48 protein-coding genes (3 of these 48 running past the window's edge) are annotated in these 57,671 nt (G+C 66.3%); 29 read left to right on the plus strand and 19 right to left on the minus strand.

Annotated features, from left to right (window positions below; translation table 11 throughout):
* From BMI01S_RS11080 to BMI01S_RS11090, 3 genes are all read right to left on the minus strand, one after another.
* On the minus strand, nt 1–9 hold the beginning of the coding sequence (locus BMI01S_RS11080) for a hypothetical protein (protein WP_028230518.1). The gene continues 294 nt to the left of window position 1, outside the view; only the first 9 of its 303 coding nucleotides appear in the window; the start codon lies at nt 7–9; its stop codon lies beyond the left edge, outside the window.
* A 553-nt stretch (nt 10–562) separates the two neighbouring features.
* Nucleotides 563–1,537: a 4-hydroxy-3-methylbut-2-enyl diphosphate reductase gene (gene ispH / locus BMI01S_RS11085; RefSeq protein WP_028213373.1), complete on the minus strand. Its 975-nt coding sequence runs from the start codon at nt 1,535–1,537 to the stop codon at nt 563–565.
* Between the two features lie 5 nt (nt 1,538–1,542).
* Nucleotides 1,543–1,998, minus strand: coding sequence for an FKBP-type peptidyl-prolyl cis-trans isomerase (locus BMI01S_RS11090; protein WP_028213374.1), 456 nt, complete (start codon nt 1,996–1,998; stop codon nt 1,543–1,545).
* A 207-nt stretch (nt 1,999–2,205) separates the two neighbouring features.
* Between BMI01S_RS11090 and radC the strand changes: the two genes are divergently transcribed.
* From radC to nadB, 4 genes are all read left to right on the plus strand, one after another.
* A complete protein-coding gene (gene radC / locus BMI01S_RS11095; RefSeq protein ID WP_081716122.1) occupies nt 2,206–3,012 on the plus strand; it encodes a RadC family protein in 807 nt (268 codons plus the stop codon).
* 268 nt (nt 3,013–3,280) lie between these two features.
* Nucleotides 3,281–3,514, plus strand: a complete 234-nt coding sequence (gene rpmB, locus BMI01S_RS11100; RefSeq protein WP_027794135.1) for a 50S ribosomal protein L28 — start codon at nt 3,281–3,283, stop codon at nt 3,512–3,514.
* Nucleotides 3,515–3,524: 10 nt separating this feature from the next.
* A complete protein-coding gene (gene rpmG, locus BMI01S_RS11105; protein WP_027794136.1) occupies nt 3,525–3,692 on the plus strand; it encodes a 50S ribosomal protein L33 in 168 nt (55 codons plus the stop codon).
* Between the two features lie 274 nt (nt 3,693–3,966).
* Nucleotides 3,967–5,568 carry an L-aspartate oxidase gene (nadB, locus tag BMI01S_RS11110; RefSeq protein ID WP_028213375.1) on the plus strand — a complete coding sequence of 534 codons (1,602 nt, stop codon included), beginning with the start codon at nt 3,967–3,969 and terminating at the stop codon, nt 5,566–5,568.
* Between the two features lie 93 nt (nt 5,569–5,661).
* Here the strand turns inward: nadB and nadC are convergent, their stop codons facing one another.
* The 5 genes from nadC to purN all read right to left on the minus strand — a co-directional run bounded on the left by nadC (nt 5,662) and on the right by purN (nt 11,528).
* A complete protein-coding gene (nadC, locus tag BMI01S_RS11115; RefSeq protein WP_028213376.1) occupies nt 5,662–6,561 on the minus strand; it encodes a carboxylating nicotinate-nucleotide diphosphorylase in 900 nt (299 codons plus the stop codon).
* Nucleotides 6,562–7,692, minus strand: a complete 1,131-nt coding sequence (gene nadA / locus BMI01S_RS11120) for a quinolinate synthase NadA (protein WP_028213377.1) — start codon at nt 7,690–7,692, stop codon at nt 6,562–6,564.
* Nucleotides 7,693–7,859: 167 nt separating this feature from the next.
* Nucleotides 7,860–9,056 (minus strand): DesA family fatty acid desaturase, encoded by a 1,197-nt coding sequence (locus tag BMI01S_RS11125; protein WP_028213378.1) that lies wholly within the window; start codon nt 9,054–9,056, stop codon nt 7,860–7,862.
* A gap of 424 nt (nt 9,057–9,480) precedes the next feature.
* Nucleotides 9,481–10,872 (minus strand): RsmB/NOP family class I SAM-dependent RNA methyltransferase, encoded by a 1,392-nt coding sequence (locus tag BMI01S_RS11130; protein ID WP_028213379.1) that lies wholly within the window; start codon nt 10,870–10,872, stop codon nt 9,481–9,483.
* Nucleotides 10,869–11,528 carry a phosphoribosylglycinamide formyltransferase gene (gene purN, locus BMI01S_RS11135; RefSeq protein WP_028213380.1) on the minus strand — a complete coding sequence of 220 codons (660 nt, stop codon included), beginning with the start codon at nt 11,526–11,528 and terminating at the stop codon, nt 10,869–10,871. Before purN ends, BMI01S_RS11130 begins: the two co-directional genes overlap by 4 nt.
* Nucleotides 11,529–11,695: 167 nt before the next feature.
* Between purN and BMI01S_RS11140 the strand changes: the two genes are divergently transcribed.
* The 6 genes from BMI01S_RS11140 (at nt 11,696) to dut (ending at nt 19,038) form a co-directional block, all read left to right on the plus strand.
* Nucleotides 11,696–12,691, plus strand: a complete 996-nt coding sequence (locus BMI01S_RS11140) for a bifunctional riboflavin kinase/FAD synthetase (protein WP_028213381.1) — start codon at nt 11,696–11,698, stop codon at nt 12,689–12,691.
* Between the two features lie 144 nt (nt 12,692–12,835).
* Nucleotides 12,836–15,685 carry an isoleucine--tRNA ligase gene (gene ileS / locus BMI01S_RS11145; protein WP_028213382.1) on the plus strand — a complete coding sequence of 950 codons (2,850 nt, stop codon included), beginning with the start codon at nt 12,836–12,838 and terminating at the stop codon, nt 15,683–15,685.
* Nucleotides 15,685–16,200 carry a signal peptidase II gene (lspA, locus tag BMI01S_RS11150; protein ID WP_028213383.1) on the plus strand — a complete coding sequence of 172 codons (516 nt, stop codon included), beginning with the start codon at nt 15,685–15,687 and terminating at the stop codon, nt 16,198–16,200. The genes ileS and lspA overlap by 1 nt, the downstream gene beginning before the upstream one ends.
* Nucleotides 16,201–16,276: 76 nt before the next feature.
* A complete protein-coding gene (gene coaBC, locus BMI01S_RS11155; protein WP_036019912.1) occupies nt 16,277–17,488 on the plus strand; it encodes a bifunctional phosphopantothenoylcysteine decarboxylase/phosphopantothenate--cysteine ligase CoaBC in 1,212 nt (403 codons plus the stop codon).
* 67 nt (nt 17,489–17,555) lie between these two features.
* Complete coding sequence (locus tag BMI01S_RS11160) at nt 17,556–18,560, plus strand: LLM class flavin-dependent oxidoreductase (RefSeq protein ID WP_028213385.1); 1,005 nt, start codon at nt 17,556–17,558, stop codon at nt 18,558–18,560.
* A 31-nt stretch (nt 18,561–18,591) separates the two neighbouring features.
* Nucleotides 18,592–19,038 (plus strand): dUTP diphosphatase, encoded by a 447-nt coding sequence (dut, locus tag BMI01S_RS11165; RefSeq protein ID WP_028213386.1) that lies wholly within the window; start codon nt 18,592–18,594, stop codon nt 19,036–19,038.
* Nucleotides 19,039–19,089: 51 nt separating this feature from the next.
* Here dut and BMI01S_RS11170 read toward each other — a convergent pair whose 3' ends face one another.
* From BMI01S_RS11170 to clpS, 3 genes are all read right to left on the minus strand, one after another.
* On the minus strand, nt 19,090–20,505 hold the full coding sequence (locus BMI01S_RS11170; protein ID WP_036044606.1) for an amino acid permease: 1,416 nt from the start codon (nt 20,503–20,505) through the stop codon (nt 19,090–19,092).
* A gap of 201 nt (nt 20,506–20,706) precedes the next feature.
* A complete protein-coding gene (gene clpA, locus BMI01S_RS11175; RefSeq protein WP_028213388.1) occupies nt 20,707–22,998 on the minus strand; it encodes an ATP-dependent Clp protease ATP-binding subunit ClpA in 2,292 nt (763 codons plus the stop codon).
* Nucleotides 22,995–23,309, minus strand: a complete 315-nt coding sequence (clpS, locus tag BMI01S_RS11180) for an ATP-dependent Clp protease adapter ClpS (RefSeq protein WP_028213389.1) — start codon at nt 23,307–23,309, stop codon at nt 22,995–22,997. Before clpS ends, clpA begins: the two co-directional genes overlap by 4 nt.
* Before the next feature lie 574 nt (nt 23,310–23,883).
* On the opposite strand from clpS, the gene cspD reads away from it, so the two are divergent.
* Entirely contained in the window at nt 23,884–24,090 is a 207-nt protein-coding gene (gene cspD / locus BMI01S_RS11185; RefSeq protein WP_017776809.1) for a cold shock domain-containing protein CspD, read from the plus strand.
* Between the two features lie 79 nt (nt 24,091–24,169).
* Here the strand turns inward: cspD and BMI01S_RS11190 are convergent, their stop codons facing one another.
* On the minus strand, nt 24,170–25,774 hold the full coding sequence (locus BMI01S_RS11190; protein WP_028213390.1) for a multicopper oxidase family protein: 1,605 nt from the start codon (nt 25,772–25,774) through the stop codon (nt 24,170–24,172).
* A gap of 635 nt (nt 25,775–26,409) precedes the next feature.
* Nucleotides 26,410–27,666 (minus strand): NADP-dependent isocitrate dehydrogenase, encoded by a 1,257-nt coding sequence (gene icd / locus BMI01S_RS11195; RefSeq protein WP_028213391.1) that lies wholly within the window; start codon nt 27,664–27,666, stop codon nt 26,410–26,412.
* 399 nt (nt 27,667–28,065) lie between these two features.
* Between icd and BMI01S_RS11200 the strand changes: the two genes are divergently transcribed.
* From BMI01S_RS11200 to BMI01S_RS11245, 10 genes are all read left to right on the plus strand, one after another.
* Nucleotides 28,066–28,647: a pseudouridine synthase gene (locus tag BMI01S_RS11200; RefSeq protein ID WP_028213392.1), complete on the plus strand. Its 582-nt coding sequence runs from the start codon at nt 28,066–28,068 to the stop codon at nt 28,645–28,647.
* Between the two features lie 345 nt (nt 28,648–28,992).
* A complete protein-coding gene (locus tag BMI01S_RS11205; protein WP_028213393.1) occupies nt 28,993–29,193 on the plus strand; it encodes a hypothetical protein in 201 nt (66 codons plus the stop codon).
* A gap of 217 nt (nt 29,194–29,410) precedes the next feature.
* Nucleotides 29,411–29,929, plus strand: coding sequence for a DUF192 domain-containing protein (locus tag BMI01S_RS11210; protein WP_028213394.1), 519 nt, complete (start codon nt 29,411–29,413; stop codon nt 29,927–29,929).
* Between the two features lie 329 nt (nt 29,930–30,258).
* Entirely contained in the window at nt 30,259–32,367 is a 2,109-nt protein-coding gene (fusA, locus tag BMI01S_RS11215; RefSeq protein ID WP_028213395.1) for an elongation factor G, read from the plus strand.
* 195 nt (nt 32,368–32,562) lie between these two features.
* Nucleotides 32,563–33,060: a cupin domain-containing protein gene (locus BMI01S_RS11220; protein WP_028213396.1), complete on the plus strand. Its 498-nt coding sequence runs from the start codon at nt 32,563–32,565 to the stop codon at nt 33,058–33,060.
* A gap of 42 nt (nt 33,061–33,102) precedes the next feature.
* Entirely contained in the window at nt 33,103–34,125 is a 1,023-nt protein-coding gene (locus tag BMI01S_RS11225; protein WP_028213397.1) for a HoxN/HupN/NixA family nickel/cobalt transporter, read from the plus strand.
* Nucleotides 34,126–34,352: 227 nt separating this feature from the next.
* The gene (locus BMI01S_RS11230) at nt 34,353–36,029 is read left to right on the plus strand and encodes an ABC transporter substrate-binding protein (RefSeq protein ID WP_036019894.1); all 1,677 of its coding nucleotides are present in this window, start codon (nt 34,353–34,355) and stop codon (nt 36,027–36,029) included.
* A gap of 40 nt (nt 36,030–36,069) precedes the next feature.
* Complete coding sequence (locus BMI01S_RS11235; RefSeq protein WP_028213399.1) at nt 36,070–37,098, plus strand: ABC transporter permease; 1,029 nt, start codon at nt 36,070–36,072, stop codon at nt 37,096–37,098.
* Nucleotides 37,095–38,012: an ABC transporter permease gene (locus BMI01S_RS11240; protein ID WP_028213400.1), complete on the plus strand. Its 918-nt coding sequence runs from the start codon at nt 37,095–37,097 to the stop codon at nt 38,010–38,012. The genes BMI01S_RS11235 and BMI01S_RS11240 overlap by 4 nt, the downstream gene beginning before the upstream one ends.
* A complete protein-coding gene (locus BMI01S_RS11245) occupies nt 38,009–40,096 on the plus strand; it encodes a dipeptide ABC transporter ATP-binding protein (protein WP_042289167.1) in 2,088 nt (695 codons plus the stop codon). The genes BMI01S_RS11240 and BMI01S_RS11245 overlap by 4 nt, the downstream gene beginning before the upstream one ends.
* A gap of 1,549 nt (nt 40,097–41,645) precedes the next feature.
* Here the strand turns inward: BMI01S_RS11245 and BMI01S_RS11250 are convergent.
* Complete coding sequence (locus tag BMI01S_RS11250) at nt 41,646–42,491, minus strand: aldo/keto reductase (RefSeq protein WP_028213401.1); 846 nt, start codon at nt 42,489–42,491, stop codon at nt 41,646–41,648.
* A gap of 161 nt (nt 42,492–42,652) precedes the next feature.
* On the opposite strand from BMI01S_RS11250, the gene BMI01S_RS11255 reads away from it, so the two are divergent.
* Nucleotides 42,653–43,399, plus strand: a complete 747-nt coding sequence (locus BMI01S_RS11255; protein WP_028213402.1) for a GntR family transcriptional regulator — start codon at nt 42,653–42,655, stop codon at nt 43,397–43,399.
* A gap of 34 nt (nt 43,400–43,433) precedes the next feature.
* Here BMI01S_RS11255 and BMI01S_RS11260 read toward each other — a convergent pair whose 3' ends face one another.
* Nucleotides 43,434–44,882: a CoA transferase gene (locus BMI01S_RS11260; RefSeq protein ID WP_028213403.1), complete on the minus strand. Its 1,449-nt coding sequence runs from the start codon at nt 44,880–44,882 to the stop codon at nt 43,434–43,436.
* A gap of 146 nt (nt 44,883–45,028) precedes the next feature.
* Between BMI01S_RS11260 and BMI01S_RS11265 the strand changes: the two genes are divergently transcribed.
* Nucleotides 45,029–46,267, plus strand: a complete 1,239-nt coding sequence (locus BMI01S_RS11265) for a citrate/2-methylcitrate synthase (RefSeq protein WP_036019896.1) — start codon at nt 45,029–45,031, stop codon at nt 46,265–46,267.
* A gap of 14 nt (nt 46,268–46,281) precedes the next feature.
* Here the strand turns inward: BMI01S_RS11265 and BMI01S_RS11270 are convergent, their stop codons facing one another.
* Nucleotides 46,282–46,662, minus strand: coding sequence for a DUF2917 domain-containing protein (locus tag BMI01S_RS11270; protein ID WP_028213405.1), 381 nt, complete (start codon nt 46,660–46,662; stop codon nt 46,282–46,284).
* Nucleotides 46,663–46,879: 217 nt separating this feature from the next.
* Between BMI01S_RS11270 and BMI01S_RS11275 the strand changes: the two genes are divergently transcribed.
* The 3 genes from BMI01S_RS11275 to BMI01S_RS11285 all read left to right on the plus strand — a co-directional run bounded on the left by BMI01S_RS11275 (nt 46,880) and on the right by BMI01S_RS11285 (nt 51,453).
* Complete coding sequence (locus tag BMI01S_RS11275; RefSeq protein WP_028230515.1) at nt 46,880–48,340, plus strand: aminotransferase-like domain-containing protein; 1,461 nt, start codon at nt 46,880–46,882, stop codon at nt 48,338–48,340.
* 74 nt (nt 48,341–48,414) lie between these two features.
* Nucleotides 48,415–49,890: a multidrug transporter subunit MdtD gene (mdtD, locus tag BMI01S_RS11280; RefSeq protein WP_255217797.1), complete on the plus strand. Its 1,476-nt coding sequence runs from the start codon at nt 48,415–48,417 to the stop codon at nt 49,888–49,890.
* 297 nt (nt 49,891–50,187) lie between these two features.
* Nucleotides 50,188–51,453: an EAL domain-containing protein gene (locus BMI01S_RS11285; RefSeq protein ID WP_036019898.1), complete on the plus strand. Its 1,266-nt coding sequence runs from the start codon at nt 50,188–50,190 to the stop codon at nt 51,451–51,453.
* A gap of 1 nt (nt 51,454) precedes the next feature.
* Here BMI01S_RS11285 and BMI01S_RS11290 read toward each other — a convergent pair whose 3' ends face one another.
* Nucleotides 51,455–52,561, minus strand: a complete 1,107-nt coding sequence (locus BMI01S_RS11290; protein WP_051381374.1) for a sigma-70 family RNA polymerase sigma factor — start codon at nt 52,559–52,561, stop codon at nt 51,455–51,457.
* 255 nt (nt 52,562–52,816) lie between these two features.
* Here BMI01S_RS11290 and clpP point away from each other — a divergent pair, with 255 nt between their 5' ends.
* Complete coding sequence (gene clpP / locus BMI01S_RS11295; protein WP_028213409.1) at nt 52,817–53,431, plus strand: ATP-dependent Clp endopeptidase proteolytic subunit ClpP; 615 nt, start codon at nt 52,817–52,819, stop codon at nt 53,429–53,431.
* A gap of 255 nt (nt 53,432–53,686) precedes the next feature.
* Here the strand turns inward: clpP and sodB are convergent, their stop codons facing one another.
* Nucleotides 53,687–54,265, minus strand: coding sequence for a superoxide dismutase [Fe] (gene sodB / locus BMI01S_RS11305; protein WP_028213411.1), 579 nt, complete (start codon nt 54,263–54,265; stop codon nt 53,687–53,689).
* 446 nt (nt 54,266–54,711) lie between these two features.
* On the minus strand, nt 54,712–56,088 hold the full coding sequence (gene xseA / locus BMI01S_RS11310; RefSeq protein ID WP_028213412.1) for an exodeoxyribonuclease VII large subunit: 1,377 nt from the start codon (nt 56,086–56,088) through the stop codon (nt 54,712–54,714).
* A gap of 509 nt (nt 56,089–56,597) precedes the next feature.
* On the opposite strand from xseA, the gene lpxK reads away from it, so the two are divergent.
* Nucleotides 56,598–57,671, plus strand: the 5' portion of a protein-coding gene (gene lpxK, locus BMI01S_RS11315) for a tetraacyldisaccharide 4'-kinase (RefSeq protein WP_028213413.1). 6 nt of this gene lie beyond the right edge of the window; the window shows 1,074 of its 1,080 coding nt (coding positions 1–1,074); its start codon is at nt 56,598–56,600; its stop codon lies beyond the right edge, outside the window.
* Nucleotides 57,658–57,671, plus strand: partial view of a Trm112 family protein gene (locus BMI01S_RS11320; RefSeq protein ID WP_028213414.1) — the 5' portion only. 190 nt of this gene lie beyond the right edge of the window; the window shows 14 of its 204 coding nt (coding positions 1–14); it begins with the start codon at nt 57,658–57,660; its stop codon lies off the right edge, out of view. The genes lpxK and BMI01S_RS11320 overlap by 20 nt, the downstream gene beginning before the upstream one ends.

Below are 57,671 nucleotides of genomic sequence, written 5' to 3' on the forward strand. Positions count from 1 at the left end.
GAATTGCATTAATGAGGTCTCCTGCGCCTTCCGAAATGCATGTCCGAAGCCCTTTTAAGGAACAACCAGATCTTCAGAACGCGCGCATTGTAACGCCAATTATGCGACGGGCAATATTGTTGAACCGGCAGGGTTTTCCTGCATTGCAACCACATTTCCACGGCTCAACGACAGCGGGGTTGCGCCGCGGGTTGCGCCGCATTTTCGTGCACCAGTTGCACCAAGAGCCGGCAAGGCTGACATCAAGTGTTGCGAGTTGTTCCCGCAATGCCTTGTCGGGTGGGCATCGAATGGAATGGATAATATTTAAGGGAGAGCATACAAATATCGCCCGGGCGTGGTGCACGCATGGCGAGATCGTCGAAACAACAGCTGAAATAAGGGGTCACACCACGCGATTCGGTACTTTGCGCTAGCGAAAACACTAATAAGACCACCCGCCCAATACACGGTTAACCCGCTCGCCCGAATGGTCGCGCCCTTATTTAAGTTGCCGAGCGAACGCACTGCGCAAAAAAAAAAGCGCCCGATTGGGCGCCATTTTTTTTGGAGAGGTAAGGCCTCAGGCGGGCTGACCGAGCCCGCGAGGCAATGGAAACGCGATGTTCTCCTCAATGCCTTCGAGGGCGCGCACATTGCGCGCACCGAGTTCGTGCAGGCGGCGAATGATCTCCTGGGCAAGCGCCTCGGGAGCCGAGGCACCGGCCGTGAGGCCGATCCGGCGCTTGCCGGCGAGCCACTGCGGGTCGATCTGCTCTGGGGCATCCACCATATAGGCGGGAATGCCGCGCTTCTCGGCCACTTCGCGCAGCCGGTTCGAATTGGAGCTGTTCGGGCTGCCCACCACGATCACGACGTCGCACTGCGGCGCCATGAACTTGACCGCATCCTGGCGGTTCTGCGTGGCGTAGCAGATGTCCTGCTTCTTCGGCTCGCGAATCGCCGGAAAGCGCGCCTTGAGCGCCGCGATGATTTCGGCGGCGTCATCCACGGAAAGCGTCGTTTGCGTGACGAACGCCACGCGCAACGGATCGCGCAGCTGGAGCGCCTCGACATCGGCGATGTCCTCGACGAGGTACATGCCCTCGGCCACCTGCCCCATCGTGCCTTCCACTTCAGGATGGCCCTTGTGCCCGATCATGACGATGTCGAGCCCCTCGTCGCGCATCTTGGCGACTTCGACGTGCACCTTGGTCACGAGCGGGCAGGTCGCGTCGTAGACGCGCAGGCCGCGGGCCTCGGCGTCGGCGCGCACCGACTTCGAGACGCCGTGCGCACTGAAGATCACGGTGTTGCCGGACGGAACCTCATCGAGCTGCTCGATGAAGATCGCCCCCTTCTTGCGCAGATCCTCGACGACATAGGCGTTGTGGACGATCTCGTGGCGCACGTAGATCGGTGCGCCGTGCAGCTGGATGGCACGTTCGACGATCTCGATGGCCCGATCGACGCCGGCACAGAAGCCGCGCGGCTGGGCGAGCAGGATCTCGGCGTCGGTGAGGTCAGCGGCGAGGAGAGACGTGTCCGTGTTGGTCATGGGCTTTAGAGGATTCCGATGATTTGTACTTCGAACGCAACCGCCTGGCCTGCGAGCGGATGGTTGAAATCGAACAGGGCGGAGGTCTCGTTCACTTCCTTGAGCACACCCGCGTAGCGGCCGCCGTTGGGCGCATTGAATTCGATCAGGTCGCCCGGATTGAATTCGTCGCCGATCATGCCGTTTTCGCGCAAGGTCTTGAGCGAGACGCGCTGGATCAGGTCGGGGTTGCGCTGGCCGAACGCCACGCCCGGTTCTAGCCGAAAGGTCGAGTGGTGACCCACCTTCAGGCCCTGCAAAATGTCTTCCAGCGGCGGCGCGAGCTGGCCGGCGCCCATCAGCAGGGTCGCGGGGCGATCGACAAAGGTATTGACGATTTCCGTGCCATCGGCGAGCGAAAGCCGGTAGTGCAGCGTCACGTGGGAACCGGGTTTCACTTCGGAGATGTCGATGATGCTCATGCGTAACTCATTTCGTCGGAACGCGCGCTTCGCGCGTGCGCGCCGCAAGGCGCCTGTCCGGCCTGCGTCTGCCGGCCGGAAAGTTTCTATTGTAAGCCACTTGGCCGGGGCGGTCGCGGCACGTTTGTTCCCAGGCGGCATCACCGCCCGCCTGCACAGCGCGCTCCGGGCTTGCCTGCGGAGAATGTCATGACGGATCTCACCTGCATGCCGGAAACATCACTGTGGCGCAATTGCCGTGCCCTTTCTTCCCCGCCGGAGCCTGGATGTGCGGAGCCCGGCGCCGACGCAAGCGCTGCGGCCCCCGCGCCGGCGTCACCTTCGACATCCGCTAGCGTTGACGGGTCCGCTGCGGCACGCCGCCGCGACATGCCGCGCGAACGCTTGCGCACGGCCGGCCCCGCCGCGCTTTCGGACGTCGAATTGATCGCCATCCTGCTGGGCTCGGGATTGCCAGGCCACGACGTGTTCGGGGTCGCCCGCTCGCTGCTGGCCCATTTCGGCTCGCTGCGCGCCATGCTCGACGCCCAGCGTGAAGAATTCGAGGCCCTGCGCGGCATCGGTCCGGCAAAAGCTGCGTTGCTGCAGGCCGTAACCGAGGTCGCCCGGCGCTCGCTCGCCGAAGCGCTCGACGACAAGCCCCTCGTCGATTCCCCCGGCGCGGTGGAGGACTACTTGCGGCTCCTGATCGGCGGCCGGCCCCACGAGGTGTTCGTGTGCCTTTTCCTGGATGCGCGCCATCGGCTCATCCGCTCGGAAGAAAGCTCGCGCGGATCGCTCACCCGCATGGCGGTGTACCCTCGTGAAATCGTGCGGCGCGCGCTGATGGTCAATGCCGCGAGCCTCATCGTCGCCCATAATCATCCTTCGGGCGCCGTGCAGCCCAGCGCGAGCGACCGGCGCCTCACGCGTGTGCTGCGCGAAACGCTGGCGCTCGTGGAAGTTCAGCTCATCGATCACCTCGTCATCGGCGCACGCGATACGTTTTCGTTTGCGCGCCATGGCTGGAATTGAGGCGCGGCACCCACGCGTCGCCAGTTTCACGCTGGGGCGCGCAACAACATCCGTAAATCCTGTTTGATTTTCCAGGACTTTTGCTGTTAGAATCATGGTTTGCCTATTTCCAACCCTGTTCCAAAGCCCGTCAAGGCGTTCCAGGGGAAATATGGCCTGGGTTCGAGGTTGTCTCTCATCCATACGTGAGCGCGCTCCTGGTCCGGCCATTTCTCGCCTGGGAAACTTAAGCGGCTCTCGAACTCAGAATTTCCGTAGGAGTGTACTCATGGCACGCGTATGCCAAGTCACTGGGAAAGCGCCGATGAGCGGCAACAACGTTTCCCACGCTAACAACAAAACCAAGCGCCGTTTCCTCCCGAATCTGCAAAACCGCCGTTTCTGGGTTGAAAGCGAAAACCGTTGGGTGCGTCTGCGCATCTCGAACGCAGGCCTGCGCCTGATCGACAAGAACGGCATCGACTCCGTGCTCGCAGACCTGCGCGCACGCGGCGAACTGTAAGGAGTAAATCATGGCCAAGGGCGTCCGCGACAAGATCAAGCTGGAATCGACCGCAGGTACGGGTCACTTCTACACGACCACGAAGAACAAGCGCAACATGCCGGAAAAGATGTCGATCAAGAAGTTCGACCCGGTCGTTCGCAAGCACGTCGAGTACAAGGAAACCAAGATCAAGTGATCTGGTTCCGAGCCTGACGAAGACAGAAAAACCCCGCTTTTTAGCGGGGTTTTTCTTTTCTGGCACGGCTCGATGCCTTGCCGGCGCGCGCCCCCGCCTCACTTCGCGGCGCGCAACGGTGTTTTACCGGCCCCGCCGGAACTGTTGCTATCCGTTCGCGCGTCTCTCGGAGTATCCTTCCCGCTTTACACAGCCGCCACACGTTTGTCATCCGCGTATGACAGCGCCCGATGGGGCACAAGGCGCAGTACAAGAGAGACGGAGAAGCAGGATCATGAATTTCGATGTAGCGATCGTCGGCAGCGGCCTCGCGGGACTGAGCGTCGCGCTGAACCTGGCCGATTCGCGACGCGTCGTGGTCATCGCCAAGCGCGCGATGACCGAAGGCGCGAGCGACCGTGCGCAAGGCGGCATTGCCGCCGTGCTCGATTCGGCCGATAGCGTGGAGAACCACGTGGACGATACGCTCGTGGCGGGCGGCGGCCTGTGCGACGAGGCGGCGACGCGCTACATCGTCGAGCATGGCCGGGCGGCCATCGAATGGCTGATCGACCAGGACGTGCCGTTCACGAGGGATGCCGCCGCCGAGCTAGGCTTTCACCTCACGCGCGAGGGTGGCCACAGCCACCGCCGCATCATCCACGCCGCCGACGCCACCGGCCACGCGGTCGTGCAGACGCTGCTCGAGCGCGCGCGCTCGCATCCGAACATCACGATTCTCGAAGACCACCAGGCGATCGACGTCATCACGTCCGACCGGCTCGGCCTCCCCGGCCGCCGCTGCCACGGCCTCTATGCGCTCGATCTCGAGAACGACCGCACGGTGACGATCCAGGCGCCGCATACGGTGCTCGCCACAGGCGGCGCGGGCAAGGTCTATCTCTACACGACGAACCCCGACACGGCCACCGGCGACGGCATCGCCATGGCGTGGCGCGCGGGCTGCCGCGTGGCGAACATGGAGTTCATCCAGTTCCACCCCACCTGCCTCTTCCACCCGCACGCCAAGTCGTTCCTGATCTCGGAAGCGGTGCGCGGCGAAGGCGGCGTGCTACGCCTGCCCGACGGCACGCGCTTCATGCCTGCGCACGATCCGCGCGCAGAACTCGCGCCGCGCGACATCGTCGCGCGCGCGATCGACTTCGAGATCAAGCGGCATGGGATCGATTGCGTGCATCTCGACATCAGCCATCAGCCGCCGGCCTTTCTCGAAGAGCACTTCCCGACCATCCTCGCGCGCTGCCACGAGTTCGGCATCGACATCACGAAGGAGCCGATTCCCGTCGTGCCCGCCGCGCACTACACGTGCGGCGGCGTCGTCACCGATCTGGCGGGACGCACCGATCTCGCAGGCCTCTACGCCGTCGGCGAGACCTCGTACACCGGGCTGCACGGCGCGAACCGCCTCGCCAGCAATTCGCTGCTGGAGTGCCTCGTGATCGGGCGCTCGGCTGCCGAGGCGATCGAAGCCGAAGGCTTCAGCGCGGGCGCCCACGCCCCGCTGCCCGACTGGGACGAAAGCCGCGTCTCCGACTCCGACGAGGAAGTCGTGGTCGCACACAACTGGGACGAACTGCGCCGCCTGATGTGGAACTATGTCGGCATCGTGCGCACCGACAAGCGGCTGGAGCGCGCGCAGCATCGCATCGCGCTGCTGCGTGATGAAATCCTCGAGTACTACGCAAATTTCCGCGTCACGCGCGACCTGCTGGAACTGCGCAACCTCGTCGACGTGGCCTCGCTGATCGTGGAAAGCGCGCGTTCGCGCCGCGAGAGCCGCGGTCTGCACTACAGCCGCGACTGGCCCAACTCGCTGCCCAAGGCGCTGCCGACGGTGCTAGCGCCCGAGCGCGTGCGCAACCGTACGGTTTCGTAAGCGCCCGCCGCCGGAAACGCCGCAAAAAACAAAGGCCGCCTCATTTCGAGGCGGCCTTTCTCATTGAGTGCTGCAAATCGAAAGCGTGCCGGTTCAGACGATGCGCATCGAAAAGTCCGTCGCTTGCACGTCTTTCGTCAACGCACCAATCGAGACGCGGTCCACGCCCGTTTCCGCGATCGCGCGCACTGTCTCGAAGTTCACACCGCCCGAAACCTCGAGCACCGCGCGTCCGGCCGTGAGCTTCACCGCATCGCGCATCATCTCGATCGAGAAGTTGTCGAGAAGAACCGACTGCGCGCCATGGGCGAGCGCCGTTTCGAGCTGTTCGAGCGTTTCCACTTCGATCTGGACCGGCACGCCTGCATTGAGCGCCAGCGCCGCGTCGATTGCCGCGCCCACGCCGCCCGCCGCGGCAATGTGGTTTTCCTTGATCAGGATGCCGTCATAAAGCGCGAGGCGCTGGTTCGCACCGCCGCCCACTCGCACCGCGTACTTCTGCGCGAGGCGCAGGCCGGGCAGCGTCTTGCGCGTGTCCAGGATGCGCGTATTCGTGTGCGCGACCGTGTCGACGTAGCGGCGCGTCACGCTCGCCACGCCGGAAAGCAGCTGCAGGAAGTTCATTGCATTGCGCTCCGCCGTGAGCAGCGAGCGCGCCGGACCGCGCAAGGAGCACACGGTCGTGTCGGCGGCTATGCGGTCGCCTTCGCGATAGTGCCAGCGCACGTCGATGCGCGGATCGACGCGCTTCACCACGCCGTCGAACCACAGCACGCCGCACAGCACCGCTTCTTCGCGCACGATGATGCGCGCGTCGCGTATCTCGTCGGCAGGCACGAGGCGGCCCGTCTGGTCGCCGGGGCCGACGTCTTCTTCGAGCGCGTCGGCCACGTTGCGTGCAATCGCGGCGTCGAACGCCGCACCGTACTGCGTGCGCACATCGCCCAGCACGGGCGACACGGCGTCGATGGCGAGCAATTCGAGCGCACCCATTTACGCCGCCCCCACTTGCGAGAACAGCGCAGTGTCGCGCGCGAGGTCGCCGCTCGCCTGCACGCGGCGCTTGTGCTCCGCAGCAAACGCCAGCATGCGGTCGATTGGCAGACGGGCACGCTCGCCGATCGCAGCATCGACGTGAATCTCGTTGTGTCCGCGTTCCAGCACGTCGGCGAGATTCGCGAGGCCGTTCATGGCCATCCACGGGCAGTGCGCGCAGCTCTTGCAGGTCGCGCTGTTGCCGGCCGTGGGCGCCTCGATGAAGGTCTTGCCCGGCGCCGCGAGGCGCATCTTGTGCAGGATGCCGAGGTCGGTGGCGACGATGAAGCGTTGCGCGTCGAGCTTCACGGCAGCGTCGATCAGCTGCGTGGTCGAGCCGACCACGTCCGCGAGCGCGACGACGCTTTCCGGCGATTCGGGGTGGACGAGGATCTTGGCGTCCGGATATTCGGCGCGCAGCAGATCGAGCTCGATGCCCTTGAATTCGTCGTGGACGAGGCACGAGCCCTGCCACAGCAGCATGTCCGCGCCGGTCTTCTTCTGGATGTAGTTGCCGAGATGGCGGTCCGGCGCCCAGAGGATCTTTTCGCCTTTCGCATGCAGATCGGCGACGATCTCGAGACCGATGGACGACGTGACCATCCAGTCTGCGCGCGCCTTCACGGCCGCGCTCGTGTTCGCATAGACGACGACGGTGCGGTCAGGATGCGCGTCGCAAAACGCCGAGAACTCTTCGATCGGGCAGCCGAGATCGAGCGAGCAGGTGGCGTCGAGGTCGGGCATGAGAATACGCTTGGTGGGGCTCAGAATCTTCGCGGTCTCGCCCATGAAGCGCACGCCGGCCACGACGAGCGTCTGCGCCTCGTGATCGCGGCCAAAGCGCGCCATTTCGAGCGAATCGGCCACGCAGCCGCCGGTTTCGTCGGCGAGCTCCTGCAGTTCGGGGTCCACGTAATAGTGCGCGACGAGCACCGCCTTCTCGCGCTTGAGCAACGCACGAATTCGCTCCTTCAATGCCACGCGCTCCGCCGTGGACGGCGCATCGGGCACGCGCGCCCACGCCTGTCCGACGCTGCAGACGGCACCCTGCGGCCGGTCATATTCGACCTTCCTGATTGCCTGACTCATCATCTCCTGCCCCTACCGATCGCCGCGCCATCGAAGCCATTGTGGGGACTCCGGCTTTCATGCGGCCCAAAAAGAAAAACCCCGCCAGCGCGGGGTTTTGTGACGTCTCGTCATTCTAAAGGATTTTCCGGCGCCCCACTGGGGGACCCGAAATCCGGTCAAGCCGATCAGGCGTAGCGACGCAGACGCGACGCGAATTCCTGCAGCGCCTTGATACCGCTTTGTTCGGCGCGGTGGCACCAATCCTGGAGCTGCGTGAGCAGTTGTTCGCGCGAGGCGCTCGAACGTTCCCAGATGGCGGCCAGTTCGTTGCGCAGCTCGATGTAGGTGCGCAGCTTCTGGCTGTTCGCGAAAATTTGCGGAAGCTGGCGCTTCTGCGGCTCGTTCAGGCTGGCTTCTTCCTTGTCGAACCACTTGCGGGCGCCGCGCATGACCTTGTACTTCTCGCGCTCGCCCACTTCCTTGAGGTGCGCAAGCTCCTGGCGGTAGGCCTGCTTCACGGCCTTCGCGTAGCGCGCCATCACTTCGTAGCGGTTGGAGAGCACGGCCTGCAGCGTTTCGTGGTCGGGCACGAGCTTGCCCTTGGTGAGGCGCGGCGTAGGCGCGACCTTCTTCACCTTGGCGAGACCGACCGCCTGCATCATGCGGATATACATCCAGCCGATGTCGAACTCGTACCACTTGTTCGAGAGCTTCGCCGAGGTCGCGAAGGTGTGGTGGTTGTTATGCAACTCTTCGCCGCCGATGAGGATGCCGATCGGGAAGAGATTCGTGCTCGCGTCGGCCGAATTGAAGTTGCGGTAGCCCCAGAAGTGGCCAAGGCCGTTCACGACGCCCGCCGCCCAGAACGGAATCCATGCCATTTGCACGGCCCACACGGTGAGGCCGACCGCACCGAACAGCGCGACGTCGATCACCATCATGATGCTCACGCCGAGGATGGGGTAGCGCGTGTAGACGTTGCGCTCCATCCAGTCATTGGGCGTGCCGTGGCTGAAGCGGCGAAGCGTTTCTTCGTTCTTCGCTTCGGCGCGATAGAGTTCGGCGCCTTCGAGCAGCACCTTCCAGATGCCGCGCGTTTGCGGGCTGTGCGGATCTTCTTCGGTCTCGCACTTGGCGTGGTGCTTGCGGTGGATCGCCGCCCACTGGCCGGTCAACATGCCCGTGGTCATCCACAGCCAGAAGCGGAAGAAGTGGCTCGCGATCGGATGCATGTCCAGCGCGCGGTGCGCCTGGCAGCGGTGCAGGTACACCGTCACGCCGACGATCGTGATGTGCGTCGCCACCGCCGCGAACAGCACGATCTGCCACCACGAGAAATGGAGCAGCCCGTGGGCGAGGAAATCAAGCAGGGAGTTCAACAAGGTATTTACCCGTGAAGCGAAGCGCGTTGGCCTTTCAGCCCTGCGCCGGTGTCAAGAAAGTGAAAGCGATTCGATGCGGATGGACGGCATTCTACTAGAACCGTTCCAAGTGTTTGTAACAAAGGGAGATTTTTTTCTTTATCGGTGACGGCGTCAACGCCCGAAGCCCGTTTTGAGGCGCTTTGTCGCACCCCTGCCGACCGGTTTCGTAACATCTGGCCCCATCCCGCCTTTCACCGACACTCCGCAACTCGCGTCGCGCCGTGCACGCCGACGGCGCCGATCGCCGCGTGCTCCATCCTGAATCCGGGTCCGGCTTGTCGACACACCGACGCACCGACGCGCATCGGCGCGCACGCCAACGCGGGCCGTCCGGCACGTGCCAGCCGGTCCCGCAAAGGCCGCTCCCGACGCGCCGCTTACCTTACTTCGGCGCCCCTTCCGGCTCGGCGGCTTCGCTCTCTTGCGCCTTCGCGATCGCGTCGGACGCTTCCTGCGCTGCCGATGCCTCTTCAGGCGTAGTCTCAGCGCCCGCTGCCTTCGTCTTCGGCTTCGCTTCGCCGCGACGCTCCAGCACGGCGGCGAAGAAGCCGTCGGTCGCGTGGCGGTGCGGCCACAGCGACAGGTATTCGCCCGTGTCGAGGCCCACGCGCTGCTCGGCCAAGGCGTCGCGCGCGCTCACCAGCACGAACTCGGGATGCGCCTCGAGGAACTGCTTCACGACCGCCTCGTTCTCGGCTTCGAGAATGCTGCAGGTCGCGTAGACAAGACGGCCGCCGCGCTTCAGGAGGCGCGCCGCGCTCGTCAGAATCGAAAGCTGCTTGGGCGCCAGCTCCGCCACCGACTCGGGCGTCTGGCGCCACTTGAGGTCGGGGTTGCGGCGCAGCGTGCCGAGACCGGAGCACGGCGCATCCACCAGCACGCGGTCGATCTTGCCGATCAGGCGCTTGATCTTGGCGTCGTGCTCGCTGTCGATCAGCACCGGATTCACGTTCGAAAGGCCGCTGCGCGCCAAGCGCGGCTTGAGCTTGGCCAGGCGGCGATCGGAAACGTCAAAAGCGTAGAGGCGGCCCGACGAGCGCATCATCGCGCCGAGCGCGAGCGTCTTGCCGCCCGCGCCCGCGCAAAAGTCGACCACCATCTCGCCGCGGCGCGGCGCCACGAGCGTGCAGAGCAGCTGGCTGCCCTCGTCCTGCACCTCGAACCAGCCGTTCTTGAACGCGTCGAGCTTCGCGAGCGCCGGCTTGCCCGTCACGCGCACGCCGAACGGCGCGAACGGGGTTTCGCCGGCTTCGATGCCTGCCTCGGCCAGCGCGCGCTGCAGTTCGTCGCGGTTCGCCTTGATGGGGTTGGCGCGCAGATCGAGCGGCGCCGGATAGTTGAGCGCGGCGGCAAGCTGCGCAAGCTCGGCGGGCTGGAAGCGCGTTTCCAGCGCCTTCACGATCCACTCGGGCAGATTGAGCTGCACGCGTTGCGGCAGGCTCGCCGGGTCGATCTTCGAAACATGTTCGAGCCAGCTCGCCTCGGCGTCGGAAACGAACGGACGGATCGCCGAACGGCCGGCCGTCGCCATCAAACCGAGCAGCGTAAGGCGGCGCGTGGGACTGCCCGTGCCGCTCTCGGCAAGGTGCGCGAACTCCATGCGCCGGCGCAGCACGGCGAACACTGCCTCGGCAATCACGCCGCGCTCCGAGTGGCCGAGCTTCGGATGCTCGCGAAAGAAGCGGCTCGTCACGGCATCTGCCGGGCCCGTGAACTTGAGAACGTCGGCGAGCAATGTCTCGGTCTGTCCGATCAGAAAACCATGCAGTCTCATGCGCCCTCCCCGGCGGCTTGCGAGTCGTCAAAGAAGAGCCACTGCGGCTCGGCCGGCGTGAGCGTCACGCGCTCGCCGTCGAGCGCGAGGCGCCCTTCGACGAACCAGCGCACCGCGCGCGGATACATCACATGTTCGGTCTTGAGCACGCGCGCTGCGAGCGCCGCGGCGTCGTCGCCCGCGCGCACCGGCACCACCGACTGCGCGACGATGGGACCATGATCGAGCGTGGGCGTGACGAAATGCACCGTCGCGCCATGCACCCGGCAGCCGGCGTCGAGCGCCTGCTGGTGCGTCTTGAGACCCGGAAACATGGGCAGCAGCGAGGGGTGGATGTTGAGCATCCGGCCCGAATAATGGCCGACGAAGGCTTCGGTCAGCACGCGCATGAAGCCCGCCAGCACGACGAGGTCGGGCGCGTAGCCGTCGATGACCTCGGCGAGCGCCGCATCGAACGAGGCGCGATCGGGAAACTGGCGGTGATCGACGACCGCCGTGGCAATGCCATGCGACGCCGCGAACGCGAGTCCCGCGGCGTCGGAACGGTTGGCAATCACAGCGGCGACACGCGCCGGCCAGGTCTCGTGCGCGCAGGCGCGCACGATGGCTTCCATGTTGCTCCCCCGCCCGGAAATCAGGATGACGAGATTTTTCATCCGCGGATTTTATCATCGGGGGGCGTGCGCCACGCTCGTGCGGCGGCGATCGTCGCCTCGTGCGTTTATAATCTTCTGTTTCGTCGCGGTCCGTGGGCCGTTTGACCAGCACTTTGCACGCGTGCCCGGCCGGCGCGCTTTTCGAGGTTCCTCCAGGTTCCGCTATCGTGAGAGTCTTCCGCGGTCTTCCCAATGCCGAGAGTCGCGCGCCCTGCGCGCTCACCATCGGCAATTTCGACGGTGTCCACCGCGGGCATCAGGCGTTGCTCGCGCGCGTGCGCGCGGCGGCCGACGCGCGCGGCCTGCCCGTCTGCGTGATGACCTTCGAGCCGCATCCGCGCGAGTTCTTCAACCCGGCCGGCGCCCCGCCGCGCATCGCCATGCTGCGCGACAAGCTCGAAGCGCTGCGCGAGAACGGCGTGGACCGCGTCGTGGTCGAGCATTTCAACCACACGTTCGCGAGCCAGTCGCCCGAGGCGTTCGTCGAGCGCATCATCGTGAGCGGCCTGCACGCGCGCTGGATGATGATCGGCGACGACTTCCGCTACGGCGCGAAGCGCGCGGGCGACTTCGCCTCGCTGCAGGCGGCGGGCCAGCAGTACGGCTTCGAAGTCGAACAGATGGCGACCGTGGCCGATCCCTCGGGCGTGCGCATTTCCAGCTCCGCCGTGCGCGCGCAGCTGCACGCGGGCGACCTCGACGCCGCGCGCGCCTCGCTGGGCCGCGGCTACCACATCAGCGCGCACGTGACGCATGGCCTGAAGCTCGGCCGCGACCTCGGCTTTCCGACGATGAACTTGCTGATCGGCCACAAGCGGCCGGCGCTCAAGGGCATCTTCGTCGTGCAGGTGCATGGCATTGCCGACCACCCGCTGCCCGGCGTGGCGAGCCTCGGCCTGCGCCCTACCGTGGACGACTCGGGCCGCGTGCTGCTCGAAGTGCATCTGCTCGACTGGCACGGCGACGCCTACGGCAAGCTCGTACGCGTCGAGTTCCTCAAGAAACTGCGTGACGAGGAGAAGTTTGCCGACCTCGAAACGCTCACCGCCGCGATCGCCCGCGACGTGGCGAACGCCCGCGCGTGGTTCGCCGCCGCGGGCGCCCACGTGGCCGGCGGCGCTTCCACCGGGTTCGCCACCTCGGCCACCGACCGAATTAGATGACCTGCGCTCCGCGCGGGCTCGACGAGCACCGCACGGATTGCCCGCCCAGAGGCGTCGCGTGCCGCAAGCACGACATGCAGCGCCCGCGGCGACGGCGGCGCAACGCTGACGCCACGCATCCCCCGAATTCCACGTGATCTCACCATGAGCGACAAGAAAGCATCCTCCGGCAAGCCGCAGAAGACCGAATCGAAGTACCCCGTCAACCTGCTCGACACCCCGTTCCCGATGCGCGGCGACCTGCCGAAACGCGAGCCGCAATGGGTCAAGGAATGGGAAGAGAACCAGGTCTACGAGAAGATCCGCGCGGCCTCGAAAGGCCGCAAGAAGTTCATCCTGCACGACGGCCCGCCGTATGCGAACGGTGACATCCACCTCGGCCACGCCGTCAACAAGATCCTGAAGGACATGATCGTCAAGGCGCGCAATCTCGCGGGCTTCGACGCGGTCTACGTGCCGGGCTGGGACTGCCACGGCATGCCGATCGAAATCCAGATCGAAAAGCAGTTCGGCAAGTCGCTGCCTGCCCAGGAAGTGATGCAGAAGGCGCGCGAGTACGCGGCCAGCCAGATCGAGACGCAAAAGAAGGGTTTCAAGCGCCTCGGCGTGCTCGGCGACTGGAACAACCCCTACAAGACGATGAACTTCGTGAACGAGGCGAACGAGATTCGCGCACTCGCGAAGATCATCGAGAAGGGCTATGTGTTCCGGGGCCTCAAGCCCGTGAACTGGTGCTTCGACTGCGGCTCGGCGCTCGCCGAAGCCGAAGTCGAGTACAAGGACAAGACCGACCCGACCATCGACGTGCTGTTCACGTTCGCGCAGCCCGCCGAAACGGCGGCCGCGTTCGGCCTCGCCGCGCTCCCGCGCGAGGAAGGCGGCATCGTGATCTGGACCACCACGCCCTGGACGATCCCGTCGAACCAGGCGCTCAACGTCCACCCGGAAATCACCTACGCGCTCGTCGACACGCAGCGCGGCCTGCTGATCCTGGCCGAGGAGCGCGTGGAAGCGTGCATGAAGGAATTCGGCCTCGACGGCAAGATCGTGGCCACGACCAAGGGCGAAAAGCTCTCGCTGCTGCGTTTCAATCACCCGCTCGCTTCGGCGCACCCGGGCTACAAGCGCACCTCGCCCGTCTACCTGGGCGACTACGTCACGACCGACACCGGCACGGGCATCGTGCACTCGGCGCCCGCCTACGGCGTGGAAGACTTCGTGTCGTGCAAGGCGCACGACATGGCGGATTCCGACATCATCAGCCCGGTGATGGGCGATGGCCGCTACATCGAGTCACTGCCGCTCTTCGGCGGCCTCTCGATCTGGGCCGCGAACCCGAAGATCGTCGACGCGCTCGACGCCGCCGGCACCCTGCTGCGCAGCGAGAAGTACGTGCACAGCTACATGCACTGCTGGCGCCACAAGACGCCGATCATCTACCGCGCCACGTCGCAGTGGTTCGCGGGCATGGACGTCAAGCCGAACGACGGCGGCAAGACCCTGCGCGAAACCGCGCTCGAAGGCATCGAGGCGACGGCGTTCTACCCTTCGTGGGGCAAGCAGCGTCTCTATTCGATGATCGCCAACCGCCCGGACTGGACGCTCTCGCGCCAGCGCCAATGGGGCGTGCCGATGGCGTTCTTCGTCCATAGGGAAAGCGGCGAGCTGCATCCGCGCACGCTGGAGCTGCTCGAACAGGTTGCGCAGCGCGTGGAGAAGGAAGGCATCGAAGCCTGGCAAACGCTCGACCCGCGCGAACTGCTCGGCGACGACGCCAACCTGTACGAGAAGAACCGCGACACGCTCGACGTCTGGTTCGATTCGGGCACGACGCACTGGCACGTGCTGCGCGGCTCGCACAAGGACCAACTGCAGTTCCCGGCCGACCTGTACCTCGAAGGCTCCGACCAGCACCGCGGCTGGTTCCACTCGTCGCTGCTCACGGCTTCGATGCTCGACGGCCGGCCGCCCTACAACGCGCTGCTCACGCACGGCTTCACCGTCGACGGCGAAGGCCGCAAGATGTCGAAGTCGCTCGGCAACGGCGTCGATCCGCATGAAGTGGCGAACCGCCTCGGCGCGGAAATCATCCGCCTGTGGATCGCCTCGACCGACTACTCGGGCGAGCTGGCCATCTCCGAAGAAATTCTCAAGCGCGTGACGGAGAGCTATCGCCGTATCCGCAACACGCTGCGCTTCCTGCTCTCGAATCTCTCGGATTTCGACTTCGAAAAGCACGCGCTGCCCGCCGGCGAGTGGCTCGAAATCGATCGCTACGCCGTGGCGCTCACGCACACGCTGCAAAACGACGTGCTCGCCCACTACGACCGCTACGAGTTCCACCCGGTCGTGGCGAAGCTGCAGACGTTCTGCTCGGAGGACCTGGGCGGCTTCTACCTCGACGTGCTGAAGGACCGCCTCTACACGAGCGCGCCCGATTCGAAGGCCCGGCGCGCCGCGCAAACGGCGCTGCACCACATCACGCACAGCCTGCTGCGCATCCTCGCGCCGTTCCTCTCGTTCACGGCCGAAGAAGCGTGGAAGGTGTTCCAGCCGCAAAGCGAAACCATCTTCACCGAAACCTTCCACGCGTTCCCGGACATCGCCGGCGCGCAGGAGCTGCTCGTGAAATGGACGCTGCTGCGCGAAGTGCGCGGCAACGTGACGAAGGCGCTCGAAGAGGCGCGCGTGGCGAACCAGATCGGCTCGTCGCTGCAAGCCGAAGTGCGCATTCTCGCAAGCGGCGCGCGCTACGATGCGCTCGCCTCGCTCGGCGACGACCTCAAGTTCGTGCTGATCACCTCGGCGGCGGAAATCGCGAAGGTGGAAAGCGAGGCAGAGGAAGGCGTCGAAGTGGTCACCTCGAAGTACCTCAAGTGCGAGCGCTGCTGGCACTACCGCGAGGACGTGGGCGCAAACGCCGAGCATCCGGGCCTGTGCGGCCGCTGCGTCGTGAATCTGTTCGGTGACGGCGAAAAACGGAGCGCGGCATAATGGCAAAAACCCTGCCGAAGCAGTCCCGGTCGAATGGCGCGGGCGGCACGCTCGCGCCGTGGCTCGGCGTCGCGGTGATCGTGATCCTCGCCGACCAGCTCACGAAAATCGCCATCAACAAGGTGTTCAGCTACGGCGAAGGCCGCGTGATCACGCCGTTCTTCAACCTCGTGCTGGTCTACAACAAGGGGGCGGCGTTCAGCTTCCTGTCGGCTGCGGGCGGCTGGCAGCGCTGGGCGTTCACGGCGCTCGGCGTGGCGGCGGCGCTCGTGATCTGCTATCTGCTCAAACGCCACGCCACGCAGAAGCTCTTTTGCACGGCGCTCGCGCTGATCATGGGTGGCGCGCTCGGCAACGTGATCGACCGCCTGCTGTACGGCCACGTGATCGACTTTCTCGACTTCCACGTGGGCGGCTGGCACTGGCCGGCGTTCAACCTCGCCGACAGCGCGATCACCATCGGCGCGGTGCTGCTGGTGTTCGACGAATTGCGGCGCGTGCGCGGCACGCGCTGAGTGCGCAGGCGAAGCCGGGCGACTTCGTTGCATGGGACCACAGTAAGGGAGCTTTGACTTGAACACGTCCGCTGCAATCCCAGGCGAGCTGGCCGGCCGCCACCTCGTGCTCGGCATGACGGGCGGCATCGCCTGCTACAAGATCGCCGAGCTCACGCGTCTGCTGACCAAGGCCGGCGCGACCGTTCAGGTCGTGATGAGCGAGGCGGCCACGCAGTTCATCACGCCCGTCACGATGCAGGCGCTCTCGGGCCGCCCCGTCTACACGAGCCAGTGGGACGGCCGCGTGCCCAACAACATGGCGCACATCGACCTCTCGCGCGAAGCGGACGCCATCGTCGTCGCGCCCGCCTCCACCGATTTCATCGCGAAGCTCGCCCACGGTTTCGCCGACGACCTCCTCTCCACGCTGTGCGTCGCGCGCGACTGTCCGCTGCTGGTGGTTCCAGCCATGAACCGGCAGATGTGGAACAACCCGGCCACGCAGCGCAACGTCGCCCAGATCCGCGCCGACGGCATCGAAACGCTCGGTCCCGATTCCGGCCCGCAGGCGTGTGGCGAAGTCGGCGACGGGCGCATGCTGGAGCCCGAGGCCGTCTACGAGGCGATCGTCTCCTTTTTCGCGCCGAAAGTGCTCGCGGGCCGCAAGCTCCTGATCACCGCCGGCCCGACCTTCGAGCCGCTCGATCCCGTGCGCGGCATCACCAACCGCTCGAGCGGCAAGATGGGCTTCGCGCTCGCGCGCGCAGCGCAGCAGGCCGGCGCCGAAGTGCATCTGGTGGCGGGGCCGGTCGCGCTGGAAACGCCGTGGGGCGTGTACCGCCAGGACGTGCAGACCGCGCAGCAGATGTACGACGCGGTGATGCGCGCCGCGCCGGACGCCGACGTCTTCATCGGTGTTGCAGCCGTTGCCGACTGGCGCGTCGATCATGTCGCCGAGCACAAGATCAAGAAGACGGCCGAGCACCGCATGCCCACGTTCGCGTTCGTCGAGAACCCGGACATCCTCGCCTCGGTCGCGGCCTTGCCGAATCCGCCCTACTGCGTGGGCTTCGCGGCCGAAAGCGGCGACCTCGACCGGCACGGCGAGGAAAAGCGCGCGCGCAAGAAGGTGCCGCTGCTGATCGGCAATCTCGGCCCGCTCACCTTCGGTCAGGACGACAATGAGGTCGTGCTGTTCGAAGCGGGCGGCCGCAAGCCGCTGCCGCGCGCAGCCAAGCAGGCGCTCGCGCAGACGCTCGTCGCCGAGATCGCGCGGCGTCTGCCCGACCAAAGCATCATCTCGTGACGCGCGCGCCGGCGCCCCTGTGTGCCGGCACACGGCGCCGCGAACGCAGGCAAGGAGCAGTACTGCCATGACACTGCTTTCCGTACTCGACCAGTCGCCCGTCATCGCCGGGCATACCGCGGCGGACGCCATCGCCGCCACCCTCGATCTCGCTCAACTCGCCGACGACCTCGGCTACACGCGCTACTGGTGCGCCGAGCATCACGGCCTGCTGGGCGTCTGCAATCCCTGCCCGGAAGTCATGCTGGCGCGTCTGGGCAGCGTGACGAAGCGCATTCGCATCGGCTCGGGGGGCGTCATGCTGCCCTATTACAGCCCGTTCAAGGTCGCCGAGCAGTTCATGATGCTCGAGGCACTCTTCCCGGGGCGCATCGATCTCGGTGTCGGACGCGCGCCCGGCGGCGACATGCGCACCGCGCAGGCCGTGGCCGCGGGCGCGTACAACCGCGGCGACCAGTTCACGCAGCAGGTACACGATCTCGTCGGCCTGATGGACGGGAAGCTGGCCGCCGACCACCTCGCGAGCGGCGTCGTGCTGCAGCCGCAGATCGAAACGCGCCCTCAGCTCTGGGTGCTCGGCTCCAGCGACTTCGGCGGCATACTGGCCGCGCAGCTCGGGCTGCGTTTTTCGTTCGCGCATTTCATCAATGCGCATTTCGGGCATCTCGTGGCCGAGGCGTATTTCGACCGCTTCAAGGCCGGTCACGAAGCAAAGCCGTATCTCGCGTGCGCCGTGTTCGCGATCTGCGCCGACACCGAAGCCGAAGCCGCCGATCTGGAAAAAGCCGTCGACCTGCGCCGCGTGCAGATGGCCTATGGGCTGAACGCGCCGGTTCCGAGCCTCGAACAGGGCCGCGCGCAGGAATACGGCGAGCGCGAGCAGATCGTGATCGACCGCGAAAAGCCGCGCAGCATCATCGGTACGCCGGATAGCGTCACCGAGCGCCTTCTCGCGATCAAGGACAACTTTCGCGCAGACGAACTGATCGTGCTGACCGTCGCGGGCAGCTACAAGGCTCGCCTGCGTTCCTACGAACTGCTTGCCGAGGCATTCGAACTGCCTCGCGCCTGACTAATCCCCTCCGTCCAACAACGCCAACTTCATGAAAATCGACATCAAGATCTTGAACGAGCGCATGCGCGACCAGCTGCCCCACTATGCAACACCGGGGAGCGCCGGGCTCGACCTGCGCGCTTGCCTCGACGCACCGCTCACGCTCGAACCGGGCGAAACGAAGCTCGTGCCGACGGGACTCGCCATTCACCTGGACGATCCCGGCTATGCGGCGCTGATCCTGCCGCGCTCGGGCCTTGGCCACAAGCACGGCATCGTGCTCGGCAACCTGGTCGGCCTGATCGACTCCGACTATCAGGGCGAGCTGATGATCTCCACATGGAATCGCGGCCACACGACCTTCACGCTCAATCCGCTGGAGCGCCTCGCGCAGCTCGTGATCGTGCCGGTCGTGCAGGCGCAGTTCAACGTCGTCGACGATTTCGAGGCGAGCGAACGCGGCGCGGGCGGCTTCGGCAGCACGGGCAAACACTGATCGCGGCTGGTCCCGCCAGCAACAGGAAAGCACGCCCCGGGCGTGCTTTTTTTATATGGAGGCTTCGGTTCGTCGCGCCGCCGTGGGACGTCGGCGATACCACAACGCATAGGCGACCACCAGCACCATGAGAAACGCGAAGCCGTAGGCCAGCGTCATGCGGAATTCGCGCGTAAAGGCCGTTCCGGCCAGGATGCCGAGCATGAGCAGTGCGCCCAGCACGCTCGTGAACGGGAAGCCCCACATGCGGAACCTGAGCGGTGCGCCGCTTTCGCGATCCTGGCGCACGCGGAAGAAGATCTGCGTGACGAAGATCATGAACCAGGTGAACATCGCGCCGAACATGGCGATCGACATCATCATCGTGAATGCCGCCTGCGGCCAGAGCGCATTGAGCACCGCCGCCACCGCTATGCCGATGGTGGAAAGCGAGAGCGCCGCCGTCGGCACGCCGTGGCGCGTGAGGCGTCCGAACGCCGCTGGCGCGTAGCCGGCGCGCGAAAGGCTGAACATCATGCGCGTGGTGATGTACAGCTGGCTGTTCATCGCCGAGAGCGCCGCCACGAGCACGATGAAGTTGATCGCGCCGGCCGCATAAGGCACACCGGTCGCCGCCATGACCTTCACGAACGGGCTTTCGTTGCCGCCGGCTTCCGTCCACGGCACGATGGCGAGCATGAGCGCCAACGTGAGCAGGTAGAACAGCACGAGGCGCAGCACCGTCGCGCGAAACGCGCGCGTGACGGCTCGCTGCGGATCCTGTGCTTCGGCGGCGGCCACGGCGATCGTCTCCACGCCGAGGTAACTGAAGAGCGAGACGATCGTCCCCACCCACACGCCCCACCACCCCTTGGGCAACAAGCCGCCGTGCGACGTGTGGTTCGCGAAGCCCACGCCCGAGCCGGCCGGCGCGCGCCAGACGAACCACGAGCCAAGCACGATGAACGCGACGATCGCGGCGATCTTGAGGCTCGAAAAGAGGTATTCGATAGTGCCGTAGGCACGCACGCTCATTGCGTTCACAACGATCAGTGCGGCTGAAAATCCGATGATCCAGTAGAGCCCCGGCACATGAGGGAACCAGAACTTCATGTAGACGGCGATCGCCGCGACCTCGGTGCCGACCGCAAGCACATAGGCCGACCAGTACGCATAGCGCACGACGAACCCGGCGAGGGGCCCGATGTAGTGCTCGGCGTACGCGCCGAACGAGCCCGACACGGGATGAGCGACGGTCATTTCGGCAAGCGCGCCCATCAGCAGCAGCGCGATCAGCGCGCCGATCGCGTAGGAAACGAGCACGCCGGGCCCGGCAAAGGAGATCGCGAAGCCGCTGCCGAGAAAGAGCCCGGTGCCCACCGCGCCGCCGATGGCGATCATCGTCATCTGCCCGGCGGACAAGCCCCGGCGCAGCCCCTTTTCGCGCTCGACGATGGCATCGAACGCGCCCGATTTACGTGGTACCACAATCACACCCCTACTTCGCACAGACGGCGCTGCGCATCAAGAAACAAAATGCGTATTTTACTTTCCGACGTCTCTGGGGCCATTCGGTGCGACCGGCCCGCGGCGCACAAATGAAAAACGGCGCAGTCCTTTCGGACCACGCCGTCTTGAAGGCTGCAGACAGGCTACAGACAGGCCACAAGCGCGGTATCGCGCCGACGCCTACTCCACTTCCACCGCTTCCGGGTTGCGCGGCGCGGGCTGCTCGTCGAACGTGAGCTGGACCTTGTCCTCCGCATCGACATCGACGGTCACGCGGCCGCCGTTCATGAGCTTGCCGAACAGCAGTTCGTCGGCGAGCGCACGGCGGATCGTGTCCTGGATCAGGCGCTGCATCGGCCGCGCGCCCATGAGCGGGTCGAAGCCGTGCTTCGCGAGATGCTTGCGCAGCGCGTCGGTGAAGACCGCATCGACCTTCTTCTCGTGCAACTGGTCTTCGAGCTGCATGAGGAACTTGTCGACCACACGCATGATGATTTCTTCATCGAGCGAGCGGAAGCTGATCGTCGCGTCGAGCCGGTTGCGGAACTCGGGCGTGAACAGGCGCTTGATATCGGCCATTTCGTCGCCCTGCTCGCGGCGGGTCGTGAAGCCGATCGTCGACTTGTTCATTGCCTCGGCGCCCGCGTTCGTCGTCATGATGATGATGACGTTGCGGAAGTCCGCCTTGCGGCCGTTGTTGTCGGTCAGCGTGCCGTGGTCCATCACCTGCAGCAGCACGTTGAAGATGTCCGGGTGCGCCTTCTCGATTTCGTCGAGCAGCAACACGCAGTGCGGCTTCTTCGTGACGGCTTCGGTGAGCAGACCGCCCTGGTCGAACCCGACATAACCCGGCGGCGCGCCGATCAGGCGGCTCACCGCATGGCGCTCCATGTACTCGGACATGTCGAAGCGGATCAACTCGATGCCGAGCGTGAACGCGAGCTGGCGCGCCACTTCCGTCTTGCCGACGCCGGTCGGACCCGAGAACAGGAACGAACCGATTGGCTTGTCCGTTTTGCCGAGGCCCGCGCGCGCCATCTTGATCGAGGCCGAGAGCGCGTCGATTGCCGGATCCTGGCCGAACACCACGGCCTTCAGATCGCGGTCGAGCGTTTGCAGCTTGCTGCGATCGTCCTGCGACACGCTTTGCGCCGGCACGCGCGCGATCTTCGAGATGATTTCTTCGATCTCGCTCTTGCCGATGGTCTTCTTTTGCTTCGACTTGGGCAGGATGCGCTGCGCCGCGCCCGCTTCGTCGATCACGTCGATCGCCTTGTCGGGCAAGTGTCGATCCGTGATGAAGCGCGCCGACAGTTCAGCCGCTGCATTGAGCGCGCCCGACGAATACTTCACGCCGTGATGCTCCTCGAAACGCGACTTCAGGCCACGCAGGATCGCCACGGTCTGCTCGACGGTCGGCTCGACCACGTCGACCTTCTGGAAGCGCCGCGAAAGCGCCGCGTCCTTCTCGAAGATGCCGCGGTATTCCGTGAACGTCGTCGCGCCGATGCACTTGAGCGTGCCCGACGAGAGCGCCGGCTTGAGCAGGTTCGACGCGTCGAGCGTGCCGCCCGATGCGGCGCCCGCACCGATCAGCGTATGGATTTCGTCGATAAAGAGAATCGCGTGCGGCCGCTCTTTGAGCTCCTTCAGCACCGTTTTCAGGCGTTGCTCGAAGTCGCCGCGGTATTTCGTACCCGCGAGCAGCGCGCCCATGTCGAGCGAATAGACCTGGGCGTCGGCGAGAATGTCCGGCACTTCGCCGCGCGTGATGCGCCAGGCGAGCCCTTCCGCGATCGCGGTCTTGCCGACACCGGCCTCGCCCACGAGCAGCGGATTGTTCTTGCGGCGGCGGCACAGCACCTGCACCACGCGCTCCACTTCCAGTTCGCGGCCGATGAGCGGATCGATGCGGCCATCCTTCGCCATCTGGTTCAGGTTCTGCGTGAACTGGGCGAGCGGGGTTTCCTTCTGGCCGGCGGCGTCTTCGGCTTCTGCGTTCGCGTCGCTGGCCTTGGCGGCTTCGCCGCTGCCCGTCTTCGCGATACCGTGCGAAATGAAATTCACGACGTCCAGACGCGTCACGCCCTGTTGCTGCAGGTAGTAGACCGCGTGCGAATCCTTCTCGCCGAAGATGGCGACCAGCACGTTCGCGCCCGTCACTTCCTTCTTGCCGTTGGAAGTGGACTGGACATGCATGATCGCGCGCTGGATCACGCGCTGGAACCCGAGCGTCGGCTGCGTATCGACGTCATCCGTGCCGGGAACCGTGGGGGTATTGTCGTGAATGAAGTTGCGCAGGTTCTGTCGCAGGTCTTCGATATTGGCGGCACACGCGCGCAGCACTTCTGCCGCTGTTGGATTGTCCAACAGCGCCAGCAGCAGATGCTCGACCGTTATGAACTCGTGCCGCGCCTGACGTGCTTCCATGAACGCCATGTGCAGGCTGACTTCCAGTTCCTGGGCAATCATGCTTCCTCCATCACGCACTGCAGCGGATGCCCGGCCTGCCGTGCATGGGTAACGACTTGCTCAACCTTGGTCGACGCGATGTCCCGCGTATAGACCCCACAAACACCCCTGCCCTCGCGATGCACCTTCAACATGATCTGCGTTGCGGTCTCGCGGTCCTTATTGAAATATTCCTGCACGACCATCACGACGAATTCCATCGGCGTGTAGTCGTCATTCATTAGCACGACCTTGTACATGGAGGGCGGTTTGACCTTTTGCTCCTGCCGCTCCAGTACGGTTGAATCCTGCTTGTCCGGGATAATCGCCATACACCCATTCTAAACAACTCGGACAGGCCCGCAATCCTGCCGTCACCTGACCGGCCGGCCGGTGAACCCGGCGCTCCCGACCTGCGTCCCGCTGCAAGCAATTGATGTGCGCCCTGGCCCGGCCCCGATCCCTTCGACCGGCTGCGGGGCCGGTACATAATCCTGCTGCGAGCAGCTTTCACGCCACCGTTGAATCGAGTATCGCACAACCTTGGCGTTGCCGTGGAAAGCGACTGTAGGCGCCCGCACGCTCGGCATCACATTCGATGCTGCGGTGCATTCGCATGTGCGTCGCTCCCGCGATTTTTCAAGATGCGCCGCACACCTGCGCGCAGCATCGGCGAAAAGCAGGAAAAACCCTGGAAATGCGTTCTTTACAACGCGTCAGCGAACGTCTCAAAATATTCTTGACAGCAGAATAAAGAGCCCCAACAATCAAGCTGGCACTTTTTTCAACTGCCTTATATTCGGAAAAATGCCGTTGGTGAGCTTGTGAGGAGGGGGCGATCGCACTGCGATCGTTTGGCTTTTCGAACTGCTCGTGGTAGTGACATGAGTTACAGGGGAAGTTGGTATGGCAACCGGTACGGTCAAGTGGTTCAACGACGCGAAGGGTTTCGGGTTCATTACGCCGGATGAAGGCGGCGAGGACCTGTTCGCTCACTTTTCGGCCATTCAGATGAATGGTTTCAAGACCCTGAAAGAAGGTCAGAAAGTGAGCTTCGAGGTCGTGCAAGGCCCGAAGGGTAAACAGGCATCGAACATTCAGGCTGCAGCCTGATCTGTTCGGTACCCGTACCTTGGAAACCCGGCTTCGGCCGGGTTTCTTTTTGGCTTCATCGTTTTTTAACGTTCGCGTGCTAGCTAACGCGCAGCGTGCCCATCATGCCGAGATCCTCGTGCTCGAGGATGTGGCAATGAAACATGCGTTTGCCCGCCTCGTGCTGAACGGTTGCGATGTGCACGGTTTCGCCGCGCCGCACGTTCACCGTATCGCGCCACGCGAGTAATTCCTCTTCCTGGCGCACACCGCCCTGCTCGCGTGCGAGCACCTGGAACTGCGTGCCGTGCAGATGAAACGGATGGTCCATGTCCGTGGCGTTTCCTATCATCCAGTGCTCCACCTCGCCGCGCCGGCTCGCAAGCGTCACGCGCTCCGGGTCGAATACCGCTCCGTTCACCATGAATTGCATGCCGCGCGGCATGGGCTGCGTGGACGCACCCGGTGCGTGCATTGCTTGCATGTCCATCGCTTCGGTGAACACCACACTCTTTTTCGGCGGCGTTTGCGAACCCGATGCACCGAGCGGGGCAATGTCGCGCAGGCGCGCAGGCAGTGCGGATTGCGTTGCGCTACCCGGCGCAAAGCGCACGTTCGCCAACGCAATCGTCGGCCCCGGCGGCAAGCTGCCGTGCGACATCGACATTTTTCGGCGGTCGTACTGCGCGGCGATCAACGACGCGCGCGACGCATTCTGCCCAGCCCGTACGATCAGCTCCGCTCGCTCGCCCGGTGCGAGCAGGAGTGCCGTGACACCCTCGCGTGGCGCCCCCAGCAAACCGCCGTCCGTGCCCACCTGCGTGAAGGCGCGGCCGTCGTCGAATGCGAGCTGCAGATATCGCGCGTTACAGCCGTTCCAGATGCGCCAGCGCTCGTCGCGCACGATTTCGATGTGCGGCAACCTCGCACCGTTGACCAGCACGAACTGACCTTCGCGGCCGTTCATCCAGTCCATCATGCCGTTCGCGGCAATCGTGCCGTCCGCGGCGAGCTTCAGGTCCGAGACGAACAGATGGCGCTCCGGCCACGCGGCCAGCGGATCGTCGGCGGCGCGCACGATGAACGGCCCGGCCAACCCGCGAAACACCTGCTCGGAACTCAGCATGTGGGGATGCGGGTGATACCAGTAGGTGCCCGCACTTCCCGGCGGCAGCGTGAAGCGGTAGACACGCCGCTCGCCTGGCGCGACGGGATTCGATGGATCGCCATCCTGTTCGGGCGGCACGGGCAGGCCGTGCCAATGGATCGTCGACGGCTGGGGCAGCCGGTTCACGAACGTGATTTCGACAGTGTCACCCTCGCGCACGTCGATCGACGGTCCGATGACCGGGCCGTCGCTGTGGAGCGCCGACCCAGCGTCGTATTGCCAGAAGACCGTTTGCGGGCGGCCCGGCAGCAGTGCGCGCGCGGCCGGCTGCGCGACGAGTGTCGCGCGGAACTGGCCCGGCTCGCGGCTCTCGTTGGCGAGCGTGCGCAGCGCGGCGAGGGGTGCGCCAGCGGGCAAGGCATCCGCGGCGGCGAGTGCCTCTGGCGGATGCATCGTGTTGCCCGGCATCGCCGGTGTGGCCGATGCCGCGTGCATCGCGTGCATCGTATCGTCCGCAGCTTGTGCCAATGCGTGGCGCGCGAACAAGGTCGCCGTGGCGGCACTCAACGCGCCGGACAGAAATGCTCTTCGTTTCATCGATGAATTCCTCTTACCTCGTGATGCCTGAGCACGCGACGCCTACGACAGGCGCGACGCGCGTGCGGCGAATCGCTTCGCTTGCGCCTTGCGCGCACGAAGGACTTCGGAGTCACTGCTGGACCACGCTCCGCTAAGCGCTAGCGGCCCGACTCAGACGATGGGGGGAGGCAAAGGAGGAGCGTGCGTAATTCCCGCACGCATCGGCACGGGAACAACGGTGAGCGTGGAACGAGCGGGGGCTTGCATGCCCAATGCCGACGCGGCCGGAGGGGCGCCGCAGTGCGCGCCGCAACCCGCGACACAACAATTCGTGCCGCACGCATGATGCGAGACGTGGCCGTCAGCTTTCGTCACGCCTGCGGGTCTTGTATTGCCGCAATCATTCCCCGCCATCACGACGGCTTGCGGCTGCGCAAGACGCTGTGCGTGCTCGCATGCCGTGGCACCGCGCACGGCAAAGAGCGCAAACAGGCAAGCAAGAAGAAGACGACACAAAAAAGGCATGCGACGGGGGCGAGGAAGGGGCTGGGCGGATACGCCATGATATCGCAGTGTAGACATCGCGATACGCGCGACGCTGCGCCGCGCGCGCCCGCAGAACGTCATGGACACGGCGCGGCCGCCCATCATGCTCACATATTCTCGATCATCACCTGTCCGAAGCCGGAGCACGACACCTGCGTCGCTCCTTCCATCAGACGCGCGAAGTCATAAGTGACCCGCTTCTGCTGAATCGACTTTTCCATCGACGCGATGATGAGGTCGGCCGCCTCGAACCAGCCGAGATGGCGCAGCATCATTTCGGCAGAGAGAATCTCCGAGCCCGGATTCACGTAATCCTTGCCCGCATACTTCGGCGCGGTGCCATGCGTGGCCTCGAACATTGCCACGGAGTCCGAAAGATTCGCACCCGGTGCGATTCCAATGCCGCCCACCTGTGCCGCGAGCGCGTCGGAGATGTAGTCGCCGTTGAGGTTCAGCGTGGCGATCACGTCGTACTCGGCCGGTCGCAGCAGGATCTGCTGCAGAAACGCATCGGCGATCACGTCCTTTATCACGATGTCGCCGCCCGTCTTCGGATTCCTGATCTTCATCCACGGGCCGCCATCGACCAGTTCCGCCGCGAACTCCTTCTGCGCAAGCGCATAACCGTAGTCGCGGAACGCGCCTTCGGTGTACTTCATGATGTTGCCCTTGTGCACGAGCGTGACCGAGCGGCGCTCGTTGTCGATCGCGTACTGGATCGCCTTGCGCACGAGGCGCTCCGTACCCTCGCGCGAGACCGGCTTGATGCCGACGCCCGAGCTGTCCGGAAAGCGGATCTTCGACACGCCCAGTTCTTCGCGCAGGAACTTGATGAGCTTCTTCGCACCTTCGGATTCCGCGGGCCATTCGATACCCGCGTAGATGTCCTCGGAGTTCTCGCGGAAGATCACCATGTTCACCTTCTCCGGTGCACGCACCGGAGAAGGCACGCCCTTGAAATACTGCACGGGGCGAAGGCACACGTAGAGGTCGAGTTGCTGGCGCAGCGCGACGTTCAGCGACCGGATGCCGCCGCCCACAGGCGTCGTGAGCGGCCCTTTGATGGACACGACGTATTCCTTGACGACATCGAGCGTCTCTTCGGGCAGCCACACATCGGGGCCATACACGCGGGTGGCCTTCTCGCCCGCGTAGATTTCCATCCAGTGAATCTTGCGCTTGCCGCCGTAGGCCTTTTCGACCGCCGCGTCGACCACCTTGAGCATGACCGGCGTGATGTCGACGCCCGTGCCGTCGCCCTCGATGTACGGGATGATCGGCTGGTCCGAGACGTTGAGCGAAAAATCCGGATTGACGGTGATCTTTTCACCGCCCGTCGGAACGAGGATGTGCTGATAAGGCATGATCGACTCCATTAGGGGCAAGCTCTTGAAAGCAGGTTGACGAGGCGCCCGGAGCCTGCGGGCGGCGGCGAGGCTTTCTCGCCCGGCGCGAAGCGGCATCTCGCCGTTATGGCTTCTCGACATCCGGAGCGGTCGATATTTGCAGTAACACGGTCCAGCGGCATGCGACGCACTGCGCGCGATGCTGCACTGGCGCGCCCGTCGGCACGAGGATCTGGCGGTTATTCTAGCCCACGCCCTGCGCGAGCGTGCCGCTCCCATCGCTTCCTGGCGTGTGAGTGGGAAGCCGCCTTCGATGGCAGGTGAACCGATTGTCTTATATAAGACACATGAATCGTCGAAACGCTTTTTGCCTTAAGATCTCGGCGCTTACCCGTCATTTCCTCCCGCCACCTCGCCATGCGTCTGATCGCCCTCAACAAACCGTTCGGTACGATCTGTCAGTTCTCGCCACACGAAACGCGACAGTCACTCGCGGACTGGGTGAAGGTACCGGGGGTCTATCCGGCGGGCCGGCTCGATTCCGACAGCGAAGGTCTCCTGCTGCTCACCGATGACGGCGCATTGCAGGCGCGCATCGCAGAACCGCGGCGCAAGCTCGTGAAACGCTATTGGGCGCAAGTGGAAGGTGCGCCTGATACGGCAGCGCTTGCGGCGCTCGAACGCGGCGTCGACCTCGGCGATTTCGTGACGCAGCCGTGTCGAGCAAAAATCATCGCGGCGCCCGCCAATTTATGGCCGCGCAATCCGCCGATTCGCTATCGCGCCGCGATACCGACCACATGGGTGGAGATCGCGATCAGCGAAGGCAAGAACCGTCAGGTGCGACGCATGACCGCTGCGGTGGGCTATCCGACGCTGCGACTCGTGCGTGTCGCGATCGGCGCGCTCGATATTTTTTCGCTCGGCCTCGCGCCCGGCGAAAGCACCGAAGTGTCCTCCAGCGCACCGTGGCAAAACACGCCAAAAAAACACAAGTAGCTGTTGCGCAAGCACTTTTCGCTTGTTGCTTGATCTCCTTCGTATCGCGCGACACGTCCCCCTCTTTGCTGTTTCGTTTCGTTACGAAGCAAATGAAAACTTCGCGTCAACCGTCTCGCGAGACCATGCGTTATTCGACGCAGATGCCGCCCCGAAGCTATCCGGCATTCAGCCTTCAGGGTCCTCGCAGCAATGCATGGTCCCGACCGCTGGCAGACGCACCCACGCAAGTTCTCGTGAATTTGTTGAAGGTGACTGTCAACCGAAAGGTGGATGGCACGTTTACCGACCTGACTCCAATAACCGGGTCACTTGGTTAATCAACTCAAGCTGAGGATTCACAAAATGAACAAACTGATCGCTGCTCTGGTCGCTGGCCTCTTCGCATCGGCTGCATTCGCACAAGCTTCGGCTCCGGAAGCTGCTTCGGCTGCTCCGGCTGCTGCTGCTTCGGCCGCTCACAAGTCGTCGCACAAGAAGGCTCACAAGAAGTCGTCGCACAAGAAGGCAGCGAAGGCTGAAGCCGCTTCGGCAGCTTCGGAGTAAGCCTGTTGTAAGACGCTTCGAGGAACGGCATTCGTTGCCGCTCTTCAGCGCAAAAGGCAGAGCGCCGCAAGGCGTTCTGCCTTTTTGTTTGCCCGCATTTTTTTTGGCCGTTTCTTTCGACATGCACGCCCCGCTGGACGACGCGCGCAGCGCATTTTGACCCGTTCTGACCTGGTCGCGTAACATGCGCGGATTAACCTGAAGCAAGGAGCCTCTCGTGCGATTTTCCCTGCGCCCGTTCTTCGTGCGCTGCGCGCTTGCCGTTGCATTGCCGTTTGCCGCTCTCGCGGCGCTGACGTTCACCACGACGGCAACGTCGAGCATCGCCCAGGCGCAACAGATGCCACCAGGCGCCAGGCAGCCCGGCGAATTTCCGCGCGTGAAGCTCACGGCCGGCATGTTCGTCATCGACGCTGCCGTAGCCGCGAACGACGCGGATCGCGAGCAAGGTCTCATGTACCGCTCGCAGCTCGGGCCCAATGAAGGCATGCTGTTCGTGTTCGGCGAGAACGCCGTGCACTGTTTCTGGATGAAGAACACGTTGATCCCGTTGTCGATCGCTTTTATGCGCGCCGACGGCACGATCACCGACATCGACGAAATGCAGGCCGAAACGACCAACAACCACTGCCCGCGCAACAACGGCGTGTTCGCGCTCGAAATGCCCAAAGGCTGGTTTTCGGCGAAGGGCATCAAGCCCGGCATGAAGATTCAGGGATTGCCGCCGCTGCAGTAACGGCGCCGCCATCACTCACGCTTTCGCGCACGGCGCGCGAAGCGCAAGCCGGCCACCCGCTCGCAAGCGGCGCCGGCTTTTTTTGCGCCCGCGAGCGCCGCGACGCATTGGTCGGCCCACCGTTGGCCCTTTCCCGCCTGGCGCCGCCGTGCGCGCCTTGCGCGCCGCGACGCACGTCCTGCAAAAGCGCCGCGCAAGCGCTATCCTATAAATCCCGCGCATGGCGTGTGCCACTCGAGGCTCGCGCGATGCGACGCATCGGGCCGCGCGCTGGCCGCGCCGCGTGCCGCCCGGCAGCTTCCATGGCGCGTCATTCCAAGGAGATCACCGTGCCTCGCAAGACCCCCATCGAGCGCTATCGCAACATCGGGATCAGCGCTCACATCGACGCCGGCAAAACCACGACAACCGAGCGCATCCTTTTCTATACCGGCGTGAATCACAAGCTAGGCGAAGTTCACGACGGCGCGGCGACCATGGACTGGATGGAGCAGGAGCAGGAACGCGGCATCACGATCACCTCGGCCGCGACGACCGCGTTCTGGAAGGGCATGGCCGGCAATTACCCCGAACACCGCATCAACATCATCGACACCCCGGGGCACGTCGATTTCACCATCGAAGTCGAGCGCTCCATGCGCGTGCTCGACGGCGCGTGCATGGTGTACGACTCCGTGGGCGGCGTGCAGCCGCAGTCGGAAACCGTGTGGCGCCAGGCGAACAAGTACAAGGTGCCGCGCATTGCGTTCGTCAACAAGATGGACCGCGTGGGCGCGGACTTCTTCCGCGTGCAGCGGCAGATCGGCGAACGTCTGAAGGGTGTGGCCGTGCCGATCCAGATTCCGGTGGGCGCGGAAGATCACTTCCAGGGCGTGGTCGACCTCGTGAAGATGAAGGCGATCGTCTGGGACGACGAGAGCCAGGGCGTGAAGTTCGCGTATGAGGACATCCCCGCGAACCTCGTCGAGCTCGCGCACGAGTGGCGCGAGAAGATGGTCGAGGCCGCCGCCGAGGCCGATGAAACGCTGCTCGAAAAGTACCTCCACGACCACGAGAGCCTGACCGAGGAGGAAATCAAGGGCGGGCTGCGCAAGCGCACGATCGCCAACGAAATCGTGCCGATGCTCTGTGGCAGCGCATTCAAGAACAAGGGCGTGCAGGCGATGCTCGATGCCGTGATCGACTATCTGCCCTCTCCCGTGGACGTGCCCGCTATTCTCGGCCACGACCTCCACGACAAGGAAATCGAGCGCCATCCGAGCGACGAGGAGCCGTTCTCGGCGCTCGCGTTCAAGATCATGACCGATCCGTTCGTCGGCCAGCTGATCTTCTTCCGCGTCTATTCGGGCGTCGTGAATTCCGGCGACACGGTGCTCAACGCGACCAAGGACAAGAAGGAGCGCCTCGGCCGCATCCTGCAGATGCACGCGAACGAGCGCAAGGAAATCAAGGAAGTGCGCGCGGGCGACATCGCTGCCGCAGTCGGCCTGAAGGAAGCGACGACGGGCGACACGCTCTGCGATCCCGCGCACGCCATCGTGCTCGAACGGATGATCTTCCCCGAACCCGTGATCTCGCAGGCCGTCGAGCCGAAGACCAAGGCCGACCAGGAGAAGATGGGCATCGCGCTCAATCGTCTCGCGCAGGAAGACCCGTCGTTCCGCGTGCAAACCGACGAGGAATCCGGCCAGACCATCATCTCCGGAATGGGCGAGCTGCACCTCGAAATTCTCGTCGATCGCATGAAGCGCGAGTTCGGCGTGGAGGCGACCGTCGGCAAGCCGCAGGTGGCGTATCGCGAGACCGTGAAGAACAAGGTCGAGGATGTCGAAGGCAAGTTCGTCAAGCAGTCGGGCGGGCGCGGCCAGTATGGCCACGCGGTCATCACGCTCGAACCGCAGGCGCCGGGCAAGGGCTACGAGTTCGTCGACGCCATCAAGGGCGGCGTGATTCCGCGCGAGTTCATCCCGGCGGTCGACAAGGGCATTCAGGAAACGCTCAAGGCGGGTGTGCTCGCGGGCTATCCCGTGGTCGACACGAAGGTCACGCTCACGTTCGGCTCCTACCACGACGTGGACTCCAACGAAAACGCCTTCCGCATGGCGGGCTCGATGGCCTTCAAGGAAGCGATGCGCAAGGCGAAGCCGGTTCTGCTCGAGCCGATGATGGCCGTGGAAGTCGAAACGCCTGAAGATTTCATGGGCAACGTGATGGGCGACCTTTCGAGCCGCCGCGGCATCGTGCAGGGCATGGAGGATATCGCGGGCGGCGGCGGCAAGATCGTGCGCGCCGAAGTGCCGCTCTCGGAGATGTTCGGCTACTCGACGTCGTTGCGTTCGCTCACGCAGGGCCGCGCCACGTACACGATGGAGTTCAAGCACTACGCGGAAACGCCGCAGAACGTGGCCGAAGCGGTCATCAACGCGAAGAAGTCCTGATCGCATGGCCGGGTACGAACCCGGCATGCGCGCCAACCAGCCTGTTCTCGTGCGTTGCCGCGAGAACAGGCTTTTTTCCGCCCGGCATGCGGGGCACCGGCGCGGCGCCGCGCACGTCGCTATTTTGGCCGTGCCACAATGCGCCGATGTATCCGCAGGCAAGCGCACGGCTGCCAACGAAAAGGAGACACGACGATGAGCCACGACCACGATCATCACGACGACGCGACGCCCGACTGGCGCGAGCACGGCGTGAAGGTGATTCGCGGCGATCAGCTCGACACCAACACCGCGCAAACGCCGGGCATGAACCGCGCTGCCGCGATCAACGCGGCGCGCGTGGGCGCGCAGAAGATCTGGGCGGGCACGGTGACGATCCATCCGAACGCGAAGACGGGCGCGCATCATCACGGCGCATTGGAGAGCGTGATCTACGTCGTGCGCGGACACGCGCGCATGCGTTGGGGCGAACATCTGGAATTCACGGCCGAGGCGGGCCCCGGCGACTTCATCTTCGTGCCGCCCTATGTGCCGCATCAGGAGATCAACGCGAGCACCGACGATCCGCTCGAATGCGTGCTCGTGCGCAGCGACAACGAGGCCGTGGTCGTGAACCTGAACATCGACGCCGTGGAGAAGCCCGAAACGGTCTATTGGGTCGATCCCATTCACCGCCATCCGCACGAGCATTGAGCGCCGAGCCGCACCCACCGCTTCCCACGACGATACGACCTGATGACGAGTACCGCCGCTTCGCTCCGCGCACGCCTGATTCCGCTCTATGCCGCACTCATCGCCGCCAATCTCGGCGCATGGGCGTGGGCGCTGATCGCGTTTCGCCACCATCCGCTGCTGCTCGGCACCGCGTTGCTCGCCTACGGCTTCGGCCTGCGCCACGCGGTGGACGCCGACCACATCGCCGCCATCGACGCCGTCACGCGCAAGCTCATGCAGCGCGGCGAGCGTCCGCTCGGCGTGGGGCTCGCCTTTTCGCTCGGCCATTCGACGGTCGTGATCGTTGCCACGCTCGGCATCGCGCTCACGGCCGTCTCGTTGCATGGCCGCTTCGAGCGGTTCCACGAGATCGGCTCGACCATCGGCACGCTCGTGTCGTCGACGTTCCTGCTGGTGCTCGCGGGCGTGAACCTCGTGATCCTGCGCGACGTGTGGTTGCGCTACCGGCGCGCGCAGCAAGGCGGCGATGCGGCGCTCGCCGCTGCGGTCGTAGCACCCGCGCCCGCGGGCCTCTTTTCGCGCGCGCTGCGTCCGCTCTTCGCGCTCGTCACGAAGAGCTGGCACCTGTACCCCGTGGGCGTGCTGTTCGGCCTCGGCTTCGATACGGCGACCGAAATCGGCCTGCTCACGATCGCCGCTTCCGAAGCGGGCAAGGGCCTGCCGATGTATTCGATCCTCGTGTTCCCCGCGCTCTTCACGGCAGGCATGACGCTCGTCGATTCCACCGACAACGTGCTGATGGTCCACGCCTACGGCTGGGCCATGGACGACCCCAGACGCAAGCTCTACTACAACGCGAGCATCACGTTCGTCTCCGCGCTCGTGGCGATCGTGATCGGCGGCGTGGAGGCGCTCGGGCTCATCGGCGAGAAGCTCGGTGCGAGCGGCGGCGCGTGGTCGTTCGTCGCCGGACTGAACGAGCGCTTCGGCGAGCTGGGTTACGCCATCGTCGCCGCGTTCATCGCGTGCTGGATCGGCTCGGTGCTGTTCCATCGCTGGCGGCGGCCCGCTGCGGCGCGTTGAGTCGGGCCTGCGCTTCTCGCACGACGCCCGGCCGCGTGCAACCCAACGAAACCCTACCCTTCGCCTCGTTCGCCGAAAGCGCGTAAACTAGGCCCGGCTTTCGTGCTCGATAGCCGGAACACGCTGCACCCCGCTGCAGCCATTCGTCGTCTGCCGTACCGCATGCCGCCGTCGCGCGCCCTCGGGCCGCGCGTCCCCTGAACGGAACCGCACGGAAACCCGCACCGATGAACCGACCGCAGTCCCGCCGTCTGCTCCTGTCCCGCCTCGACCCGCTGCGCCCTCAGGCCGGCGAGCACGGCAACCACGCCCTCGACGAATTCCTTGCCGGCCGCCTCACGCGCCGCGAACTGCTGCGCTATGCGAGCGCGATCGGCCTCACGGCGCTGCCGGCCCTTGCCGGACTCGGCTTCCCTCGCAGCGCCAAAGCGCAAGGCGCGGCCGGGCCCGGCAACCAGACGATCCGCGTGGCGCACCTCATGCCCGCGGGCGCCGTCGATCCGCTCACCGTGACCGACGCGGGCGCGCTGTGCCTTCTGAACCAGACCGGTGAATTCCTCGCCAACGACGACGCCAAAGGCCATCTGCAGCCCGCCCTCGCGCTCTCGTGGCAAGCGAACGCCAAAGCAGACGTCTGGACGTTCAAGCTGCGCCCCAATGTGAAATTTCACGATGGCCAGCCGTTCGGCGCCAAAGACGTGGTGGCGACGTTCGATCGCCTCGCCGATCCGGCAAGCGGGTCGGCGGCGCTCTCGGTGCTCAAGGGCGTGCTCTCGAAAGGCGGCACGAAGGCCATCGACGATCACACCGTCGAGTTCCACCTCGATGCGCCCAACGGCAACTTCGCCTATTACGTTTCTTCGGACAACTACAACGCCGTGATGCTGCCCGCCAACTATGCGGGCAATTACGAAAAGAGCTTCATCGGCACCGGGCCGTTCAAGCTCGGCAAATTCGAGGCCCGGCGCGGCGCGAGTTTCGTGCGCAATCCCGACTACTGGGGCGACAAGGCGCTGCCCGCGCGCGTGGACTTCGCCTTCTATGCCGACGAGCAGGCGCAGTTGCTCGCACTCCAGGGCCATCAGGCCGACGTGATGGGCACCTTCACCGTGCAGGGCGGCATCGGCATACTCAACAATCCCGACTTCAAGGTGATCGGCGTGCGTTCGAGCGCGCACCGCCAGATCCACATGCGCAACGACTCGCCAGCGTTCAAGGACAAACGCGTGCGCCAGGCGCTCGCGCTCGCGTTCGACCGCGACGTGATGGTGCGCGGGCTTTTCAAGGGCCGCGCCGTGGTGGGCAACGACAGCCCGTTCGCGCCCATGTTCCCTTCGACGGCGACCGACGTGCCGCAGCGCAGGATCGATCTCGCGAAGGCACGCCAGTTGCTCGCGCAGGCGGGCGTCGCCAACGGCTTCGACGTGACGCTCACCACCGAGAAGTACATGGAGATACCGGACCTCGCCGTGGTCATACAGAACGCGGCGAAGGCGATCGGCATTCGCATCGTGCTCAAGGTGGAGAGCCAGTCGCAGTACTACGGCGCGGGCACGTCCGGCAAATCGGACTGGCTCGATTCGCCGCTCGGCATTACCGACTACGGGCATCGCGGCGTGCCGAACGTGTTTCTCAACGCGCCGCTCACCTCGGGCGGCACGTGGAATGCTGCGCATTTTCGCAACGCGCAGTACGACAAGCTGGTCGCGCAGTTCGCGGCGACGCTCGACGTGGCCGCGCAGAAGCAGGTGGCGCGGCAGATCCAGACCTTGCTGCTGGAAGAAACGCCCGTGATCATCCCGTACTTCTACGACCAGTTGATCGCACAGCGCGCCGTGCTCTCGGGCGTGCGCTTCACGGCGCTCGCCCAGCTCTATTTCGACCGCGCGACGCTCGCCGCCTGAACGCGGCGCACGACACGAGCGCACCCGAAACGGAGGTTCGATGGCCACTCCGCTCCCACCAGCACCGCATCCGGCCCGCACGACGAACGCCCACTCGTTCGCCGCGCGCGCGGGCGTCGCGCGGTTTCTCGGCCGACGCGCCGCGTGGGCGATTTTCACGCTGTGGCTCCTCTCGGTGCTCGTATTCGTGGGCGGCCAGTTACTGCCGGGCGACATCGGGCGCGCGGTGCTCGGACCGCTCGCCGACGCTCGCGCCGTCGCGGCCCTCAACCACGAACTGGGCGCGGACCGCCCGCTTCTCGTTCAATATCTCTCGTGGATCACGCATGCCGTGCGCGGCGACTTCGGCATGTCGTGGACCTACAAGCAACCCGTGGCGCCCTTCGTGGGCGAAGCGCTCGCGCAGTCGGCCAGGCTCGGCCTGCTCGCATTCGTCGTGGTGGTGCCGCTCGGTATTGCAGGCGGCGTATGGGCGGCGCTGCACGAAGGCCGTCTCGTCGACCGCGCGATCAGCACGGGCGGGTTGTGCGCGAGCGCCGTGCCGGAGTTCGTCTCGTCGATCGTGCTGATCCTCATCTTCGGCGTATGGCTGCGCTGGCTGCCGATCGAGGCCACCGCGCCGGAAGGCGCGGGCGTGCTGGCTCAATTGCGCCATCTCGTGCTTCCCGTGCTGCCGCTCGTGCTCGTGTTCTTCGGCTATCTCGCGCGTATCGCGCGCGCCGGCACGATCGCGGCGCTCGACGCCGACTACACGCGCACCGCGATCCTCAAGGGGCTGCCGAGCCATGTCGTGATCGTGCGCCACGTGCTGCGCAACGCCCTGCTGCCTACCGTGACGGTGGCGGCCACGCAGCTCGGCTACCTGATCGGCGGGCTCGTCGTAGTCGAGTCGCTGTTCCGCTATCCGGGCATCGGCTCTCTTATCTACAACGCCGCGAAAGCCAAGGACTTCCCGTTGCTCGAAGCGGGTGTGCTCGCCGTGGGCGCGGTGTACACCGTCGCCAATCTCGCCGCCGACGCCCTGCACGCACTGCTCGATCCGCGCTTGCGCACGCCGGGAGGCGCATGAACGATATGGCATCCGAAGCAATTTATCCGGGCGGCTCGGGCGACGAACCGCCGGGCGGCGACCCGCCCGACGATACGCTCAACGACACCCGCGTGCGCGACACGCTGCAGCTCCTGCTGCACTCGCCCTCGTTCGTCGCCGGCGCGTTGATTCTCGTGTGGTGGATCGTCTGCGCGCTCGCAGGAGCGGGGTTCGCGCCGCACGACGCCTATGCGTCCGACCCGCTCAGCTCGCTCATGCCGCCCGATCGCACGCACTGGTGCGGCACCGACCAACTCGGCCGCGACATCTGCTCGCGCGTGATCGTGGGCGCCCGCGACATCCTCACGATCGCGCCGCTCGCGACGCTCGTCGGCACGCTCGCGGGTGCGGCGCTCGGGCTCGTCACGGGCTATTTCGAAGGCGCATTCGGCACGCTCGTCGCGCGCACGCTAGACGCCGTGCTCGCGCTGCCGCTCGTGATCGTGGCGCTCCTCGTGCTGGCCGCCGTGGGCGCCTCGAATCTCGCGGTGGTGCTCGTGATCGGCATTACGTTCGCGCCGCTCGTCGCGCGCACGGTGCGCGCGGCGGTGCTCGCCGAGCGCCATCTCGACTACGTGGCGGCCGCGCGCCTGCGCGGCGCGAGCGCGCTCGCGGTGATGTTCACCGAGATCCTGCCGAACGTGTGGCCGCCCATCGTCGTCGAGGCAACGGTGCGACTGGGCTATGCGATCTTCGCCGTGGCGACGCTCTCGTTCCTCGGCTTTGGCATTCAGCCGCCGTCCGCGGACTGGGGGCTCGCGCTCGCCGAGTCGTATACGCTGCTCGCGGGCGGCGCGTGGTGGACCGTAGCGTTCGACGCGCTCGCCATCGCCTCGCTCGTGGTGGCCGTGAACCTCATCGCCGACAGTTTGGGGGAGGTGCTCGCATCGTGAACCGACCCGCCTCTGCGCGCCCCGCTCTCGCGACCTTCAGCGCCCCGCGCGACGACGACGCACTGGCGCTCGTCGGCCTGACCGTCGCCTACCGCGTGCGCGGCCGCGATCGCGACGTGCTCACCGACATATCGCTGCGCATCCGGCGCGGCGAAGCGTACGGGCTCGTCGGCGAGTCGGGCTGCGGCAAGTCGACGGTCGCGCTGGCCGCGCTGCGCTATCTCCCGCGCAACGGCCGCGTGAAAGCCGGGCGCATCGCGATCGCGGGCGACGACGTACTCGCGCTCGACGCCGACGGGCTGCGCATGCTGCGCGCCAACGCCGTTTCGATGGTCTATCAGGATCCCGCCAGCGCGCTCAACCCCACGCTCACGATTGCGCGTCAGCTGAGCGAGGCATTCGAAGCCGCGGGTGCCGACGCGAGCACGGCGCGGGCGCGCTCGCACGCGATGCTCGAACGCGTACGCATTGCCGATCCAGGGCGCGTGCTGGCGAGCTACCCGCATCAGCTCTCGGGCGGCATGCAGCAGCGCGTCGTGATCGCGATGGCGCTCGCGTCGAATCCCGCGCTCCTGATTCTCGACGAGCCGACGACGGGCCTCGACGCCACCGTCGAGGCCGAAGTGCTCGACCTCATCGCGAGACTGCGAGCGGAGCTGGGCATGGCGGTGCTGCTCATCAGTCACGACCTCGCGGTGATCGGGCGCATGTGCGAGCGCGTCGGCGTGCTCTACGCGGGGCGGCTCGTGGAGGAAGGCGCCACGCGCGACGTGTTCGAGCGCGCGCGGCATCCGTACACGGTCGGCCTGCTGCGCTGCTTGCCGACGCATGGGCGCAACAAGCATGCAGGCGCGCTCGACACGATACCCGGCGAGCTGCCCGCGCCGGGCGCGAGTACGCCTGGCTGCATCTATGCGCCGCGCTGCCGCCTCGCCGATGCGCGCTGCCGTGAAGTGGCACCGCCGCCGCACCGCATGACGTCGCCGCATGGCGAGCAGATGTCGCGCTGTCATTATCACGAGCGCGCGATCGAATTGCCGTTTGCGAATCTGAGCGAAAGCGGCGATGGCTTGCATGGCTCCGGCGACCAGGATCGCGAAACCGAGCCGCGCGTGGTGCTGCGCGCGCTCGACGTCTCGCGGACCTTCGGGCACGGCGCGAAAGCAGTGCGTGCACTGGACGCCGTATCGATCGAACTGCGCGCAGGCGAGACGCTCGGCCTCGTGGGCGAATCGGGCAGCGGCAAGACGACACTCGCGCGGCTGCTGCTCGGCCTGAACGCACCCGACGCGGGCGGCACCGTCGAACTCGATGGCCAGCGCCTGCACGCCCACGTGGCGCGGCGGCGCGGCGGCGAGCGCGCGGCCCTGCGCGTCGTCTTCCAGCATCCCGACGCCTCGCTCAATCGCGCGCTGCCCGTGAAGCGGCTGATTGCGCGCGCACTTGTCCGGCGGCACGACAACGCCATTGACCACGATGCCCCGGACGAGTCGCGCATTGCGGGGCTGCTCGAAGCCGTGCGCGTGCCCGCGCGTTATCTCTCGGCGCGCGCACGGCAACTCTCCGGCGGTCTGAAGCAACGCGTGGCGATCGCTCAGGCGTTCGCGGGCGAGCCGCGTATCGTGATCTGCGACGAGCCGACGTCGGCGCTCGATGTCTCCGTGCAGGCCGCCATCCTCAATCTGCTCGCCCGCCTGCAGCGAGAACGCGGCGTGAGCTATCTGTTCATCTCGCACGATCTCGATGTGGTGCGTTATCTCGCCGATCGCATCGTCGTGCTCTACGCAGGCCGCATCGTGGAGACCGGGCCGGCCGGCGCAGTGTTCGACGGTCCCTGGCATCCCTATACAGAGACGCTGCTCGCGGCACGCTCCCCGGGCCCTTCTTCGACAAGCGGCACGCAGCGCACACCACACGGCTGCCCATTCAGCGCGCGCTGCCCGCGCAAGCTGGGCGCCCTTTGTGACGAGGTGGCCCCGCCGTTTGCCGATGCAGGCGACGGCCATCGCATACTCTGCCACATTCCCATAGACGAATTGCGCGCACTGCAGCGCGCCGCCGCAGACGCACAACCCGCGAACTGACAGTGCGCCGCCGCGCATATTGCGCGCAGATTCGTTGCGCAGTCCGCTTCTGCAACATGCATCGCCCACTTCGGCTGGTGCGTTTCATCATCGAAACGTTTTCAGCGGATTTCCGGGCAGACAGGCGATATATCGATTATCAAGTCCGCCCCGTACGCCACTCCCGGGCCGATGGCACAAAACTGGCTATATCCGCAACGGGCATTCGGACGCCGCTATCCAGCGCGACACACGCGGGGCGTCGCTCCTGGCGATCGGATGACTGGCCGCTCGACGCGCATGTGATCCGCCATCCCGTTCCGCGGGCTCCGGCGATCCACAAGCAGTCCTGCCTAAACCGGTCATCCGGCTCGCGGTCGAACCGGGTGCCTTTGAGGGGACGTTGTACGGAAGTACCGCAGCCGGAGCGAAGCAGATTATTGGCCAGACGGGGATCGGCGCCCGCGCAAAAGGCGGGCAACCCTGCACGGGGGCGTAGGCGGCGGCGTACACGACAGCCGCCTCGCGGGGAGAAAACGATGAAAAATACGGCAATGTGTGCGATGGGAGCGGGTGTGCTGTTTCCCGCGATCGCCGCGCACGCGGGAGGCGCCGACGACATCGTCAACCCGGTGATTCTCGTTGCCGACGCACCACTGCCGGTGAGCGGCGCGGAAGGCTTCGGGGCCTTCGGCGCGGCGGCTGCGCAATCGTTTGCCGGGGGATCGACTGCATCAGGAGCACTCGCGGGAACTGATTCGGAATCCGATTCATCGAATCTCGCGAGTGACGTTTCCACGGTGTTCGCAGCAGACGATTGCGTTCGCTGCCCAGGCGGCACTTGTATTCGGGGCAACGGCGCAAGCCATGGCGGCTCGGGTTCGTCGGGTGCGAGCGGCGGCAGCAGCGGCAGCAGTGGGAGTCACGGCGCGGGCGCTGCGACAGCCAGCACTGGGGGCCCGTCTGGCGGGGCGTGCCTCGGCCGCAGCGGCAGCGCGGCTGCAGGTGGGCCGGGACCGAACGGGTCGGGAGGTGCTTCCGGCAACTCCGGCGGCGGAAAAGGCGGTGGCGGAAACAACAGCGGCGGCAACAAAGGGGGCGGTAGTAATAGCGGGGTAGCAGCTCGGGCAACTGCGGTTGCGGCGCACACGGTGGATCGGCTAGCGGACCTTCGGGCGGACCCGCAGGCGGATCCGGCGGTGGCTTTGGTGGAGGCTTCGGCGGTTTCGGAGGTGGATTCGCAGGTGGATTCGGCAAGGGTGGACCGTCGGGCGGCCCGGGCGGCGGGTACGGCGGCGGCCACGGTGGCGGCCATGGCGGCGGTCATTGATCCTGTACGGCGGTGCAGGCAAGCCGCCGCAGCCACCCCGATCTGGCGCGACGGCCAGGCGCGCCAGTCCTGGCGTCGGCGGCGGCGTTCCGGTCCCCCGGCCGGGGCCCGCCGCCGGGGGCAGGTCGCCGGATACGCGGCACGCACTGCGTTCGGCCGTGGCGGCCTCGCCCGTTGCCTGCTCATCTGCCGCCGCCGCATGCCATGATCGTGCGCACCCGCGGGCACCCGGTCAGCCTTCTAGAGCATCTCCAGCGGACGCTTGCTGCGCGGCGGCTTGAAATACGCGTCGAGCGCCGCGTGGTCCTCGGCGCCGAGAACGAGATCGAGCGCCGCGCGATTGTCGCGCACGTGCTCCACGCGCCCCGCTTTCGGAATCGCGCATACGCCGCTTCGGCTCAGCAACCACGCCATCGCCACGCGATAAACCGACACCCCGTGCGCATGAGCAATATCGTCGAGGGGCGAGCGCCGCGGCAGGCGCGCGTGATCGACGGGGCTATACGCCATCACCGGCATGCGATGCGACGCGCTCCACGGCAGCAGATCGAATTCGGCGCCGCGCCGTGCAACGTTGTAGAGAATCTGGTTGGTCGCGCAGGCGTCGCCGCCCGGCGTCGCGAAGAGTTCTTCCATGTCGTCGGTGTCGAAGTTGCTCACGCCCCAGTGGCGGATCTTGCCCGCGCGCACGAGCGACTCGAAGCCTTCCACGGTTTCCGCCAGCGGCACGCCGCCGCGCCAATGCAGCAGGTAGAGATCGAGCCGGTCGGTGCCGAGACGCTTCAGGCTCGATTCGCACGCGCGCACGACACCGCTGCGGCTCGCGTTGTGCGGATACACCTTGCTCACGAGAAACACCTGCTCGCGCAGGCCCTCCAACGCCTCGCCGACGAGCCGCTCGGTCGCGCCGTCGCCGTACATTTCGGCGGTGTCGATGAGCGTCATGCCAAGCGCGACGCCCTCGCGCAGCGCGGCGATTTCCGCGGCGCGATGCGCGCTGCGCTCGCCCATCTCCCATGTGCCCTGCCCGAGCTTCGGAATGCGTTCGCCGTCCGGCAACGCGACGGTAGCGATATCGGTCGTCATGATGTCCCTTTGCGCCCGCTGCTGCGGCGCTGCTTCGACAACGAGCGACCAGTGTATCGCCTCGTGCGAAGTGCGGTCATACGCACTTTCGCAAGCCGTTCATTAGCGTCTTCGCACGCCGATGACATAAAATTGCCGTTCGCCTTTCATGCCTGCCTCTCATGAACGCTCCCACGGAAGACCGCTGGCGCGACCTGCGCCCGGACCCGGACAACGACACCCCGCTCTATCTGCAACTCGCTCGCAAGCTGAGCGTCGCGATCCACGACAATCGCTGGAACGCGGGCGAAGCGCTGCCATCGGAGCGCGTGCTCGCGGAATCGCTCGGCGTTTCGCGTATCACCGCGCGCAAGGCGATTGCGCTGCTCGTGGAGCAAGGTCTGATTCGCCGCACCCAGGGCGCGGGCAGCTTCATCACGCCGCGTTACGAAGACCCGCTCTCGCGCTTGACGAGCTTCAGCGAAATGCTGCGGCAGCGGGGCTTCACACCCAGTTCGCGCTGGCTCTCGCGCGAAATCCAGCCCGCGAGCCGCGACGAGGTGATCCAGCTCGGTCTCTCGCCCGCGGCGGCCGTCACGCGGCTCAAGCGCCTGCGTCTCGCCGACGGCATCGTGATGGCCGTCGAGAACTCCACCTTTCCCGCCGCGTTGATTCCCGATCCCAACGCCATCGGCGATTCGCTCTACAGTTTCCTCGAGCAGCGCGGCCTCGCGATCGTGCGCGCGCTGCAGCACTTTCGCGCCGTGAACGCGAGCGAGGAAATCGCGCGGCAAATGAGCATCGCGCCCAACGAGGCGCTACTGCTCATCACGCGCGTGGGCTACACCGCCGACCAGCGCGCCATCGAACTCACCGACACGTACTGCCGCAACGACTACTACGATTTCGTCGCGGAATTGCGCAAGTAAGTCTCGCGTATCGGTGCCGCACGCGAGGCGGTCCTCAAGCGATCCACACGGGCGCATCGGTGCCGATCGGCACCGGCGGCCGCGCGTGAAACGCCGGCGTGAGTTCGAGCCGCTCGGCGGGCGCCACCGCGCGCACGCGCCCGAACGGCGAATCGATCTCTTCGAGGCAATCGGCGATGTCGGCGGCAGTCACTTCGGGCGTGCGCTGGCCGTCTTCGAGCGTACCCATCGTTTGCAGCCAGCGGCCCGTTTGCGCGAGGGAAAGGCGCACGTGCCAGCTGCCGCCCTCGCGCATGCGCCGCGCGAGCGCGACCATCGCGCCGAACGCCGCGAGATAGCCCGTGGCGTGATCGAGCGCCTGGCACGGCAGCGGCCGGACCGCGGCGAATGGCGGCGCGTCTGCCTCGTTGCTCGCGCCACGGCCCGACTTCGCGGCGGCGACGCTTTCCGTCCAGACGATGCCGCTCGCCGACTGTACGAGGCTGTCGAAACCGCGCCGCTCGCGCCAGGGCCCGCGATGCCCGTACGCGCTGATGGAGACGCACACGATGCCCGGACGGATCTGCGCCAGCGCTTCGGGCGCGAATCCCCGCGCGGCGAGCGCGCCGGGCCGATAGCCTTGAACGAATACGTCGGCGTCGCGCACGAGCGCACGCAGCTGGTCGCACGCGGCTTCGTCGCGCAAGTCGAGCGTGGCCGAGCGCTTGCTGCGCCCGTTGTCGATCACGAGCGGCGCGATGTTCGGCAGATGCGCGCCGTTGATGAGCAGCACGTCCGCGCCATGCTGACCGAGCGTGCGCCCGGCCACCGGCCCCGCGATGATGCGCGTGAGATCGAGCACGCGCACGCCTTCGAGCGGGCGGGCGCCGGCTTCCGTGCCGCTGACCGCTCGCGGCCCCTCGGCGCTCGCGTCGCCGATGCGCTCGATCTCGAAGAGCGGCAGGCTCGCCACCGCCTTCGCCTGCTCGTGCGCGGCCCACTCGCGCGGCGTGCGCACGAGCGCGGCGCACAGGCCCGCTCGCGCGAGCGCGTCGTCGAGCGCCGCGCCTTCCCAGCCGAGGATCGCGCGCGCCACGGCGTCGCGGTCGTCCGCGCACTGCAGCACGCGCAAGATGCCCGCGAGATGATGCGGGAAATTCGCGTGCAGCTGGATCCAGCGGCCGTCGCCGGTGGGAAAGTGCCCCGTCACAGGATGGCGCAGCTCGGCGGCCGGCTTTCCATCCACATTCAGATACCGCTCGCTGCGGAACGCCGCGAGCGCGCGACGCACGTCGATCGCCACACGCTGCGCGCGACCCGTGCGCAGCTCATGCAGCTGCGCCGCGGCGAGCCCTGCCGCGCCAATGCTCACCGCCGCGAGCGCACCCACGCGGAAGACCGAAGGCAGGCCAGGATCGTCGCCCTCGATGTCGAGCCGGTCGAGCGCGGCAGCGTCGCAGCCGGCGAGCATCCATAGGTGTTCGAGCGCGTGGCGTGGTGTCATGGCGTGCGGTCCTTTTACGGGGGATAACGAGCCGAGGTGATGTCACGGATCGTCGCGCCGCTCGAATCCCGAATCAATCTTGATTATCATGATCAACATAGATTGATTTGTCCTGTTCGAGGAGGCAAGGCACCGTGTCCAGCTATATGACCGCGGAGGAAGCCGCCGCCGAACTCGGTATCAGCCGCGCCACGCTCTATGCGTATGTCAGCCGCGGGCTCATCGCGTCGGCACCTTCGCCCGACGGGCGCCACAACCGCTATGCCGTCGCCGAAGTGCGGCGCCTCGCTCGCCGCAAGGCCGATGGCAAGCGCGCGGGCAAGGTCGCGCAGAAGGTGCTCGACTGGGGCGTGCCCGTGCTCGAATCGTCGATCACGCTGATCGCCGAAGGCAAGCTTTTCTATCGCGGCGAGGACGCCATCGCGCTCGCGCGCCAGGCTTCGCTGGAGGAAGTGGCCGCGCTGCTCTGGCAATGCGCGCCGCGCCGCGTGCTGCAGGCGCCCGAGGCGCCCATCGCGGCGGCGCAATGGTCTGCATGGCTGAAGATCTGGAGCGGGCACACGCCGCTCGAACGCGCGCTCGTGCTCCTGCCCGCCGCCGCCGCGCAAATGCCGCGCATCTGGGCACAGGCCCGCGACGCGCAGATCGACACCGGCGCCATGCTCATGCGCCTGCTCGCGGCGGCGCTCGTTTCCACTGCGCCGTCGAACGAGCCGCTGCACCGGCAGCTAGGCGAGGCATGGGGCGTACGTTCGCGCGCGCAAACCGATCTGTTGCGCGCGGCGCTCGTGCTGTGCGCGGACCATGAATTGAACGCCTCGACGTTCACGGTGCGCTGCATCACGTCCACCGGCACGCATCTGTTCGGCGCGGCAACGGGCGGCCTTGCCGCCCTCGCCGGCCCGCGCCACGGCGGCGAGACCGCTCGCGTGGCCGCGCTCTTCGACGAAGCGGCCCGCGCCGGCGACCTCCATCGCTACCTGGCCGAGCGTCTTGCGCCTGACGAGCGCGGCGCCGCGCCGACGCTCTCCGGCTTCGGCCACCCGCTCTATCCCGCTGGCGACCCGCGCGCTCGCCTGCTGCTCGATCTGCTCGCGCAGCGCGCGAGCGCGCGCTCGCCGATGGACGAAGTCGATGCGCTCGCCCAGGCCGTGGCCGAGACGAGCGGCGCGCGTCCGACGCTCGACTACGCGCTCGCTGCGATCGAGCGCGTGCTGGGGCTACCGCGTGGCGCGGCGTTCACGCTGTTCGCCGTGGGACGCGTGACGGGCTGGGTCGCGCACGCGCTGGAACAAGCCGCCGATGGCCGGCTGATCCGCCCGCGCGCCCGCTACGTGGGCGACATGGCAAGCGATGTCAGCAAGGTCGTGGGGCACATCCCATAACGCACGCCACCGCCTCAGCCCGCTGCCCGAACGCCCCACTGCCCGCGCACCGCCCAGCCGCGCAGCGCCTCGCCGAGGCGCGCGGCCGCACCGCGCGCACCCGCCGCGCGTGCGCGTTCCACATCGACCGGCTCCGCCGTCCGCGCCGGTGCAGCAGCGGTTGCGCCGCCCAGCGCGAGAGCGAAGCGCGCCCCTTCACGGCCCGCGCTCGCGTGGACGCGCACGCCCGCTACGAGCCGAATCGACTCGCCGGCGCGCAGCCAGTAGTCGCCGCCGTCGCCTGCGATCGTGAGCCAGAGTTCGCCTTCGCTCACGTGCAAGTGCATTGCCTCGGCCAGCCTCCAGCTTTCGACGGGCTCACCGTATTCCATTTCGAAGATTCGGATTTCGCGCATTGCCGTGCTCCTTGCAGATCGGCCGCCGAAACCCTCGGACGGCCACCGGAAGGCTTGCAGATGCGGACTTGAAGGCTCTTCCCGGTAGGAGCATTATTGCGGTCAGTGCCGCACGACCCCATGCACACTTACGCACAGTTAGCCCGGAACTGTGCAGCCGAAAAATCGAACAGTCCAGGCCGTGTCGAACTTCAGCCCGAAGCGAGACACCAGCGAGATCCCTATGAAACTCGAACTCGATCGCACGAGCGGCGTTCCGCTCACCGACCAGATCGTCAACGGCGTGCAGACCTGGATCCGTTCGCGCGTCGCGCATCCCGGCGCGCGCCTGCCGTCGATCCGCCAGTTCGCGGCCGACTACGCGATCAGCCGCTTTCCCGTGATCGAGGCGTACGACCGGCTCGTCTCGCTCGGCTACCTCGACTCTCGCCACGGCTCGGGCTTCTATGTGAGCGAGTATGCGCACGCGGGGCTGTCGGGCATGGGCACCTGCGACCTCACGAACGCCGCCGACGAGTCGGGCCATCTGCTCAGCCAGATGGAGCGCGGGGGCGAACTGCTGCAGCTCGACAGCGGCTCGATTCCGGTGGCATGGCGCGACGTCGACGCGATCGGCCAGGCGATCCGCCACGTCTCGCGCAGCGACCCCGCGAGCCTCGTCGACTACGGCACGCCAATGGGAGACGCCACCCTGCGCGAGCACCTGCGCAACCGGCTCGCGCCGCTCGGCATCGCCGCGCAGTCGCAGCAGATCCTCGTCACCGAAGGCGCGAGCGAGGGCTTCGACCTGCTCCTGCGCTACATGCTCAAGCCCGGCGACACGGCCTTCGTCGAGGATCCCGGCTACTACAACCTGTACGGCCTGCTCAAACTGCATGGCGTGCGCCTCGTGGGCATCCGCCGCACGTCGAGCGGGCCCGACCTCGATCACCTGCACGCGATGCTCGCCGAGCACCGCCCGCGCGCGTTCTTCGTCAACACGGTGTTCCACAACCCCACCGGCTCGACGATCGCGCCACCCGTGGCGTTCCGGCTGCTCCAGCTCGCGCGCGAGCACCGCTTCACGATCGTCGAGGACGACATCTACGCCGATTTTCAGGCCGACCCGACCGACCGGCTCGCCGCGCTCGACCAGTTCGAGCACGTCGTGTACGTGGGCGGGCTCTCGAAAACACTCTCCTCGTCGCTGCGGGTGGGCTATGTCGTGGCGAACCCGGCGATCGTGCGCGATCTCGCGGCCATCAAGGCGCTCACCACCATCAGCGGCTCGCGTTTCGCGCAGGCCGTCGCCGCCACGCTGCTCGAGCGCGGCGCCTATCGCAAGTACCTCGACCGGCTGCGCCGGCGCATCGCCGAGGCGCAAGGGTCGGCCACGCGCACGCTCGAAGCCCATGGCTGGGAACTGTTCGGCGGCCCTGCGTCCGCAACGGCCGCAACGGCGAGCGCGGCGCGCGGCTATGCGCAGACGGGCGGCAAGTTCGTCTGGGCCCGCGTGCCGCACATGGACGATTCGACGCGGCTCGCGGCCTGCGGCGAACCGCTCGGCGTGGCGGTCTCGCCGGGCAGTCACTTCCGCCCGCACGGCGAGCCGAGCCCGTGGATCCGCATCAACGTCGCGCTCACGCATGATCCGCGCGCCCAGGCGTTCTTCGCGGCGGCGGCGCAGCTACGCGGATAAACGCCTTTCCCGGGGACGCGGCGGCCGCGGCGCCGCGGAACCGCTAACTGCGCGTGCAGGGCGTTTTCCCTACAATGGCGCTTGCCTGCGAGCCCCACTCCCCGCCCATGTCCGAATCCGCCGCCGCGTCCAGCACTGCCCCGTCTCCCCGCTCCTTGTCCGTGATGCTGTGGCTCGTCGCCACCGGCTTCTTCATGCAGACGCTCGATTCGACCATCGTCAACACGGCGTTGCCGGCGATGGCCAGAAGTCTCGGCGAACTACCGTTGCGCATGCAATCAGTCGTGATCGCGTATTCGCTCACGATGGCGGTGATGATTCCGGTGTCGGGCTGGCTCGCGGACAAACTCGGCACACGCCGCGTGTTTCTCGGCGCGATCTTCGTGTTCACCGTCGGCTCGCTGCTGTGCGCGAGCGCGCATACGCTGAACCAGCTCGTGCTCTCGCGCATCGCGCAGGGCGTGGGCGGCGCGATGCTGCTGCCGGTCGGCCGCCTTGCCGTGCTGCGCACGTTTCCAGCCGAGCGCTATCTGCCCGCGCTCTCGTTCGTGGCGATTCCGGGCTTGATCGGCCCGCTCATCGGCCCGACGCTGGGCGGCTGGCTCGTGCAGATCGCCTCGTGGCACTGGATCTTTCTCATTAACGTGCCCGTGGGCGTGGTGGGCTGCGTCGCCACCTTCATCTTCATGCCGGACAGCCGCAACCCCGAGACGCCGCGCTTCGACCTGCCAGGCTACCTGCTGCTCGTCACGGGCATGGTGGCGATCTCGTTCGCCCTCGACGGGCGCGCCGAGTTCGGCATCCAGCACGCCACCGTGCTCGTGCTCTTCATCCTCTCGCTCGCCGCGTTCGTGGCCTACGGCCTGCACGCGGTGCGCACGCCCCAGCCCATCTTCTCGCTCGATCTCTTCAAGATCCACACCTTCAGCGTGGGCCTGCTCGGCAATCTGTTCGCGCGCATCGGCAGCGGCGCGATGCCGTATCTGATACCGCTGCTGCTGCAGGTGGCGCTCGGCTACACGGCGTTCCAGGCAGGTCTCATGATGCTGCCCACCGCAGCCGCGGGCATGTTCTCCAAGCGCCTCGTCACGTATCTCATCATGCGCCACGGCTACCGCCGCGTGCTGGTCTCGAACACGGTGCTGGTCGGCCTCATGATGGCGAGCTTCGCGCTTTCCACGCCCAACGAACCGCTGTGGATGCGCATCGCGCAGCTCGCGCTGTTCGGCGCCGTCAACTCGATGCAGTTCACGGCGATGAACACCCTCACGCTCAAGGATCTCGGTACCGGCGGCGCGAGCAGCGGCAACAGCCTCTTCTCGCTCGTGCAGATGCTCTCAATGAGCCTCGGCGTGACTGTCGCCGGTGCGCTGCTCACCACCTTCACGGGCATCATCGCCCACAAGACGGACGCGAACGTGATCCCGGCGTTCCACGCGACGTTCATTTGCGTCGGCATCATCACGGCGGCCTCCTCGTGGATCTTCGGGCAGCTCTCGCCGGACCTGCGGCGCACCGCGAAGCGGACCGATCCGTCCGAACGGACCTGACAACCGCGCGGCTGAGGCGCCGCGCTTGTCACACTGAGTTGCCACCCTGAACTCGCAGCCGGCGCGCGCACCGCGAAGGTGCAGCGAGCGCCTCCCGGCCGTGCGCGGCTCGCACCCACGACAGCTTCCCGCACCAGCGAGTGCACCATCGAGCGCATCTTTTACGAAACAGCGCGGCCCCTGCATGGCCAATGGCCGCGGGAACCGGGACTTGCATACTTTTTGCTGTCCTATCCTGTAAACTTGACGCTCACCCGTCCAGCCCGCCATGCGCCCCATCGAATATTCCTGACCAGCATGATCGACATCGATCCCCCCGGCTACCAGTCACGCCCGATCGCGGGCGAGGAAGGCGCCCGCCGCACGGTGCTATACGGCGGCTACACCGTCTTCAGCGTGTTTCAGCCCGTGTTTTCGGTCGCGCACCGGCGCGCGATCGGCTATCACGCATCACTGCGCGCGCACGACGAGCAGGGCCAGCAGGCGCCGTCGCAGGAGGTGTTCACGCAGGCGGCGCGGCGCGGCGACCTGCTGGAACTCGGCCGCCTCGCGGAATCGCTGCATCTGGGCAATTTCAACGCCTTCGATTCGCATGACGAATGGCTGTTCCTGAGCCTGCATCCGGCCGCGCTCATGGACACGAGCTACGGCGACGCCCTGCTTGCCGGCCTCAAGGCGCTCGGCCTGCAGCCGCAGCGCGTGGTGCTCGAAGTGTCGGAGCAGGCAGGCGGCGAGAACTCGCGCTTCGCGGAAATCATCGACGGGCTGCGCAAGGCGGGCTTCGTGATCGCGCTGGATGGCTTCGGCGCGAAGCATTCCAACATCGACCGCGTGTGGCAAGTGCGCCCCGACATCGTCACGCTCGACCGCAGCCTGCTCGCCCAGGCGAGCCGCCACGCGCATATCGAGCGCGTGCTGCCGGGGCTCGTCTCGATGCTGCACGAGTCGGGCCAGCTCGTGCTGGTGGGCGGTTTGTCGACCGAGCGCGACGCGCTGATCGCGCTGGAGAGCAACGCCGATTTCGTGCAGGGCGCCTGGTTTGCACCGCCCGATGTCGAGCCGGTGCCGCCCGCCAAGGCCGCACAGCTCATGGAAGACCTTTCCGCGCGCCTGCGCGAGTCCGTGAGCGCGCGCGAACGGGCACAATGCGCGCGCCTCGCACCCTACGTGAACGCGATCGAGGCCGCAGCGAAGCAGCTTGCCGGGGGCGCGAGCATGAGCGACGCCACCTTGCCGCTGCTCGGCCTCGACGACACGGCGCGCTGCTTTCTGCTCGATGCGTCCGGCCGCCAGATCGGCGACAACGTGCTGCCCGACGGCCGCACGTCGCAACGCGCCAAGCGCTTTCGGCCGCTGCTGCATTCGGAGGGGGCGAGCTGGGAGCGGCGGCCTTACTTCATCGGTGCGATGAAGACGCCGGGCAGCGTTCAGTTCACGCCGCCCTATCTGTCGATCAACGAGGCGCACTTGTGTGTGACAGCCTCGATCTCCGCGCAAACGCCGCACGGCGTGCAAGTGCTTTGCGTCGACATCAACTGGGAATCGGCGGCACGGCGCGTGTAGTTCACGCGACGACGAGCGGCTCGGCAAGCGTCGTCGCGCCGCCGTCCACGGCCCACGCCCGCGCGGTGGCGGCGCGCGTCAAGGCCGCACTGCTTTCCGTGGCAATGCGGGCGAGCAGCTTGTGCACCGCCCCGCCGCCGAAGGCGCGATTGGCCGCCGAGAGCGCGCGCCCAGCGCCCGCTGCGGCAACGCAGACAACCGGCTCGAGCCGACCGTCCCCGCCGTCGCACAGATGCAGCCAGGCCGCCAGCTCGCCGTCCTGCGCGACCAGCACCACGCCCGGTTCGCCTTCCAGCGAGAGCGCTTCCGCCCGCAGCAAAGACGCGGTGGGCGCCTCGTGCCCAGCCCGGCTGCTGGAAACGCCAGCCACGCTCGCCGCGACCAGCGCGGTTGCCGTCACGCCCAGCAGATCCATCAATCCCGCGCGATCCTGTGCATGCAGCACGTCGCGCAACCGCTCCACGGTGCGTGCATGGCGAGCCTTGTCCGCCGGAGCCGCATGGGGCGCGGCCTCGCGCGCCAGCCGCAGGCGGGCGCGCCGCACGATCTGGCGGCAATGCTCGTTCGTGCAGCCGGTGAGCGCGCCGATCTGCGCGTAGTCGCAGTCGAAGGCCTCGCGCAGCACGAACACGGCCTGCTCGAGCGGTCCCAATCGCTCCAGCATGAACATCAGTGCGTCCGAGAGCCGCGCCGCGCGCAGGCCCGCTTCCTCCGCCGAGGGTGCCGCCTCCTCGATCCACGCCGGCTCATATTCGCCCGCGCTCTCGCGCCGCAAGCGCCGCAGCCTGTCGATGGCGAGCCGCACGGTGACCGTGGCGAGCCAGCCGTGCGGTGCGCGCAACGCCTTCGCGTCGGCGGCGCGCCAACGGAACCAGGCGTCCTGCACGACGTCCTCGGCCTCCGCGCGGCTGCCCAGCACGCGCGAGGCCAGCGCGATCAGCCGCCCGCGCGCCTCGCCGAAGGCGGCGGCGCGGCGCGCTTCGGTCCACTCTTCGCACCACGTCTCTTCTTGCGGACCGGGTTCGTCGTGCGCCGGGGTCGCAGTCTCATTGCGCGCGACGTCCTCTCCACTCGCTCCGAGACGCGTCGAATCGATTGCCTGGGTCATCCTCTTCGCTCCTTCGCAGTGCCTGTTTCGCTCCTGCCGTTGTCCTCATGACGATCTGAACCCGGCCCGCGTGACAAACGCGTGCAAAAAAATTTTCGTCACGCGGCGGTCGCGCCGGGCGTCATGTGGGCAGTGGCGCGAGTGCGCCGCCAACTTCAACTGCGCCGATGGAAAAACGCGAGGATTCTCATGCCGCTCTTTGCCCCAACTTCTGCTTCGCCTTTCGCCCCACCCTTTGAACCGCATCATGCAGCATTGCCGCCGAGCGCGCTCAATCTCGTCCCGACCGTGATCGAAACTTCGGGTCGCGGCGAGCGCGCCTACGACATCTACTCGCGGCTGCTGCGCGAGCGCATCGTGTTCCTCGTCGGGCCGGTGACCGAGCAGACCGCGAGCCTCGTGGTCGCGCAGCTGCTCTTTCTCGAAGCGGAAAATCCGGAAAAGGACATCAGCCTCTATATCAACTCGCCGGGCGGTTCGGTCTACGACGGACTCGCGATCCACGACACGATGCAGTTCATCAAGCCCGATGTCTCGACGCTCTGCACCGGTTTCGCCGCCAGCATGGGCTCGTTTCTGCTCGCCGCGGGCACACACGGAAAACGATTCGCACTGCCAAACGCACGTATCATGATCCACCAGCCTTCCGGCGGCGGCCAGGGCACCGCCGCCGACGTCGAACTGCAGGCGCGCGAGATCATTTACCAGCGTGAACGCCTGAACGCGATGCTCGCTGCACACACCGGGCGCGACATCGAGCAGGTCGCGCACGACAGCGACCGCGACAACTTCATGTCGGCGCAGGCCGCGGCAGACTACGGCCTGATCGACCGCGTGCTGACTTCGCGCGATGATGCGCTACTGCGCTAAAGCGTCGGGCGGCGGATCACCGGCTCAAACTCGTGTTCATTGAAGATGCCGCTTCGGGTCTGGGCAAAGCGATGCATCACGTCTCGTTCGAGAAGCTGTTTCGCCGGATGGGTCACGTGCTCGATGCAGGAAACCCTCGCCGCGTTTGCGTGAAGCGGCGTGAAGCGATTCGCGCACAAGCAAAAAAGCCCTCGATAAAATCGAGGGCTTTTTCATGCGCCCCGCAAACCGGCGGCGCAAGCAACGGACTTCGAATTACGCGAAGTTCTGCGCTGCGAAGTTCCAGTTCACGATGTTCCAGAACGCTTCGACGAACTTCGGACGCGCGTTGCGGTAATCGATGTAGTAAGCGTGTTCCCACACGTCGATCGTGAGGAGCGGCTTGGCGTCGGTCGTGAGCGGCGTGGCGGCGTTGCTGGTCGACACGATGTCGAGCGAGCCGTCAGCCTTCTTCACGAGCCACGTCCAACCCGAGCCGAAGTTGCCGACTGCGGCCTTCGTGAAGGCTTCCTTGAATGCGTCGTAGGAACCCCACTTGGCGTTGATCGCGTCGCCGAGCGCGCCCGACGGTGCGCCACCGCCCTGCGGGGAGAGGCTGTTCCAGAAGAACGTGTGATTCCAGATCTGGGCCGCGTTGTTGAACACGCCGCCCGACGACTTCTTGACGATCTCTTCGAGCGAGAGCTTTTCGAACTCGGTGCCCGGAACGAGGTTGTTCAGATTCGTGACGTAAGCCTGGTGGTGCTTGCCGTAGTGGAACTCGAGCGTCTCTTCCGACATGTGCGGAGCGAGGGCGTTCTTCGCGAACGGCAGCGGCGGGAGCGTAAATGACATGATGCGGTTCCTTCGTCGTGTTATGGGGAGTTCTGCGTGACAACCGGCATGGAGCACTCGATTGTAGGCGAGTTGGAATAACCCCGCAAACGCGCGGCCTTTATGCCGGTGATCCTTTTCCGCGGGGCTTTTGCGCATGTTCGGCCTCGCAGTTTTGCGCCGGTTCCCCGGGGGTCGATGGTGCAGTTGCTGCAGCGGCTGCAAGCCGCACGACGCGCCGTTTAGCGGCGCTCGCACAGTGCTTCCGACGCCGTGCGCGCGGATGCTTGCATGCCGCAATGCCGCTGCAAGATTCGCGCAACGGTCATGCAAACTTCCTGCAACGAAACGGCAACAATCGCCAGCACGCGCCAGCCGCCACAGCACGGCGTCGCGGCAGCGCGATCGCGCGAGCCCTTGCGTCGGGAGCAAGTCGCGCGCCTGGCGGCTTGCCTCGCGGCCCGTCGTTAGAAGCCGTCCGCCAGACGCGGCTGCACATCGGCGAGCGCGACGTCGGCGCTGCCTTGCGCGAGATGCACCGTGAGCCGCTTGCCGGGCTTGAGCGCGGCGGGCGAGCGCACGGCGGCACCGGTTTGCGCATCGAGCAGCGCCGCATAGCCGCGCTCGAACGTGCGCTGCGGGCTCAGCACTTCGAGGCGCGCCGCGAGTTCCGACACGCATGCCGCTTCGCGCTCGCGCCGACGCGCGAAGGCGCCGTCCAGACGCCGGCCGAGCGACTCCACGCGGGTGCGCTGCGCCGTGGCGTCGGGGCGTGCGCGCTGCCAGCGCATCTGCATGACGTTCAGACGCGCGCGCGCCTCGGCGCTGGCGCGCGAGCCCGCCGATGCGAGCCGTATCGCGAGCTGGCGCAGATGCGCGCGCTGCTGCGCCAGCCGCTCGACGGGCGAGACGAGCCGGCGCGCCAGCCAGTCGAGCTGCTGCGCGCGCCGCTCGAGCAGCCGCCCGAAATCGCGCGCGAGCGCGGCATGCCGCTGGTCGAGATCGCGCAGCAGCACCGTGCGCTGCGGACTGACGAGTTCCGCCGCGCCCGTCGGCGTGGGCGCGCGCACGTCGGCGGCAAAATCGGCGATCGTGAAATCGGTTTCGTGCCCGACGCCGCTCACCACGGGGATCGCACTGGCCGCAATCGCCCGCGCGAGCGTTTCATCGTTGAACGACCACAAATCCTCGATGGATCCGCCGCCGCGGCACAGCACGAGGACATCCACCTCATTGCGCGCGTTCGCGGTCTCGAGCATCGCCGTCAGCTTTTCGGCCGAGCCCGCGCCCTGCACCGGCGCCGGATAGATGATCACCGGCACGTGGGGCGCACGCCGGCACAAGGTGGTCAGCACATCGCGCAGCGCGGCGGCCTGCATCGACGTAATCACGCCGATGGCGCGCGGGTGCACAGGCATCGCTCGCTTGCGCGCGGGATCGAACAGCCCTTCGGCCTCCAGTTGCGCCTTCAGGCGCAGGAAGGCTTCGTAGAGCCGACCCTGGCCGGTGCGCCGGACGGCCTCGACGTTCAGCTGCAACTCGCCGCGCGGCTCGTACATCGTGACCAGCGCCCGCACTTCGATGCGGTCGCCTTCGCGCGGCGTGAAATCGGCGTACTGGGCGCGACCGCGGAACATCACACAGCGGATCTGCGCCTGGGCGTCCTTGATCGAGAAGTACCAGTGGCCGCTCGCGGCCCGCGTGAAATTGGAAACTTCGCCCGAGATCCAGGCGAGGGGGAACGTGCGCTCCAGCATCGAGGCAATCGCGCGGTTGAGCGCCGAGACCGGCACGACGACGTCGCCCGAAGATGCTGAGGAAGCGGAGAATCGGTCGGATAGCATGCGAAAGGTAATGGAAATGCATCGGCCGGACAGACGATAGACCGTTCGGGGGGCGCGAGTCCAGCACGAATGAGACCCGGCCCGCAACCCTGGCGAGGTGTCCACACCGGCTGCGTCATGCGGCACGATGCCGTCGAAATCCATGCAAACGCTGACAAATATGCGCATCCGGTTGATTTGCAAAGGTTTTTTATCTCTATAACCCGCTCGCCGCCCGATGGAATGTCCGGAGAATGGGCCTTCCAGCCTCTCCGGCTCCTATTTCTCCACAAAGTTATCCACAGGCCGCGATTTTCCGGGGTTTCTCCCGGCTAGCGCGCAGCCGATGAATTGCGGGCGGACAGGCAACTTGCCGCGCGCCGCCGACCCGCGCTAGAGTGCCGGGTTCACGATCGCCTGCTCCCCATCAGGCGCATGGCGCTCACCTCGAACCGGAGAACCGACCCGATGCCCGCCCTGACCGTCAGCTTTGCGCATCCCGCGTCCGGCGCTTCGCGCGCTGATTGCCAATGAGCGGCCCCGCCCTCAGCCTGAAGGATCGTCTCGAAGCGCAATTCGCGCACGCGTGGCAGCGGCGCGGCGCGCTCGCCTGGGCACTCGCGCCGCTTGCCGCCGTGTTCGCCGCCGTGAGCGGCGCACGCCGCGCCGCGTTTGCGGCGGGCTGGCTCAAGAGCGTGCGCGTGGGCGTGCCCGTGGTGGTGGTCGGCAACGTGACCGTGGGCGGCACGGGCAAGACGCCCACCGTGATCGCGCTGGTCGAGGCGCTGCGCGCGGCGGGCTTCTCGCCCGGGGTGGTCTCGCGCGGCTACGGCGCGAAAATCGAGCGCCCCACGCTCGTCACGCCGGACACGCCGCCCCGGCTCTGCGGCGACGAACCCTTGCTGATCGCCCGCCGCACAGGCGTGCCCGTGTGGGTCTCCCCCGACCGCGTCGCGGCGGCCACGGCGCTATGCTGCGCCCACCGCGACGTCGATGTAATCGTGAGCGACGACGGCCTGCAGCACTACCGCCTCGCGCGCGACGTCGAAATCGTGGTGTTCGATCATCGCCTCGGCGGCAACGGCTTTCTGCTGCCCGCGGGCCCGCTGCGCGAGCCGCTCTCGCGCCGGCGCGACGCCACGCTCGTCAACAATCCATTCGAGCGCACGCTGCCGGCCTGGCCCAATACGTTCGCGCTCAAGCTCGAGCCCGGCGATGCCTGGCATCTCGCCAGCCCGGCGCTGCGCCGCCCGCTCGCGCAGTTCGCGGCGGGCGCGGCCACACCGGGGCAAGGCGCCGGGGCGCACGGCTCGCAGGCGGCCGTACGCCTCGTGGCGGCGGCCGGCATCGGCTCGCCGGAGCGTTTTTTCGCGACGCTGCGCGCGGCGGGCCTCGCGCCGCAAACCATGCCGCTGCCTGACCACTACACGTACGCGACCAACCCGTTCGCCGATGTGGTCGCCGACGCGATCCTGGTCACGGAAAAGGATGCAGTAAAATTGGGGGCTTGGAACGATGCGCGCATCTGGGTCGTCCCCGTGGAAGCCGCGCTCGATCATCGCCTTATCACCCTGGTTGTGGAGAAACTCCGTGGACGCTCGTCT

This window comes from Paraburkholderia mimosarum LMG 23256 = NBRC 106338 (assembly GCF_000739815.1).
Lineage (GTDB): Bacteria > Pseudomonadota > Gammaproteobacteria > Burkholderiales > Burkholderiaceae > Paraburkholderia > Paraburkholderia mimosarum.

Coding starts and splice junctions, on each gene's coding strand:
- BMI01S_RS11190 (WP_028213390.1), bottom strand. CDS start 25,774: ATGAAACGAAGAGCATTTCTGTCCGGCGCGTTGAGTGCCGCCACGGCG.
- xseA (WP_028213412.1), bottom strand. CDS start 56,088: ATGCTATCCGACCGATTCTCCGCTTCCTCAGCATCTTCGGGCGACGTC.
- BMI01S_RS11265 (WP_036019896.1), top strand. CDS start 45,029: ATGACCGCGGAGGAAGCCGCCGCCGAACTCGGTATCAGCCGCGCCACG.
- purN (WP_028213380.1), bottom strand. CDS start 11,528: ATGAAAAATCTCGTCATCCTGATTTCCGGGCGGGGGAGCAACATGGAA.
- BMI01S_RS11255 (WP_028213402.1), top strand. CDS start 42,653: ATGAACGCTCCCACGGAAGACCGCTGGCGCGACCTGCGCCCGGACCCG.
- clpS (WP_028213389.1), bottom strand. CDS start 23,309: ATGGCGATTATCCCGGACAAGCAGGATTCAACCGTACTGGAGCGGCAG.
- BMI01S_RS11270 (WP_028213405.1), bottom strand. CDS start 46,662: ATGCGCGAAATCCGAATCTTCGAAATGGAATACGGTGAGCCCGTCGAA.
- rpmG (WP_027794136.1), top strand. CDS start 3,525: ATGGCCAAGGGCGTCCGCGACAAGATCAAGCTGGAATCGACCGCAGGT.
- ileS (WP_028213382.1), top strand. CDS start 12,836: ATGAGCGACAAGAAAGCATCCTCCGGCAAGCCGCAGAAGACCGAATCG.
- rpmB (WP_027794135.1), top strand. CDS start 3,281: ATGGCACGCGTATGCCAAGTCACTGGGAAAGCGCCGATGAGCGGCAAC.
- nadB (WP_028213375.1), top strand. CDS start 3,967: ATGAATTTCGATGTAGCGATCGTCGGCAGCGGCCTCGCGGGACTGAGC.
- BMI01S_RS11240 (WP_028213400.1), top strand. CDS start 37,095: ATGAACGATATGGCATCCGAAGCAATTTATCCGGGCGGCTCGGGCGAC.
- dut (WP_028213386.1), top strand. CDS start 18,592: ATGAAAATCGACATCAAGATCTTGAACGAGCGCATGCGCGACCAGCTG.
- BMI01S_RS11290 (WP_051381374.1), bottom strand. CDS start 52,561: ATGACCCAGGCAATCGATTCGACGCGTCTCGGAGCGAGTGGAGAGGAC.
- BMI01S_RS11200 (WP_028213392.1), top strand. CDS start 28,066: ATGCGTCTGATCGCCCTCAACAAACCGTTCGGTACGATCTGTCAGTTC.
- sodB (WP_028213411.1), bottom strand. CDS start 54,265: ATGTCATTTACGCTCCCGCCGCTGCCGTTCGCGAAGAACGCCCTCGCT.
- nadC (WP_028213376.1), bottom strand. CDS start 6,561: ATGGGTGCGCTCGAATTGCTCGCCATCGACGCCGTGTCGCCCGTGCTG.
- BMI01S_RS11225 (WP_028213397.1), top strand. CDS start 33,103: ATGACGAGTACCGCCGCTTCGCTCCGCGCACGCCTGATTCCGCTCTAT.
- clpA (WP_028213388.1), bottom strand. CDS start 22,998: ATGATTGCCCAGGAACTGGAAGTCAGCCTGCACATGGCGTTCATGGAA.
- BMI01S_RS11285 (WP_036019898.1), top strand. CDS start 50,188: ATGATCGACATCGATCCCCCCGGCTACCAGTCACGCCCGATCGCGGGC.
- mdtD (WP_255217797.1), top strand. CDS start 48,415: ATGGCGCTTGCCTGCGAGCCCCACTCCCCGCCCATGTCCGAATCCGCC.
- BMI01S_RS11130 (WP_028213379.1), bottom strand. CDS start 10,872: ATGAGACTGCATGGTTTTCTGATCGGACAGACCGAGACATTGCTCGCC.
- BMI01S_RS11090 (WP_028213374.1), bottom strand. CDS start 1,998: ATGAGCATCATCGACATCTCCGAAGTGAAACCCGGTTCCCACGTGACG.
- cspD (WP_017776809.1), top strand. CDS start 23,884: ATGGCAACCGGTACGGTCAAGTGGTTCAACGACGCGAAGGGTTTCGGG.
- BMI01S_RS11220 (WP_028213396.1), top strand. CDS start 32,563: ATGAGCCACGACCACGATCATCACGACGACGCGACGCCCGACTGGCGC.
- icd (WP_028213391.1), bottom strand. CDS start 27,666: ATGCCTTATCAGCACATCCTCGTTCCGACGGGCGGTGAAAAGATCACC.
- BMI01S_RS11260 (WP_028213403.1), bottom strand. CDS start 44,882: ATGACACCACGCCACGCGCTCGAACACCTATGGATGCTCGCCGGCTGC.
- nadA (WP_028213377.1), bottom strand. CDS start 7,692: ATGAGTCAGGCAATCAGGAAGGTCGAATATGACCGGCCGCAGGGTGCC.
- BMI01S_RS11205 (WP_028213393.1), top strand. CDS start 28,993: ATGAACAAACTGATCGCTGCTCTGGTCGCTGGCCTCTTCGCATCGGCT.
- ispH (WP_028213373.1), bottom strand. CDS start 1,537: ATGACCAACACGGACACGTCTCTCCTCGCCGCTGACCTCACCGACGCC.
- BMI01S_RS11230 (WP_036019894.1), top strand. CDS start 34,353: ATGAACCGACCGCAGTCCCGCCGTCTGCTCCTGTCCCGCCTCGACCCG.
- radC (WP_081716122.1), top strand. CDS start 2,206: ATGCCGGAAACATCACTGTGGCGCAATTGCCGTGCCCTTTCTTCCCCG.
- BMI01S_RS11235 (WP_028213399.1), top strand. CDS start 36,070: ATGGCCACTCCGCTCCCACCAGCACCGCATCCGGCCCGCACGACGAAC.
- BMI01S_RS11250 (WP_028213401.1), bottom strand. CDS start 42,491: ATGACGACCGATATCGCTACCGTCGCGTTGCCGGACGGCGAACGCATT.
- BMI01S_RS11160 (WP_028213385.1), top strand. CDS start 17,556: ATGACACTGCTTTCCGTACTCGACCAGTCGCCCGTCATCGCCGGGCAT.
- lspA (WP_028213383.1), top strand. CDS start 15,685: ATGGCAAAAACCCTGCCGAAGCAGTCCCGGTCGAATGGCGCGGGCGGC.